54 protein-coding genes (1 of these 54 cut by a window edge) are annotated in these 56,032 nt (G+C 68.1%); 35 read left to right on the top strand and 19 right to left on the bottom strand.

Annotation, left to right across the window (positions count from 1 at the left end; genetic code table 11):
* Positions 1-401, top strand: partial view of a hypothetical protein gene (locus FHP25_RS33400; RefSeq protein ID WP_178133974.1) — the end only. It extends 601 nt beyond the left edge of the window; 401 of the gene's 1,002 nt are visible here — the last part of the coding sequence; its start codon lies off the left edge, out of view; it ends in the stop codon at positions 399-401.
* Here FHP25_RS33400 and FHP25_RS33395 read toward each other — a convergent pair.
* The gene (locus FHP25_RS33395; protein ID WP_147851326.1) at positions 380-727 is read right to left on the bottom strand and encodes a hypothetical protein; all 348 of its coding nucleotides are present in this window, start codon (positions 725-727) and stop codon (positions 380-382) included. The two genes, FHP25_RS33400 and FHP25_RS33395, sit on opposite strands and share 22 nt — an antisense overlap.
* Positions 728-808: 81 nt before the next feature.
* Here FHP25_RS33395 and FHP25_RS33390 point away from each other — a divergent pair, with 81 nt between their 5' ends.
* Both FHP25_RS33390 and FHP25_RS33385 read left to right on the top strand, forming a co-directional pair.
* On the top strand, positions 809-1,141 hold the full coding sequence (locus tag FHP25_RS33390) for a hypothetical protein (RefSeq protein WP_147851325.1): 333 nt from the start codon (positions 809-811) through the stop codon (positions 1,139-1,141).
* A 157-nt stretch (positions 1,142-1,298) separates the two neighbouring features.
* A complete protein-coding gene (locus tag FHP25_RS33385) occupies positions 1,299-2,240 on the top strand; it encodes a DUF6635 family protein (RefSeq protein ID WP_147851324.1) in 942 nt (313 codons plus the stop codon).
* Between the two features lie 72 nt (positions 2,241-2,312).
* Here FHP25_RS33385 and FHP25_RS33380 read toward each other — a convergent pair whose 3' ends face one another.
* Entirely contained in the window at positions 2,313-2,657 is a 345-nt protein-coding gene (locus tag FHP25_RS33380; RefSeq protein WP_218578794.1) for a hypothetical protein, read from the bottom strand.
* A gap of 413 nt (positions 2,658-3,070) precedes the next feature.
* Between FHP25_RS33380 and FHP25_RS33375 the strand changes: the two genes are divergently transcribed.
* Positions 3,071-4,399, top strand: coding sequence for a tetratricopeptide repeat protein (locus tag FHP25_RS33375; protein ID WP_147851323.1), 1,329 nt, complete (start codon positions 3,071-3,073; stop codon positions 4,397-4,399).
* A 150-nt stretch (positions 4,400-4,549) separates the two neighbouring features.
* On the opposite strand, the gene FHP25_RS33370 is transcribed toward FHP25_RS33375, so the two are convergent.
* Positions 4,550-5,242, bottom strand: a complete 693-nt coding sequence (locus FHP25_RS33370) for a LysE family translocator (protein ID WP_178133973.1) — start codon at positions 5,240-5,242, stop codon at positions 4,550-4,552.
* A gap of 7 nt (positions 5,243-5,249) precedes the next feature.
* The gene (gene pdxY, locus FHP25_RS33365) at positions 5,250-6,119 is read right to left on the bottom strand and encodes a pyridoxal kinase PdxY (RefSeq protein ID WP_147851321.1); all 870 of its coding nucleotides are present in this window, start codon (positions 6,117-6,119) and stop codon (positions 5,250-5,252) included.
* A gap of 79 nt (positions 6,120-6,198) precedes the next feature.
* Here pdxY and FHP25_RS33360 point away from each other — a divergent pair, with 79 nt between their 5' ends.
* The 6 genes from FHP25_RS33360 (at position 6,199) to FHP25_RS33335 (ending at position 11,955) form a co-directional block, all read left to right on the top strand.
* Positions 6,199-7,077 carry an HpcH/HpaI aldolase/citrate lyase family protein gene (locus tag FHP25_RS33360; RefSeq protein ID WP_147851320.1) on the top strand — a complete coding sequence of 293 codons (879 nt, stop codon included), beginning with the start codon at positions 6,199-6,201 and terminating at the stop codon, positions 7,075-7,077.
* 201 nt (positions 7,078-7,278) lie between these two features.
* Positions 7,279-8,328, top strand: coding sequence for a MaoC family dehydratase (locus tag FHP25_RS33355; RefSeq protein ID WP_218578793.1), 1,050 nt, complete (start codon positions 7,279-7,281; stop codon positions 8,326-8,328).
* Positions 8,329-8,508: 180 nt separating this feature from the next.
* Entirely contained in the window at positions 8,509-8,907 is a 399-nt protein-coding gene (gene sdhC, locus FHP25_RS33350; protein ID WP_147851318.1) for a succinate dehydrogenase, cytochrome b556 subunit, read from the top strand.
* 5 nt (positions 8,908-8,912) lie between these two features.
* A complete protein-coding gene (gene sdhD, locus FHP25_RS33345) occupies positions 8,913-9,296 on the top strand; it encodes a succinate dehydrogenase, hydrophobic membrane anchor protein (RefSeq protein ID WP_147851317.1) in 384 nt (127 codons plus the stop codon).
* A 2-nt stretch (positions 9,297-9,298) separates the two neighbouring features.
* A complete protein-coding gene (gene sdhA / locus FHP25_RS33340; protein ID WP_147851316.1) occupies positions 9,299-11,146 on the top strand; it encodes a succinate dehydrogenase flavoprotein subunit in 1,848 nt (615 codons plus the stop codon).
* 29 nt (positions 11,147-11,175) lie between these two features.
* On the top strand, positions 11,176-11,955 hold the full coding sequence (locus FHP25_RS33335; RefSeq protein WP_147851315.1) for a succinate dehydrogenase iron-sulfur subunit: 780 nt from the start codon (positions 11,176-11,178) through the stop codon (positions 11,953-11,955).
* A 40-nt stretch (positions 11,956-11,995) separates the two neighbouring features.
* On the opposite strand, the gene FHP25_RS33330 is transcribed toward FHP25_RS33335, so the two are convergent.
* Positions 11,996-12,445 (bottom strand): hypothetical protein, encoded by a 450-nt coding sequence (locus FHP25_RS33330; protein ID WP_147851314.1) that lies wholly within the window; start codon positions 12,443-12,445, stop codon positions 11,996-11,998.
* An 89-nt stretch (positions 12,446-12,534) separates the two neighbouring features.
* Here FHP25_RS33330 and FHP25_RS33325 point away from each other — a divergent pair, with 89 nt between their 5' ends.
* On the top strand, positions 12,535-12,816 hold the full coding sequence (locus tag FHP25_RS33325) for a type II toxin-antitoxin system RelE/ParE family toxin (RefSeq protein WP_218578792.1): 282 nt from the start codon (positions 12,535-12,537) through the stop codon (positions 12,814-12,816).
* 8 nt (positions 12,817-12,824) lie between these two features.
* Positions 12,825-13,133 (top strand): HigA family addiction module antitoxin, encoded by a 309-nt coding sequence (locus FHP25_RS33320; protein WP_147851312.1) that lies wholly within the window; start codon positions 12,825-12,827, stop codon positions 13,131-13,133.
* A gap of 254 nt (positions 13,134-13,387) precedes the next feature.
* Here the strand turns inward: FHP25_RS33320 and FHP25_RS33315 are convergent, their stop codons facing one another.
* Together FHP25_RS33315 and FHP25_RS33310 are read right to left on the bottom strand one after the other, a co-directional pair.
* Positions 13,388-14,590: a CaiB/BaiF CoA transferase family protein gene (locus FHP25_RS33315; RefSeq protein ID WP_147851311.1), complete on the bottom strand. Its 1,203-nt coding sequence runs from the start codon at positions 14,588-14,590 to the stop codon at positions 13,388-13,390.
* 13 nt (positions 14,591-14,603) lie between these two features.
* The gene (locus FHP25_RS33310) at positions 14,604-15,605 is read right to left on the bottom strand and encodes a Bug family tripartite tricarboxylate transporter substrate binding protein (protein WP_231712571.1); all 1,002 of its coding nucleotides are present in this window, start codon (positions 15,603-15,605) and stop codon (positions 14,604-14,606) included.
* Between the two features lie 137 nt (positions 15,606-15,742).
* Between FHP25_RS33310 and FHP25_RS33305 the strand changes: the two genes are divergently transcribed.
* Entirely contained in the window at positions 15,743-16,630 is an 888-nt protein-coding gene (locus tag FHP25_RS33305) for a LysR family transcriptional regulator (RefSeq protein ID WP_147851310.1), read from the top strand.
* A gap of 10 nt (positions 16,631-16,640) precedes the next feature.
* Here FHP25_RS33305 and FHP25_RS33300 read toward each other — a convergent pair whose 3' ends face one another.
* The 5 genes from FHP25_RS33300 to FHP25_RS33280 form a co-directional block, all read right to left on the bottom strand.
* Entirely contained in the window at positions 16,641-17,507 is an 867-nt protein-coding gene (locus FHP25_RS33300; RefSeq protein WP_147851309.1) for an aspartate/glutamate racemase family protein, read from the bottom strand.
* A gap of 14 nt (positions 17,508-17,521) precedes the next feature.
* Positions 17,522-19,141, bottom strand: coding sequence for a serine hydrolase domain-containing protein (locus FHP25_RS33295; RefSeq protein ID WP_147851308.1), 1,620 nt, complete (start codon positions 19,139-19,141; stop codon positions 17,522-17,524).
* Between the two features lie 87 nt (positions 19,142-19,228).
* Positions 19,229-20,206, bottom strand: coding sequence for a helix-turn-helix domain-containing protein (locus tag FHP25_RS33290; protein ID WP_178133972.1), 978 nt, complete (start codon positions 20,204-20,206; stop codon positions 19,229-19,231).
* A 139-nt stretch (positions 20,207-20,345) separates the two neighbouring features.
* On the bottom strand, positions 20,346-20,819 hold the full coding sequence (locus tag FHP25_RS33285) for a 2,4'-dihydroxyacetophenone dioxygenase family protein (protein ID WP_147851306.1): 474 nt from the start codon (positions 20,817-20,819) through the stop codon (positions 20,346-20,348).
* A 313-nt stretch (positions 20,820-21,132) separates the two neighbouring features.
* Complete coding sequence (locus FHP25_RS33280; RefSeq protein WP_147851305.1) at positions 21,133-21,474, bottom strand: hypothetical protein; 342 nt, start codon at positions 21,472-21,474, stop codon at positions 21,133-21,135.
* Between the two features lie 203 nt (positions 21,475-21,677).
* On the opposite strand from FHP25_RS33280, the gene FHP25_RS33275 reads away from it, so the two are divergent.
* The 7 genes from FHP25_RS33275 to FHP25_RS33245 all read left to right on the top strand — a co-directional run bounded on the left by FHP25_RS33275 (position 21,678) and on the right by FHP25_RS33245 (position 26,816).
* Positions 21,678-22,229 carry a LemA family protein gene (locus FHP25_RS33275; protein WP_147851304.1) on the top strand — a complete coding sequence of 184 codons (552 nt, stop codon included), beginning with the start codon at positions 21,678-21,680 and terminating at the stop codon, positions 22,227-22,229.
* A 7-nt stretch (positions 22,230-22,236) separates the two neighbouring features.
* A complete protein-coding gene (locus FHP25_RS33270; RefSeq protein WP_147851303.1) occupies positions 22,237-23,289 on the top strand; it encodes a M48 family metallopeptidase in 1,053 nt (350 codons plus the stop codon).
* A 77-nt stretch (positions 23,290-23,366) separates the two neighbouring features.
* The gene (locus tag FHP25_RS33265; RefSeq protein WP_147851302.1) at positions 23,367-24,050 is read left to right on the top strand and encodes a GntR family transcriptional regulator; all 684 of its coding nucleotides are present in this window, start codon (positions 23,367-23,369) and stop codon (positions 24,048-24,050) included.
* 21 nt (positions 24,051-24,071) lie between these two features.
* Positions 24,072-24,875 carry a phytanoyl-CoA dioxygenase family protein gene (locus FHP25_RS33260; protein WP_147851301.1) on the top strand — a complete coding sequence of 268 codons (804 nt, stop codon included), beginning with the start codon at positions 24,072-24,074 and terminating at the stop codon, positions 24,873-24,875.
* Positions 24,876-24,911: 36 nt separating this feature from the next.
* Positions 24,912-25,166: a BrnT family toxin gene (locus FHP25_RS33255; RefSeq protein WP_147851300.1), complete on the top strand. Its 255-nt coding sequence runs from the start codon at positions 24,912-24,914 to the stop codon at positions 25,164-25,166.
* A gap of 4 nt (positions 25,167-25,170) precedes the next feature.
* Positions 25,171-25,458, top strand: a complete 288-nt coding sequence (locus tag FHP25_RS33250; protein WP_147851299.1) for a hypothetical protein — start codon at positions 25,171-25,173, stop codon at positions 25,456-25,458.
* Positions 25,455-26,816 (top strand): NAD(P)H-dependent oxidoreductase, encoded by a 1,362-nt coding sequence (locus FHP25_RS33245; protein WP_147851298.1) that lies wholly within the window; start codon positions 25,455-25,457, stop codon positions 26,814-26,816. Before FHP25_RS33250 ends, FHP25_RS33245 begins: the two co-directional genes overlap by 4 nt.
* 72 nt (positions 26,817-26,888) lie before the next feature.
* On the opposite strand, the gene sodC is transcribed toward FHP25_RS33245, so the two are convergent.
* Positions 26,889-27,434 (bottom strand): superoxide dismutase family protein, encoded by a 546-nt coding sequence (gene sodC / locus FHP25_RS33240; RefSeq protein ID WP_147851297.1) that lies wholly within the window; start codon positions 27,432-27,434, stop codon positions 26,889-26,891.
* 157 nt (positions 27,435-27,591) lie between these two features.
* On the opposite strand from sodC, the gene zapE reads away from it, so the two are divergent.
* Positions 27,592-28,779, top strand: coding sequence for a cell division protein ZapE (gene zapE, locus FHP25_RS33235; RefSeq protein ID WP_231712570.1), 1,188 nt, complete (start codon positions 27,592-27,594; stop codon positions 28,777-28,779).
* 142 nt (positions 28,780-28,921) lie between these two features.
* On the top strand, positions 28,922-30,055 hold the full coding sequence (locus tag FHP25_RS33230) for a nitronate monooxygenase (RefSeq protein ID WP_147851296.1): 1,134 nt from the start codon (positions 28,922-28,924) through the stop codon (positions 30,053-30,055).
* A gap of 144 nt (positions 30,056-30,199) precedes the next feature.
* Here FHP25_RS33230 and FHP25_RS33225 read toward each other — a convergent pair whose 3' ends face one another.
* Positions 30,200-30,994 carry a class II aldolase/adducin family protein gene (locus FHP25_RS33225; RefSeq protein WP_147851295.1) on the bottom strand — a complete coding sequence of 265 codons (795 nt, stop codon included), beginning with the start codon at positions 30,992-30,994 and terminating at the stop codon, positions 30,200-30,202.
* 237 nt (positions 30,995-31,231) lie between these two features.
* Between FHP25_RS33225 and FHP25_RS33220 the strand changes: the two genes are divergently transcribed.
* Complete coding sequence (locus FHP25_RS33220; protein ID WP_218578790.1) at positions 31,232-32,143, top strand: dienelactone hydrolase family protein; 912 nt, start codon at positions 31,232-31,234, stop codon at positions 32,141-32,143.
* A 280-nt stretch (positions 32,144-32,423) separates the two neighbouring features.
* Here the strand turns inward: FHP25_RS33220 and FHP25_RS33215 are convergent, their stop codons facing one another.
* Positions 32,424-33,827, bottom strand: coding sequence for a carbohydrate porin (locus FHP25_RS33215; RefSeq protein ID WP_218578789.1), 1,404 nt, complete (start codon positions 33,825-33,827; stop codon positions 32,424-32,426).
* A 176-nt stretch (positions 33,828-34,003) separates the two neighbouring features.
* Between FHP25_RS33215 and FHP25_RS33210 the strand changes: the two genes are divergently transcribed.
* The 7 genes from FHP25_RS33210 to lpdA all read left to right on the top strand — a co-directional run bounded on the left by FHP25_RS33210 (position 34,004) and on the right by lpdA (position 44,452).
* Entirely contained in the window at positions 34,004-34,867 is an 864-nt protein-coding gene (locus FHP25_RS33210) for an alpha/beta fold hydrolase (protein ID WP_147851294.1), read from the top strand.
* 301 nt (positions 34,868-35,168) lie between these two features.
* Entirely contained in the window at positions 35,169-36,134 is a 966-nt protein-coding gene (mdh, locus tag FHP25_RS33205; protein ID WP_147851293.1) for a malate dehydrogenase, read from the top strand.
* 245 nt (positions 36,135-36,379) lie between these two features.
* Positions 36,380-37,576 carry an ADP-forming succinate--CoA ligase subunit beta gene (gene sucC / locus FHP25_RS33200; RefSeq protein ID WP_147851292.1) on the top strand — a complete coding sequence of 399 codons (1,197 nt, stop codon included), beginning with the start codon at positions 36,380-36,382 and terminating at the stop codon, positions 37,574-37,576.
* Positions 37,576-38,454 (top strand): succinate--CoA ligase subunit alpha, encoded by an 879-nt coding sequence (gene sucD, locus FHP25_RS33195; RefSeq protein WP_147851291.1) that lies wholly within the window; start codon positions 37,576-37,578, stop codon positions 38,452-38,454. Before sucC ends, sucD begins: the two co-directional genes overlap by 1 nt.
* 136 nt (positions 38,455-38,590) lie before the next feature.
* Entirely contained in the window at positions 38,591-41,491 is a 2,901-nt protein-coding gene (locus tag FHP25_RS33190; RefSeq protein ID WP_147851290.1) for a 2-oxoglutarate dehydrogenase E1 component, read from the top strand.
* A 128-nt stretch (positions 41,492-41,619) separates the two neighbouring features.
* Positions 41,620-42,855: a 2-oxoglutarate dehydrogenase complex dihydrolipoyllysine-residue succinyltransferase gene (gene odhB / locus FHP25_RS33185; RefSeq protein WP_147851289.1), complete on the top strand. Its 1,236-nt coding sequence runs from the start codon at positions 41,620-41,622 to the stop codon at positions 42,853-42,855.
* A gap of 184 nt (positions 42,856-43,039) precedes the next feature.
* Positions 43,040-44,452 carry a dihydrolipoyl dehydrogenase gene (lpdA, locus tag FHP25_RS33180; protein ID WP_147851288.1) on the top strand — a complete coding sequence of 471 codons (1,413 nt, stop codon included), beginning with the start codon at positions 43,040-43,042 and terminating at the stop codon, positions 44,450-44,452.
* A 156-nt stretch (positions 44,453-44,608) separates the two neighbouring features.
* Here lpdA and FHP25_RS33175 read toward each other — a convergent pair whose 3' ends face one another.
* Positions 44,609-45,157 carry a carboxymuconolactone decarboxylase family protein gene (locus FHP25_RS33175; protein ID WP_218578788.1) on the bottom strand — a complete coding sequence of 183 codons (549 nt, stop codon included), beginning with the start codon at positions 45,155-45,157 and terminating at the stop codon, positions 44,609-44,611.
* A gap of 85 nt (positions 45,158-45,242) precedes the next feature.
* Between FHP25_RS33175 and FHP25_RS33170 the strand changes: the two genes are divergently transcribed.
* Entirely contained in the window at positions 45,243-45,617 is a 375-nt protein-coding gene (locus tag FHP25_RS33170) for a winged helix-turn-helix transcriptional regulator (RefSeq protein ID WP_147851286.1), read from the top strand.
* 63 nt (positions 45,618-45,680) lie between these two features.
* On the top strand, positions 45,681-47,135 hold the full coding sequence (locus tag FHP25_RS33165; RefSeq protein WP_147851285.1) for an MFS transporter: 1,455 nt from the start codon (positions 45,681-45,683) through the stop codon (positions 47,133-47,135).
* An 11-nt stretch (positions 47,136-47,146) separates the two neighbouring features.
* Here the strand turns inward: FHP25_RS33165 and FHP25_RS33160 are convergent, their stop codons facing one another.
* The 3 genes from FHP25_RS33160 to FHP25_RS33150 are packed head-to-tail and all read right to left on the bottom strand — an operon-like array spanning position 47,147 to position 50,602.
* On the bottom strand, positions 47,147-48,664 hold the full coding sequence (locus FHP25_RS33160; RefSeq protein WP_178133971.1) for a class I adenylate-forming enzyme family protein: 1,518 nt from the start codon (positions 48,662-48,664) through the stop codon (positions 47,147-47,149).
* 11 nt (positions 48,665-48,675) lie between these two features.
* The gene (locus tag FHP25_RS33155; protein ID WP_147851283.1) at positions 48,676-49,932 is read right to left on the bottom strand and encodes a beta-ketoacyl-[acyl-carrier-protein] synthase family protein; all 1,257 of its coding nucleotides are present in this window, start codon (positions 49,930-49,932) and stop codon (positions 48,676-48,678) included.
* Between the two features lie 22 nt (positions 49,933-49,954).
* On the bottom strand, positions 49,955-50,602 hold the full coding sequence (locus FHP25_RS33150; protein ID WP_147851282.1) for a TetR/AcrR family transcriptional regulator: 648 nt from the start codon (positions 50,600-50,602) through the stop codon (positions 49,955-49,957).
* A 61-nt stretch (positions 50,603-50,663) separates the two neighbouring features.
* Between FHP25_RS33150 and FHP25_RS33145 the strand changes: the two genes are divergently transcribed.
* From FHP25_RS33145 to FHP25_RS33135, 3 genes are all read left to right on the top strand, one after another.
* On the top strand, positions 50,664-52,067 hold the full coding sequence (locus FHP25_RS33145) for a 4-hydroxyphenylacetate 3-hydroxylase N-terminal domain-containing protein (RefSeq protein WP_147851281.1): 1,404 nt from the start codon (positions 50,664-50,666) through the stop codon (positions 52,065-52,067).
* A gap of 365 nt (positions 52,068-52,432) precedes the next feature.
* Positions 52,433-54,736 carry a DEAD/DEAH box helicase gene (locus FHP25_RS33140; RefSeq protein ID WP_147851280.1) on the top strand — a complete coding sequence of 768 codons (2,304 nt, stop codon included), beginning with the start codon at positions 52,433-52,435 and terminating at the stop codon, positions 54,734-54,736.
* 10 nt (positions 54,737-54,746) lie between these two features.
* Entirely contained in the window at positions 54,747-55,910 is a 1,164-nt protein-coding gene (locus tag FHP25_RS33135) for an RING finger protein (protein ID WP_147851279.1), read from the top strand.
* The last annotated feature ends 122 nt before the right edge of the window (positions 55,911-56,032 follow it).

Below are 56,032 nucleotides of genomic sequence, written 5' to 3'. Positions count from 1 at the left end.
CCGGCCTCGTGGCGCCGGACGCGACCCTCTTCACGTCCGCCGGCTCCCTGACGCAGAATCTCGGCGCCTATGTGCCGGCTGAGGCGATCCACAGCGACTGGGCGCTGCATGCTTTCTCCGCGTCGGTATTCGCGCAATGCATGCACTACATCGCTGTCATCGCCGTCCTGCCGCGCCTGATCGACGGCACGCGCCGGCCGCGGCTGGCATGGCCGGATGCAGCCCGCTTCGGCCGCTTGCTCTTCATCGGCGCTGCGGCGCTGGCCGCCGGCTTCGCCTTGGACTACGGCCTGCAGCGGCAGGCCTATGCCCTGGCGGCGCTGGTCCATGCCTGGCTGGAGCTGCCGGTGCTCGCCTTGGCGCTGGGTGTCGCGCGGGCTCAGGCGAGCCCCAGCCCGTAGAGCGCGAGCCCGATGCCGGTCGAGGCGGCGTTGGCCGCCAGCGACACGGCAAGCGCCCGTGGCCAGCGCCGCGTCACGATGAGCCGGTAGACGATGGCCTCGACCGCCACGACGGCGCCCTCGACCGCGACGACCGTCGGTCCATAGCCCAGCCGGGGCGTCAGCCACGGCACGCTCCACCACACGGCCCAATGGGTTGCCAGCGTTGCCAGCACTGCCGCAACGGCGGCACGCGGCGCCGATCCCCAGCGCGCCGCGCCGACCAGGGCCGCCGCAACGGCGCTCTCGATCATGATCGACAACAGCAGGGCGGTGGACTGGCTCACCGGAGGTTCCGTCTCGAAGCAAGCTTTGCAGGCGGGGACAGCGGGCGCAGGATAGCGCGGCTGCCCTCAAGGAGGATCCTCTTGTCGCGTTGGCTCGTTCCGCTTGCCGTCCTGGCGTTCCCGATCATGGCCTTGCCATCGGCATGGGCCGATATCCCGCCACCGCCCGGATCTCAGGAACGTGCCGCCGCTGCGCTGATCCGCGATCACGGTCATGCCTGTCCGAACGTGACCCGCCTCGCGGCGGCACCCCAGGCGGATGCCGACGCCCTGGCCAAGCAAGGGCTCGATGCCTCGACGGCGGTTTGCGATAACGGCAGGCGCTTTGTCGTCGCGTTCCCCTTCCGCCGGCCCGGTCCGCCACGGCCGGACGCCCCGCCGCCGGCGACGCCGGTGGTCAAGCCGCTGCCGTGACCATGATCTGGCCGCCATGGTCGTGGCCGCAATCCCATCCTATATCCCGGGCATGCCGCCGGCCGGCAGGGCTGGTAGCGGATGCGTCCCGGAACGGACGATGAACGGCGAAACACTGCCTCGCGTGAGGTTGGATCGACAGCTGGCACGCGCTGTCGTGGACGATGCCGCGCGCCGCTACTTCGCCAGCCGGCGTGACCGGGTGAAGCCGTTTGTCGATCGCCATTTCTCGCTGACGGGGGCGGCCGCGATCCACCGCAAGGCGCTGGGGTGGGACCTCGCCCGCGCCCCCGCCAACCTGATGCTGGCCGTGCCGCATCTTGCCGTGCGGCTGGCAGCGTCGTGGACCCGCAGCCTGGGGCCGCCGCGGGCTGCCGAATTCCTGAAGGCGCGCAAGCTGCTCTTCGAGACGGATGTCGCCCGCGAGGTCGAGTGGCTGATCATGATCGAGTTCCTCGAGCTGCCGTTCGGGCAAGGCAGCATCCGGCGATCGGACAAGGACGCGCTGGCCGACATGATTCTGTCCGATCCGCGCCTGGCGGAGACCTTCGACGAGGCCCTGACCGAGATCGGCCGGCGCGCGGGCGACGGCGATTTCCGCCGGCGCCTGGAAGATGCGCTTGCGACCTATGGCGGCACGCGGGCCGCCTCGGCCGACATGGCGACGTCGCTGCTGTCCCTGGCCACCGGCGCCATGGCGTTGAAGCAGGCGACGCCGGGCATGGTCAGCCTCGGGCCGGCATTGGCTGCGGTGATCGCGCACAACGCCGCCGTGGCGTCCTTTCCATTGGGCGCGTGGGCCGGCGGGGTCTGGTACGGCATGTTCCCCGTGGCTGCCACACCGGCGCTTGTCGCGTCGGTCACCGGCGGCCTGCTGGTGGTGGCGGCCATGGCCGGTGCCTTCGCCGGCTTGATCACCGACCCGCTGCAGCGCCGCCTGGGCCTGCACCGCCGGCGGTTGATCCGGCTGGTCGCCGCGCTGGAGGATGGCTTCTTCAACGATGGCGGAAACGGCTTCGTGGCGCGCGACCAGTATGTCGCGCGCCTGCTCGACCTCGCCGACCTGATCGGCAGCGCCTGGCGCCTGGCCGTGCGCTAAGGGGCGGGCACGAAAACGCCCGCCCCAGGCGGGGCGGGCGTGACTGCACAGGATAGGCTTCGAGGCGGCGCGCTAGCAGTTGCGGTGACGCCAGGCGGCCTCCTCGAGGGTCCGGGGCCGGCCACTGCAATAGGCGTTGATCTTGCCCCAACGCGCGCGCTCGCGCTCGATGCGCTGACGCTCGATCTGGCGCTGGCGCTGGCGCTCCCAGGCCTGCCGGCGCTCCCAGGCGCGCTGCCGCTCCAGCGCCTGCTGACGTTCCCAGGCCTGCCGGCGTTCCCATTCCTGATGGCGGCGCCAATCTGCGCGGTCACGCCATTCGGTGCGCTGGTACAGGCCGTCATGGGCAATGGCCGGGCCGACGATTCCCACGGTCAGCGCGGCGGCAACCGCTGCGGCGATCAGTCTGGCTTTCATCGCATCCTCCTTTGCCGTTACACACCAAGGTGGGTCCGGATTGTGGCGACGAACCGTATTGAAAGTGACGGGGCGTGGGCTAAGCGAGGTCGTTTTAGGGCAATTTTTCAGGACTTTCTCTTCATGCCGGGTGAAAAGGTGCGCTATGCAGGGTGGGCGGCCCGGCGTGTTGCCTTGGCAGAGAGGACTACGCGACGGGCTTGCGGGTGCTATGCTGGGCCGGCGGGCAAACCATGGTCCGGCTCTGACCCGAACGGTCAGGGCAGCCGGGGAAGGATCATCGGCCGCAGGGACGTGGGGACGGACAGACTGTGAAGGATGTGTCGGGATTTGGCGGTAATGGCGGTGCCGGTGCACCGACAGCCGAACTGCGGCCACTCACGCTGGGCGAGGAGGAAAGCTTCAGCCGGCAGATGCGTCTGGCCGCCGCGGCCCATCGCAGCGGGCGGCTGGAAGAGGCGATCACCAGCTATATGCGGCTCCTGGCCGTGCGGCCTTACCACGCCGAGCTGCATAACAACCTGGGCGTGGCGCTGCGCATCATCGGCAAGCTCGATGCTGCGGTGGCGCACCACCGCACGTCGCTGGCGCTCGACCCGGACAACGCGGCGCTGCATTCCAACCTCGGCAACGCGCTGCGCGCCGCCAATTGCCACGACGAGGCTGTGCGCCACCATTTCCGCGCTGTTTCGCTCAAGCCCGACTACGCCGAGGGCTTCTTCAATCTCGGGCTTTGCCTGCGCGATCTGGGACGCGTCGACGAGGCGCTGGGCTGCCTGTCGCGCTCGCTGCAGCTGGCGCCGCAGAACACGCGGGCGCGGGTCGAGATCGCCATCGCCCATCTGATGCGCGGTGACCTCGCCGCCGGGTTCGCCGAGTACGAGTGGCGCAAGCAGCTGCCTGACGTGCCACCGCCCGAGTTCAAGCAGCCGGCCTGGGACGGCGGGCCGCTGGCCGGACGGCGCATCCTGCTCTATCCGGAGCAGGGATTGTCGGATGTGCTGCTGTTCGTGCGCTACGCCCGCGAGCTGAAGCGGCGCGGCGCCACGGTCCTGGTGCTGTGCCAGGCGCTGCTCAAGGACCTGCTGCTGTCGGTCGACTATATCGACCGGGTCGTGGCCGAGGGCGAGCCGCTGCCCGATTTCGACCTGCATGTCTCGTTGCTGTCGCTGCCGCATCTCTGTGGCGTCGATCTGCCGGCAGCCACCGCGGTCGAGCCCTACCTGAAGCCGCCGTCGGAAAGCCGGATCCGCCTCGGCAAGCTGGCGCGGGCGCGGCTGCGCATCGGCCTTTATTGGGCGGCCATGCCGGGCCAGCAGCTCGACCGCCAGCGCTCGATCCCGCTGGCTGACCTGCTGGCGTTGGCAGGCGATCCGGAGCTGCTGTTCTTCAGCCTGCAGGGTGGCGCCCATCAGAAGGACATCCAGAATCTTGGCGCCAACGGGCTGCTGCACGATGTCGGGCGCGGCATCTATGACTTCGCCGAAGCCGCCACGGCGTTGTCGCAGCTTGACCTGCTGCTGACGATCGACGCGCCGATCACCCATCTCGCCGCCGGCATGGGCATGCCGACCTGGCTGTTGCTGCCGATGACGTGCGATTGGCGCTGGATGCACGATCGCGACGCCAGCCCCTGGTATCCCAGCGTTCGCATCTTCCGGCAGGCCACGCCCGGCAGCTGGGGGCCGGTCATCGAGCGCGTCCGCACCGAGCTCGGGATCATGAAGACGACGGTGGGGTAACAGCCCTCTCCCGCTTGCGGGAGAGGGAGGGGCCCGTTGCGCGATAGCGCAATGGGAGGGTGAGGGGCCAAGGACGAGGTATTGTGCGTGAAGCCCTCACCCGCCGCGCTGCGCGCGTCGACCTCTCCCGCCAGCGGGAGAGGTGAAAACCTATGGCAGCCCTGCCGCGGCGCGCACCGCGGTCCAGTTCACGGGCAGCGCTGAGACCACCGCCAGCAGGCCGAAGCCGCCCAGGGCGGCGCCGGAGACACGGTTCAGCCAGATCAGGCCGCCACCGACGAACCAGCCGCGCGCTGCCGACGAGATCAGCACCAGCGTTGCCCACCACCCCAGCGCGCCCAGCAGGACGCCGGCGATCAGGATGGTGGCGGCCAGCATGTCGCTGCCGACATTGCTCAGCCCGCGGCCGGCGAAGACGGCGCCGAACGCCATCACCGTGATCGGATTGAAAATGGTGATGAAGAAGCTGGAGCTGAGATAGTGCAGATACGTCCAATAGGGATGGGCGCGATCGGCAGCGACAGGGTCGCCGATCGTGCGCGGCCGGTGCTTGTAGTACGACCAGCCCATCCACATCAGCAGCGCGCCGCCGATGGCGCGGATGCCGACTTCGTAATGCTCGATGAACTCGGCGACGAAGCTCAGGCCGAAGGCGGCCATGCCGCCGAACACGGCATCGCCGATCGCGGCGCCGATGCCGGTGGCATAACCGGCGATCGGGCCATGCGATATGGCGCGCTGGATGCACAGGATGCCCGCCGGGCCGATCGGCAAGGCGATCAGGAAGCCGATGACGGCACCCTCGATGCCAAGATAGATCGGGTCGATGCCGTCGAGCAGCAAGACCGCCTCAAAGCCGCATGGCGGCGAACGGCCGCGGCGGCGCCACCAGCGCGTCCTGTGCCGCAATAAGCTGCAGCTCGCGTTCGTTCGCGCGCGCCGTCGCCTCCAGGATGGCGAAAATCGCCGACGCGGCGTACGACAACGCCGCCGCCACGTCGCGAGTCTTGAACCATTGCGCCAGGAACAGCGCCGCCACCGCATCGCCGGTGCCGTTGGGCGCCACGGGGAAGCCGAGCAGCGGCGTGACCACCCGCCATGCGCCGGCGGCGGTCACGGCCATCATCTCGACCGTGCCGTCGGCAGTGCCGTCGTGGTGCAGGCTGGTGATGAGAACCATCCTGGGGCCGACGGCATGGGCATTGGGTGCCAGCAGCGTGCGGGCCGCCGCATGGGCCGCGTCCAGCGTGCCGACGGTGCGGCCGGTCAGCAGCTCCAGCTCGAAGTGATTAGGTGTCACCATGTCGGCCAGCGGAACGGCGCGCTGGCGGAAGAACTCGGGGATGCCCGGGCGCACAAAGATGCCGCGGCCGATATCGCCCATCACCGGATCGCAGCACCACACGGCCGCCGGGTTGGCATTTCGCACCGCGGCAACGGCGTCGAGCACCACCTCGCCCAGGGCGGCATCGCCCAGATAGCCCGAGAGCACGGCATCGCACCGTGAAAGGACACCGCGCGCGCGGATGCCGTCGATCACGTCGCGCACCTGGTCGGGTGCGGCGACGCGGCCCTTCCATTCACCGTATCCGGTGTGGTTGGAGAACTCGACCGTATTGACCGCCCACACGTCGTGGCCCAGCCGTTGCAGGGGAAAGGTTGCCGCCCGGTTGCCGACGTAACCGTAGGCCACATGGGACTGGATCGACAGGATTCGCATGCGGCTGTGGGTAGCGGGTTGTCACATCGGTTGACCGATATATAGTCCGCCGCGCTTGCCGGGGGGAGAGGATTTCGCCATGACCGCCACTGTCCGTCCGCGCCGCAGCGTGCTCTACATGCCCGGCGCCAACACGCGCGCGCTCGAGAAGGCGCGCACCCTGCCGGCCGACGTGCTGATCTTCGACCTCGAGGACGCGGTCGCGCCTGACGCCAAGGAAACCGCCCGTGCCAATGTCGTGGCTGCGGCGGCAAGTCGCGCCTATGGCCGGCGCGAGATCGTGATCCGCGCCAATGGCCTCAACACCGCCTGGGGCCGCGAGGACGTGCTGGCCATCGCCGGCTCGGGCGCCGATGCGGTGCTGGTGCCGAAGCTGGAAAGCGCAGCCGATGTCACCGCGGTCGTCGAGCTGCTCGACGAGGCCGGCGCGCCGCCGTCGATGGCGATCTGGGGCATGATGGAGACGCCGCGCGGCATCCTGCATGCCGAGGAGATCGCTGCCGCTTCGCCGCGGCTGGCCTGCTTCGTGATGGGCACCAACGACCTGGTGAAGGACCTGCGCGCGCGCCACACGCCGATGCGGCTGCCGATGATGGTGGCGCTGGGCGTCGCGATGCTGGCGGCGCGCGCCCACGGTCTTGCGATCCTCGACGGCGTCTACAACGACATCCAGGATGCCGAGGGCTTCCGGGCATCGTGCGTGCAGGGCCTCGAGATGGGCTTCGACGGCAAGACCCTGATCCATCCCAGCCAGGTCGAGCCTTGCAACGAGGTCTTTGCGCCGACCGCCGCCGACCTCGTCCAGGCGGAGAAGATCGTGGCGGCATTCGACGCCGCCCGCGCCGCCGGCAAGGGTGTCGTCACCGTCGACGGCCGCATGATCGAGAACCTGCACGTGGAGCAGGCTCAGCGCCAGCTCGCGCTGGCCAAGGCCATCGCCGACCTGGCCGCGGCGTAGGTCTTCTTCACCTCTCCCGCTTGCGGGAGAGGTCGACGGGCGTGTAGCGCCCGGTCAGGCATATCGGCCTTCGGCCGATATGCCGAGGTGAGGGGATGCACACGAGGCGCTGAGTCCTTGGGCCCTCACCTTCCCATCGTGCTTCGCCCGATGGGCCCCTTCCTCTCCCGCATGCGGGAGAGGAGACTACGGAGTCCGATAGTGACCAAGACCAATACCGGCAATTTCTTCGAGGACTTCCGCATCGGCCAGGAGCTGGTGCATGCCACGCCGCGCACCGTCACATCAGGCGACGTGGCGCTGTACACGGCGCTCTATGGCACGCGTTTCGCGGTGCAGTCGTCGGATGCCTTCGCGCAGGCGCTGGGCCTGCCGCGCGCGCCGGTCGATGACCTGCTCGTCTTCCATATCGTGTTCGGCAAGACCGTGCCCGACATCTCGCTCAACGCCGTGGCCAATCTCGGCTACGCCGAGTGCCGCTTCGGCACGCCGGTCTATCCCGGCGACACGCTGTCGACCCGCTCGACCGTCATCGGCCTGCGCGAGAACTCGAACCGCGAAAGCGGCGTGGTGCATGTGCGCTCGACCGGACACAACCAGCACGGCGACGTCGTGCTCGACTATGTGCGCTGGGTGATGGTGCGCAAGCGCGACTCCAAGGCCGAGATTCCGGTCGCGGTGACGCCCAAGCTGGCGCCTTCCGTATCGGCGGCCGATCTCTCGGTGCCGGCGGGCCTGTCGCTGGCGGCGTACGACACGGCGCTGGCCGGCGCCTCGCATCGCTGGGGCGACTATGCCGCCGGCGAGCGGATCGACCACGTCGATGGCATGACCATCGAGGAGGCCGAGCACATGCTGGCCACCCGTCTGTACCAGAACACTGCCAAGGTGCATTTCGACCAGCGCCTGGCGGCCGGCACCCGCTTTGGCCGCCGCCTGATCTATGGTGGCCATATCATCTCGCTGGCGCGCGCGCTGTCGTTCAACGGCCTGGCAAATGCCTTCCGGATCGCGGCGATCAACGCCGGCAGCCATACCAACCCGACCCTGGCCGGCGACACGATCTATGCCTGGTCTGAGGTGAAGGAGAAGGCCGAGATCGCGCGCCGTGACGACATCGGCGCCTTGCGTCTGCGCACCGTCGCGGTGAAGAACACCACGCCGGCGGCTTTCCCGGACAAGGCGGCGGACGGCAAGGCCGATCCGTCGGTCGTGCTGGATCTCGACTATTGGGTGCTGATGCCGCGCTGATTTGCGGTACGGGGCGGGCTGCCTTGCAGGCCGCGCGGGCCGATCGGTTTCGATGCGCAACGCTGGGTCCCGCGCTACACGTTGACTTGCCGGCGGTGAGGACTAAAGTGCTCGACGTGGCCGGGTCAGCGCGGACGATTCGTCCGCGCGGATCCGGCGTCATCGTTTTCCGGGACAGGCATGAGCACAGCCGAACGGCCGGTTTCGCGGCCTCTTTCCCCCCACCTGCAGGTCTATCGCCCGCAGCTCACGTCCATGCTGTCGATCACGCATCGCGCAGCCGGCATTGCCTTGGCGGTCGGGCTGGTGTGGCTGGTGGTCTGGGTCTGCGCCGCAGCGTCGGACGCCGACACCTACGCCGCCGTGGCGTGGTTCAACACCTCGGTGCTGGGCCGCATCTTCCTGTTCGGCTGGACGGCCTGCCTGTTCTATCACCTGTTCAACGGCATCCGGCACCTGTTCTGGGATGCCGGCTACGGGCTCGAGCTGAAGGACGCCTACGCCAGCGGCCGGGCGGTGCTCGTCGCCACCGCTGTCTGCACAATCGGCAGCTGGCTGATCGCCAGCCTTGTGAGGTAGGGGCCATGGCCGATCTTCGTTCGCCTGTCGCGCGCGTGCGGGGCCTGGGCTCGGCCAGGGACGGCACGCATCACTGGTGGCTGCAGCGCGTCACCGCCGTGGCGCTGGTGCCGCTGGTGATCTGGTTCGCCGTGTCGCTGCTGCGCTTCGCGCCGGAAGGCCAGGCCGCGGTGCGGGCCTGGATCGCCTCGCCCGTCACCATGGTGATGCTGATCCTGGCCATCGCCGTCGGGCTGTGGCACGCGGCGCTGGGCGTGCAGGTCGTGGTCGAGGATTACGTTCATGCCAAGGGCTGGCGCATCGGGCTGGACATGGCGATGAAGTTCATCGCCGTGATCGGCTCTCTCGCCGCCATCGTGGCGATCTTCAGAATCGCGTTCGGAGGCTAGTGATGCCGCTCGACGAGAAGGGCGGCTCGCCCGCCAATGGCAGCGCGCCCGGCACCGTGTCCATCGGCGGCCGCGCCTACAAGGTTGTGGATCATGTCTATGACGTGGTCGTGGTCGGGGCCGGCGGCGCCGGCCTGCGCGCCACCTTCGGCATCGCCGCCAAGGGGCTGAAGACGGCCTGCATCAGCAAGGTGTTCCCCACGCGCAGCCACACCGTGGCGGCGCAGGGCGGCATCTCGGCAGCGCTCGGCAACATGGGCGCCGACGACTGGCGCTGGCACATGTACGACACCGTCAAGGGATCGGACTGGCTGGGCGACCAGGACGCCATCGAGTACATGTGCCGCGAGGCGATCCCGGCCATCATCGAGCTGGAGCACTACGGCGTGCCGTTCAGCCGCACGCCGGCGGGCAAGATCTACCAGCGGCCGTTCGGCGGCATGACCACCGAGTTCGGCAAGGGCATCGCGCAGCGCACCTGCGCCGCTGCCGACCGCACCGGCCATGCCATCTTGCACACGCTCTATCAGCAGTCGCTGAAGCACCACGCCGAGTTCTTCATCGAGTATTTCGCGCTCGACCTGATCATGGACGAGGGCGTCTGCCGCGGCGTGATGGCGTGGAACCTCGACGACGGCACGATCCACCGCTTCCGCGCCCACATGGTGGTGCTGGCCACCGGCGGTTACGGCCGGGCCTATTTCTCGGCCACGTCGGCGCATACTTGCACCGGCGACGGCGGTGCCATGGCCCTGCGCGCCGGCCTGCCGGTGCAGGACATGGAGTTCATCCAGTTCCATCCCACCGGCATTTACGGCGCCGGCTGCCTGATCACCGAGGGCGTGCGCGGCGAGGGCGGCTACGTCACCAACAGCAGCGGCGAGCGCTTCATGGAGCGCTACGCGCCGTCGGCCAAGGATCTCGCCTCGCGCGACGTCGTCAGCCGGTCGATGACCATCGAGATCCGCGAAGGCCGCGGCTGCGGCCCCAACAAAGATTACATCGAGCTGCATATCGAGCATCTCGAGCCTAAGGTGATCCACGAGCGCCTGCCTGGCATCGCCGAGACGGCGCGCATCTTCGCCGGCGTCGACGTCACCAAGCAGCCGATCCCGATCGTGCCGACCTGCCACTACAACATGGGCGGCATCCCCACCAACTTCCGCTGCGAGGTGGTGACGGTGAAGCACGGCGATCCCAACCAGGTAGTGCCGGGCCTGATGGCGATCGGCGAGGCGGCCTGCGTGTCGGTGCACGGCGCCAACCGGCTGGGCTCCAACTCGCTGCTCGACCTGGTGGTGTTCGGCCGCTCGGCGGCGATCCGGGCCGCCGAGGTGGTGCAGGCGGGCGCCGCGCACAAGTCGCTGCCCAACGCGGGCGAGGACGCCATCGCGCGGCTCGACAAGGCGCGCCATGCCAATGGCGGCACCGGCACGGCCCAGCTGCGCCTGGAGATGCAGCGCGCCATGCAGAGCGACTGCGCCGTGTTCCGCACCCAGCAGTCGCTGGATGAAGGCTGCAAGCGGCTCGACAAGGTGTTCGGCGGCAAGACGGACATCCGTGTCAAGGACCGCTCGCTGATCTGGAACTCGGACCTGGTCGAGACCCTGGAGTTCGAGAACCTCGTGCTGCAGGCGCAGGCCACGGTGCGCTCGGCGGCCAACCGCACCGAGAGCCGCGGCGCGCATGCGCGCGAGGATTTCCCGGAGCGCGATGACAAGAACTGGCTGAAGCATACGGTGATCTGGGTCGACGAGAAGGGCGGCACCAAGATCGACTATCGTCCGGTCAAGCTGCAACCGATGAGCAACGACGTGCAGTCCTTCCCGCCCAAGGCGCGGGTCTACTGAGCGGCGGGCCAAGCCCGGAGTGAGACGCAATGGCTGAATTCGCACTGCCCGCCAACTCGAAGATCGACCGCAACGGCGCGGCCTATCCGGCGCCGTCGGGCGCCAAGCGGGTGAAGTCGTTCAAGATCTATCGATGGAATCCGGACGACGGCAAAAACCCGCGCATCGACACCTATGACATCGACCTCGCCGACTGCGGGCCGATGATTCTCGACGCGCTGATCAAGATCAAGAACGAGATCGACAGCACGCTCACCTTCCGCCGCTCCTGCCGCGAGGGTGTGTGCGGCTCGTGCGCCATGAACATCGACGGCACCAACACGCTGGCCTGCACCAAGTACATCGACGACGTGAAGGGCGACGTGAAGGTCCATCCGCTGCCGCACATGCCGGTGGTCAAGGATCTGGTGCCCGACCTGACGACGGCCTATGCGCAGCTGGCGTCGATCGAGCCCTGGCTGAAGAGCGAGACTCCGCCGCCGGAGCGCGAGCGTCCGCAGTCGCCCGAGGAGCGCGCCAAGCTCGACGGCCTTTGGGAATGCATCCTGTGCTTCTCCTGCACCACCAGCTGCCCCAGCTATTGGTGGAACGGCGAGCGCTACCTTGGCCCGGCGGTGCTGCTGCAGGCCTATCGCTGGATCGTCGACAGCCGCGATGAGGCCATCGGCGAACGCCTCGATCAGCTCGAGGATCCGTTCCGGCTGTACCGCTGCCACACCATCATGAACTGCACCAAGACCTGCCCCAAGGGTCTCAATCCCGCCAAGGCCATCGCCGAGATCAAGAAGCTGATGGTGGCGCGAAAGTAGGGCGTTCGGTTGGTGGCCGGCGCAAAGCGCCTCGAGCACGCTATCTCTGCCCTTTGGCTATCCGGAGCAAGTCCTGGAGCAAAATCCAATCCGCTTCGCCCGGCCGAGATACCTCGATGTATCGCCAGCCATTTAGATTGGTCGTCTTGCCAGTCTTCGTTCTGTACAGGCTCATGGCCAAGCCAGAAGGTGATCCAAACTTGGTGCCTTGGTAGTCGAAGTAGCCTGCCGTTACATGACCGGACCGCTCGGCGCCCGTTGTCACCAGGCGCCAACGGGTGCCTTCGGGCAGTTCTACCCCGTTTCGACTCCAAGCAATCTCACGCGGACTGATAATCGGTGCCGCGATGCTCTCTGTGCGTCCTGACGGCGTGATTTTGAGCACCCTGTGCAGGATGTCGTTATGCGTCTCCTCAAAGCTTATCCTTGCGGCCTCAAGGGCCTTATAGACTTCGATATCTATCTCAATCTGCTTCCAGTCAGATGACATGACTCGCATCCCGTGATAATAGTAGAAATAGGAGAATTAGTAGTTCATGTCAATATACGCGCCGCATGCTACGAGAGGCGGAGTACGGCGTGGCAATCAAATCATGGGGCAGCGAGGATACGAGACGGCTCTTCGAAACTGGCAAATGCCGTTTTTCAGGTCTCGACGTTGAGAAGGCGGGGCGTCGCCTGGCGACGCTGCATGCCGCACAAAGGCTCGATCAGATTTCACCGCTGAAGAGCGTTGGATTGCACGCGTTGACGGGAGATCGCAAAGGGCAGTGGGCGATGACCATCAACGGTCCGTGGAGACTATGTTTTCGCTTCCGTGATGGTCACGCCTACGATGTAGAGATCGTCGATTACCATTGAGAAGAGAAATGTTTCCTGTCCATCCCGGTTCGATCTTGCGCGAAGAGCTAGAGGTCCGCGGAACGTCGGCGAATGCCTTGTCAAGGGCGCTGCGAGTGCCGCCAGGCCGGATTATCGACATTTTGAACGGTAAGCGCGCTATCAGTGCCGACACGGCGCTTCGGCTGGGGCGATACTTCGGGAACGACGCTGAGTTCTGGATGCAGCTCCAGGCTCAATACGACCTCGTGATCGCGCGTCAAAACGTGGGAAAGCGAGTTGAGATTGAAGTTCAGCCACGCGATAACGGGGCCGAATGGTCGCCTGGCAGGGGATAGCAACCCAACCTTCTGCATGGCGTAAGCCTGCGCTAGCATCTACTCATGGCGGCAGGTAGTCAGTTCGAGCGTCAAGCTGCCTTTCGCTCTCATGCCGCATTCTATATGCGCCGCGAAGCGCTTTTGTCGCCCATTTTTCCACTTTGAAGTGCCATAGAATAGCGCTGAACGCATACTGACTGAGTATGGACCCCGTTTCATGGCCGCTATTCGATGGTCCCGCAGCTGTGTCCTGCGCGTCGTCATGCTGCGCTTCAGATGGAGCGCAACTCGTGTAAAGGCCCACCTACCACCCGCTGCGTTGCCAATTGGGCGATCTCGGCCCCGCTGTAGCCATGCTCGAGCAGGACGGCGTGCGTGTGCGCGCCGCAGGCGGGGGATGTCGCGCGCGACCCGCCATCGGCCAGCGGCACGGTGCCCGGGATGTTGGGGACCGGCAGCAGCGGCTGGACGCCGTCCTGGCGCAGCCAGGCCACGGCGCCCGTTGCCGTGACGTGCTCGTGCGCCAGGAACTCGTCGTAGGTGTTCAGCCGCTCGTGCAAGATACCGGCCGCCGTGAAGCGCTGCAGCAGGCCGGCTGTCGCCTGGGCGCGGAAGATGGGCCGCAGTGCCGCATAGAGCGCCGCGTGATGCTGCGCCCGGCCGTCGCGGTCGCGGAAACGTTCGTTCTGGCTCACCTCGGGCGCGCCCAGGGCAGCGCAGAAACGCACCCAGTCGGCGTCTTTGACGATCTGGATCTGGACCCAGCCGTCCGCGGTCTGGAACGATCCGCTGGGCGGGATCGCGAGCAGCGCGTTCTGCGCTTCGAGCCGCGTCGACAGCAGCCGCACCGTCTGCAGGCAGGCCGCCGACTGCAGCAGGCTGACCTCGATGTGGCGGCCGGCCGCCTGGTCGCGGCGCGCGTACAGAGCGGCCGACAGCGCCTGGAAGGCATAGAGCGCGGTCGTCATGTCGACGATCGAGATCGGGACCCTGCGCGGGATGCCCTCGCCGTCCCGGTTCTCCAGCGTCAGGCCCGTGTAGGCCTGCAGCACCGGGTCCATCGCCGGCCGCGCCGCGAGCGGGCCGTCCTGGCCGAAGCCCGAGACCGACACGTAGAGGATGCGCGGCGCGCGCGCCGACACCGCGCCGTAGTCGAAGCCCAGCCGTGCCATGACGCCGGGGCGGAAGCCCTCGATCAGCACGTCGGCGCCGTCCAGCAGCCGCCACAGCACCGATTTTCCGGCATCGGATTTCAGGTCGAGGGCGACGCTGCGCTTGCCCAGGTTGCCGGCGATCGAGAAGGCGGTGTGGCCGCCATGGCTGACGCCCAGGATGCGGCTCCAGTCGCCGTCGATCGGCTCGACCTTGATCACGTCGGCGCCGTTCTGCGCCAGCAGCGTCGCGCAATAGGGGCCGGCCAGGCCCTGGCTCAGGTCGACCACCTTGATGCCGCGCAGGGGCGCATCGTAGCTCATGCCAGCCTCCGGCTCAGTCGAGGCGGATGTCGGCGGCCTTGACCACCTCCGTCCACTTGTCGATCTCCGCCTTGACGAAGCTGCGGAATTCCACGCTCGCCATCGGCGCCGCCTGCTGGCCCTGCTCGGCCAGCAGCGGCTGGATCGCCGGGTCGAGCAGGGCATCCTTCATCGCCCCGTAGATCTGGTCGCGGATGGCATCGGGCAGCGCCGCGGGGCCGAACAGGCTTTGCCAACCCGAGGCGACCAGCCCCGGCACCCCCTGCTCGATCGCGGTCGGCAGGTCGGGCGCGAAGGCGACGCGTTTTTCCGAGAGCACGGCCAGCCCGCGCAGGGCGCCGCTGCGGACATGCGGCAGCACCGGCGCGTAATAGATCATCATCTTCACGCGGCCGGCCAGCAGGTCCGAGATTCCTCGGCCGACGTCGCGATAGGGCACGTGCACGATCTTGGCGCCGGTCTTCAGGCGCAACAGCTCGGTTGCGAGGTGGCCCGACCCGCCGATGCCGCTGGAGGCATAGTCGACGCCGTCGGGCTGCGTCTTCGAATAGGCCACGAACTCGGCCAGCGTGCGGGCCGGCACCGAGGGATGGATCACGACCAGCCCCGGCGGCGTCGCCGCCAGGCCGATCGGGGTGAAGTCGCGCAGCACGTCGTAGGGCAGGGTCGGCACCAGCGGCACGAGCGTGGCATGCGAGGCCACCGTGCCCATCACCAGCGTGTAGCCGTCGGGTGGCGACTTCGCGACGGCGTCGCTGCCGATGACACCCGTGGCGCCCGATTTGTTGTCGATGACCAGGGGCTGGCCCAGCAGCTGCGACATGCGCGGCGCGATCATGCGCATCGTCATGTCGGTGGTCGATCCGGCGCCGTAGGGCACGATGATCCGGATGGGTCGGGTCGGAAAAGACTCGCCGCCGGACCGGGATTGTGCCCGCGGCGCGGCGCCCAGGCCGGCCATGGCTGCGGCACCGGCTGCTGCCGTGATCAGGGTCCGTCTGCGCGACAATGCCATTGTGTGTCCTCCGCGCTTCAGTCGACGGCCTTCTCCTTCGGCCACCTTGCCCGCGCCAGGGGGCAATAGGCTGTGCGCGCCGTGATAAGTAAAGTTTATTTGTTTGATCAATCGATTAGTTTTACAAAACACGGACCGTGTCGCTCGAGCTTTCGGTCCGGCATCTCAAGTACTTCCTCCTGGTCGCCGAGCTGGGCAGCTTCCGCGCGGCGGCGGCGCGTGCGGGACGCTCGCCGCCGGCGCTGTCGCTGGCCATCGGCGAGCTCGAGCAGCGGCTGGGGCAGAAGCTGTTCGAGCCGTCGACCCGGGCGACCTTGACGGCCTGCGGCGAAGCCTGCCTGCCGCTGGCGCGCGAGCTGGTGGAGAACTACGAGCGGGCCCTGGATCATATCGGCAAGCTGGCGCGCAGCGAGGCCGGCAGCCTCGCCCTGGCGAGCATCGTGTCCCTGGCGATGCATTGGCTGCCCGACGTGGTGCCGCGCTATGTCGAGCTGTATCCCGGCGTGCAGCTGCGGCTGCTTGACGACAACTCGCCGAACATCGAGCGGATGGTGCTGTCGGGCGAGGCCGATCTCGGCCTGTGCAGCGAGGTCTCGCGCGACGAGCGCCTCGCCTTCGAGCCGCTGCTGCGGGACGCCTTCGGAATCGTCTGCCGCGCCGATCATCCCTTCGCGCGCCGCCGGTCGCTGACATGGAAGGACCTGCGCGGCACGTCGCTGATCGACACCGTGACCAACGAGCTGTTCGCGCGGCTGCCGGAAGCCGGGCATCTGCGGTACGAGAAGCTCTTCATCTCCAACACCTCGACGCTGCTGTCGATGCTGGAGCGCGGGCTGGGCGTGAGCGTGCTGCCGCGGCTGGCCCTGCCGCCGGCCTCGACCACGCTCTGCTTCGTTCCGCTCGCCAAGCCGCATATCGAACGCACGCTGGGCATGCTGACGCTGAAGAGCCGGTCCCCGGCACCGTCGGTGGTGGCGATGCGCGACCTGTTGCGCCAGCACGCCCGCCGGCGCCGGCGGCCGTGACGCCACGCGATCAGAACACTTTCTTGCGCCGCCACCTGGCGGGACGCTCGCCGGGAAAGGCCAGCCCGCTGGCATCGATCCCCAGGCTGACCAGGGACTTGGCCACCTCGATGGCGCAGCGATAGCCCTCCAGCACCGGCGCCTCCCAGCCGATGGCCTGCAGGCGCTGCTGCAGCAGCGGCTGCATCCAGTAGGCCGCGGAGCAGCCCAGCAGGATGACGTCGGCACCGTCGTCCTCGATGGCCGCGATCGCTTCGGCCACCGCCGCGTCGAGCATCGGCGATGCCTCGCCGCGCTGCGCCTTGTCGCGCTCGACGTCCAGCGGCTGCACGTCGGGCAGATGCGGCTTGGGCAGCGGGAAATTGATGTTGCGGATCGAGGCGCAGCGGCCGGTCATCTGATACTGAACGACCAGGTGGTACATCTGCATGTTGTGCGTCTCGGAGACGTCGATGATGCTGAAGCGGTTGCCCAGCAGCCCCGCCACATGCATCTGCGCGTGGGCGCACGACGTCACGGCGATGCCGTGGCTGCGGCCGATCTCGCGCGCCTCCATGTAGCCGGGATCGCCGCCGCCCAGCAGCACGATGGCGTTGTAGCGGCCGCTGGCGCAGGCCTCATGCACCAGCGGCAGGCGGTTGGCGCCCACCGACAGGAACTCCTGCTTCGTCTCGACGGGCCAGTTTCCGTGCGTCGCGGGGGCCCCGGGGTGAAGGTCCCAGTCGACATCGGCGAGGAAGGGTGCGGTATTCGCGTAGTTGGGCAGCCGCGCTTCCTTGGCGCCGTCGTCGGCGGCGCCCATCCGGAAGGTGCTGCCGGGCGCCAGGCTGTAGGGATTGATCAGCAGGAAGCGGAACCGGCGGGATGGCGTGGCCATGAGGATCTCCGTCGTCAGCCTGGCGCGACTCGGGTGAACAACATCCGCTTGATGCGGCCGGTGGAGACGGCGAGGCTGGTGATGGCGCCGGCCCCGTCGCGCTCGATGCCGGCCAGCTGGGTGACGGTCAGCCATGGGCTGGGCGCCTCGATCTCGATCAGGTCCGAGGTCACGCCGCGCACCGGCCAGGCCGGCCCTCCCGTCACCAGCGGCCCTGCGACGTTGATCGCGAAGCTGCGGTCGACGGGCACGATGGTCCAGGTCGCGTCGCAATCCGCGGCATGATAGCGGCCGGCAAGGTCGGCCGGCGGCGGGTCGCGATAGGGCAGGCGGCGGAACGGCAGCACGCGGCCGGCGCCCAGCGCCACTTCCAGCGTGTCGCCGCTCGCCGGCAGGCGCAGCGCGAACTCGAAGGCGCCGCGGACGGCCGCCAGCCAGCCGTCGCCACGCGGCGCCAGCGCGAACGGCATGCCGTTCTGGATCACGGTCGGCTCGCCGTCGCGCCAGGCGAGCTCGAACAGCGACGGCTCGGCTTCGTTGACATAGGTGCCGGCCAGCGCCTCGATGGCCGGGGCCGCGATTGCGGCCGGTTCCGGTGCCAGCGCCGGCGCTTTGGCGTCGCGCAGCGCCTCGATCGCCACGGCGCGCGCCAGGCGATGCGGATCGATGCTGCCGAGATTGGCGATGACGACGACCGTGAGGCGCGCATCCGGCACGCGCAGGAACTCGGTGCGAAAGCCCGGCCACAGGCCGCCATGCCCGATCGTCGCCAGGCCGCGCAGCTGGCCGCGCTCGAGGCCGCGCAGATAGGCGTTGGCGGCGCCGCTGGAAAGCGGCGCCGGCGTCGTCAGGCGCTGCGCCAGGTCGATCGGCTGCAGCACCGGGCGGTCGAAATGCCGGCTCCAGATCAGCAGGTCCTCGACCGTCGAGATCAGCCCGCCTTCGCCACCCTGCGGATAGGCATGCGGCGCACGCCGCACGCTGCCGTCGGGGTTCTGCAGGTAGCCGGTGGCGAGGTCGGGCACGGGCGTGTCGAGCGACGGATGCAGCAGGGTGCGCGTCATGCCCAGCGGGGCGAAGATGCGCGTCGCCATCAGCTCATGCAGCCTCCGGCCGGCAAGGCGCTCGACGATCAGCCCCAGCAGCAGGAAATTGGTGTTGCTGTAGAGGAAGCGGCTGCCGGGCGGGAAGTTGAGATGGCGGTTGCGCGCGATGGCGGCGATCAGGTCCTCGGCGCGGCACGGCCGGTCGAGCCCGTGCCCGCCCAGCCGCAGCAGCTCGAGGAAGTCCGGCAGGCCGCTGCTGTTGCGCATCATCTGGTCGAGCGTCACCGGCAGCGGCGGTAGCTCGGGCAGGTAGGTGTGCGGCGGCTCGTCGAGCGACAGCAGCCCGTCCTCTGCCAGCATCAATGCGGCGGTGACGGTGAACTGCTTGGTGACCGACGCGATGCGCAAGCGCGTCGTCGGCGCGATCGGCACCCCGTGCTCGATGCTGGCCAGCCCGTAGCCTCGGCTCAGCAGCAGCGCGCCGTCCTGCATCACGCCCACCACCGCGCCCGGCGATCCCGGGCGCGTGAAGCGGTCGAAAAGCGCATCGACCCGGCGGTCGAAGCTCAGGCGGTCGATGGCATGCATGTCGGGCCTTTCGCGGATGTGGGCAGGCGCAACCGTGTCGGACCCGACGGCTGCCGTCCACCCCCTGCGTGCCCGCGCCGGTCGCTCTCAGCCGGCGTCGCCCGTCCGGCCGGCAGCGGCGCGGAAGGCGGACGGGCTTTGGCCGAAGCGCCGCTTGAAGCGCCGGCTGAAATGGGCTGCGTCGTTGAAGCCCCAGCTGAAGGCGATCTCGGTGATCAGCGGGCCGTCGAGCACGCCGTCGGCGAGCGCATCGCGGCAGCGCTGCAGCCGTTGCTCCCGGATCCACGACGAGACTCCCTGCCGCGTCGCCTGGGCAAAGAGCAGATGGAGATAGCGTACCGACATGCCGTTGGCGCGCGCGATCTGCTTCAGGGTCAACGCCGGATCGCGCAAATGCTTCATGATGTAGTCCTGCGCCCGGCGCAGATGCAGCTGGGCCAGCGGCATCGGCGTGCAGCCCATCCGCCGTGCCACCGCGGCGCCCAGCAGCTCGATGGTGGCACGCCGCGCCGCCAGGCCGTCAGCCTCGTCGAACGAGTCGATCTGCGCGACCAGCGCGTCGACGTGAGCCGTGAGCACGGCGGCAATACCGCTGCGGGCCGGCAGCACGCAGCCGTCGAACGCCTTTCCGGCGGGCAGCCAGTCGGCGGCAGCGGCAAGCGGGATCATGATGGTGGCCTTGTGCAGGCGCTCGGGGATCTCGAACTCCGTCGCCTTCAGGCTGCTCCAGATCAGCAGGTCGCCGGCGGCGGCCTGCACTGTTTCCTCGCCCACCCGCAGCCGCTCAGCGCCGTCACGAACGACCTGGATCGCGAGGAACGGCTCGGGGTCGCGGCTCAGCTCGCGGGCGAGCCGATGGCCGCTGCAGGGGCCGCACAGGCACTCGACAAGGCGCAGCCCGCCAAGCTCGCGGTAGCGCAGCCACGCCGCGAAATCGCGGGCGAGCCCGCGCGGCAGCTCCCATTGCCGGTAGTTTGCAGCGACGACGTGGCGCCAGGTGTCGGTCCTGGCATCGAGCGATACCTGGTCGGTCGACCACTGCTCCGCTCGGCCCAGCATAGCCATCGGGTCCTCCGGACAGGATCTTCTCGCGCAGTGAGACGAGACCATATCGCGGGCGACGGCCGAAGGATAGCAGTGGCGCCGGCCTGCTGCCGCCCTCGTCGTCCAGGACGACGGCAGGCCGGCGAGCCTGTCCGGCGCGTCAGCGCTCGCCCAGCGCGCTGCGTGCCTGCGCCTCCATCTTCAGGACGCCCTGCCAGTCCAGGACCATCAGGGTGTTGTCGTTGTCGTCGATGAAGCGGATCGGCCCATGGTTGGTGAAGTAGAGGACGCTCTCCTCGGGGAACTCGGTCTGGTCGTGGATGATGCTGTTCGGCTCGTAGCCGTAGTCGCCCGGGAAGGCGGTGATGCCGCCTTTCTCGACTCCGCCGCGGATCTCCAGCTTGCCCGAGATCAGGTAGTATTCGCCGGCGCCGAGATGCTCGTGGCGAGCGAAGCTCGAGCCCTTGGCGCATTTGAACATGACGGTCCAATGGCCCGTCTCCTGGGTCGCGCGCAGCACCTTGAACTCGATGCCCGGCGAGAACTGCAGCCAGGGCTGTTGCGAGGTGTGGATGTAGATGTCCTGCAGTTGCGCGTTGCGCTGGCGGTCACGGTCGGCGGTATTCCCCGACATTTGGCTTCCTCCCGAGTGTTGTTGCCGCAAGGCCGATGGGGCCGGTTGACGTATAGTCAAAACCCGGCTCGCCCTCTTGCCCGGGACTGCAGTCTCGCTTGTTCAAGACTGCAAAGCGGCGGCGCGCGAGGCGCCGCTGCGACCGCCTCCAGGCCGGCTGCCGCGGCCGCTTCAACGACACACCTTCACGCCCGGTCGCCCATTGGCTGCGGTCGGTCACGAAGGGCCGGCTACGACAATCGGCTGCGCGCTTTCCCCGCGATCATGCGCAGCCGCAGATCCGTCGCCCCGGCTGCTGCTCGGAAGGCCGCCGTCAGTTGCTCGCCGTGGTGCACCGGGCGCGGCACTGCGCCACCAGCGCATCGATGCGGTCGCGGTGCGACTCGGGCAGATAGTCGTACTCGTCCTTGGCGCAGTTCTTCACCCGGAAGGTCACGTCGCCCGAAGCCGCCACGAAACGCTGCGGCGCCGGGGCGCAGGCGTTGTTGGTGTCGGGAAAGACGTAGGTGTACTGCTGCAGGGGGGCGGCGGGTGCCGTCGAGGCCGGAGCGGTGTAGGGAATGCCCGGCAGTATTCCGCTCTGCGGGTTGACGTCGGACAGTGTCGCGGTGCCCTGCGGGTTGGCGCATGCTGACAGGACCAGTGTCGAAAGCATTGCGCAAATTGTCTTTTTCATCGGTTTACCCTGGATCATGACAGTCTAAAACTTTGGAAATAAACGCTTTTCTCTTTGCATGAATGGATACTCTTTTTTCGCTTTGCGGCCAAGCGCTTTCACGTTCCGTTGCCGATCGCGGTGGCATAGAATTGGGTGTTGGCTCACTTGCTGGTGTTGGGAAGTCGAGGTGCGCTATGGGCATGGGTGGTTGGATCGTCCTGGGAGTCGTCGTTCTGGTCATCCTGTGGGCGATCGCCGCCTACAACGGGATGGTGTCGCGCCGGAACCAGATGCAGAACGCCTGGAGCCAGATCGACGTCCAGCTCAAGCGCCGCCATGACCTCATCCCCAACCTGGTGCAGGTGGTGAAGGATGCGATGGCCTACGAGCAGGAGACGCTGAAAGCCGTCATCGAGGCGCGCAACCGGGCCGTTGCCGCCAACGGTCCGGCCGAGGCCAGCGCCGCCGAGGGGGCGTTGAGCGAGGCCACGGGCAGGCTGTTCATGCTGATGGAGAACTATCCGACGCTGAAGGCCAACGACAACGTCATGCAGCTCCAGGAAGAGCTGACCGCGACCGAGAACAAGATCTCCTTCGCCCGCCAGTTCTACAACGACAGCGTCATGGCGCTGAACAACGCCATCCAGTCGTTCCCCGGCAACCTGATCGCCGGCAGCTTCGGCTTCACCATCGGACAGTTCTTCAATGTGCCCGAGACCGAGAAGGCGGTCCCGCAAGTGAAGCTGCGCTGAGGCCGGCATGGCCGATCCGCGGCCTGCCGCGCCCCGGCCCCGATGGCTCGGTCCGTCCGCCGGCGTCAGGGTTGGCGCGACCGACTTCTTCGCCGCCCAGCGCGCCAACCGCCGGCGCACGCTGGTGCTGTTGGTGGTGCTGACCCTGATCGCCGCCGGGCTGGGCTACCTGCTGGGGTGGTTCATGGAAGCGGACGGCAGGTTGCCGTCCCGCCCGGGCAACGGCGCCTTCAGCATCGGCGGCGTGCTGACGGCGCTGGCGATCGGCGCCGTCTCGATCGGCTGGAGCGCCATTTCCCTGGCCTGGGGCGGGCGCATGGTGCTGGCCATGACCGGCGGCCACGAGGTGGCCAAGGCCGACGAGCCGCAGCTCGTGAACGTCGTCGAGGAGATGGCGATCGCGGCCGGGCAGAAGATGCCGCGCGTGTTCGTGATCGAGGACGCGGCGATGAATGCCTTCGCCACCGGGACCACGTCCGGCAATGCCGCCATCGGGGTCACGCGCGGCCTGCTGAACGGGCTCAACCGCGAGGAATTGCAGGGCGTGATCGGCCATGAGATGGGCCACATCGCCAACCTCGACACCCGCTACATGACCGTGGTCGGGGTCACGGTCGGGCTGGTGGCGCTGGTCAGCGACATGATCCTGCGGGTCATGAAATGGGGCCCGGGCCGGTCGAGCAGCCGTGACCGCGGTGGCAGTGGCAGTGGCGGCGCTGGTGGTGGTGGCTTGGCGCTGATCCTGATGGTGGTGCTGGTGGTGGCCGCGGTGGTGGCGCCGCTGGCGGCCAAGCTGGTGCAGTTCGCGGTGTCGCGGCAGCGCGAGTACCTCGCCGACGCCACGGCCGTGCAGTTCACGCGCAATGCCGCCGGGCTGATCTCGGCGCTGCAGAAGCTCACCGCGGCAGCGCAGCCCTTTGCCGGCGCCAGCCGCGCGACCCAGCACCTGTTCATCGTCAATCCGCTGCGCCAGTTCGGCAGCAAGGCGTCGGCCCTGATGGCGACCCATCCCGCCACCGAGGACCGCATCGCGCGGCTGCAGGCGCTGGGACGGCTGTGACCGCCGCAGCAAGCCATTGACAATTCGCCGTCTTTGAAGTTCTGTATACGGAATACGGAACACAGGAGCGGCCTGGGATGCAACTGGTGCTGCAGCCCGACCTCGCCGAGCGCGTGCATGACGCGCTGCTCGAGTCGATCTGCGCCGGCCGGCTGGCGCCGGGCGAGCGGGTCACCCAGGAGGGCCTGGCGGCGATGTTCGGCGTCTCGCGCCAGCCGGTGCTGCAGGCCCTGATGCTGCTGAAGCGGCAGGGCTTCATCGTCGATGCCGGCCGCAAGGGTGTGATGGTGGCACCGCTCGACCCCGACCATGTGCGCCATCTCTACGAGATCCGTGCCGCCCTGGACGGCGCCGCCGCCCGGGCTGCGGCGGTGCGCATGGAGGGCACCCTGGCGGCGCGCGGGCAGGCGCTGCTGGAGGCTGGGCGGGCGGCCGTGGCGTCGGGCGATACCGCGCGCCTGATCGCGGCCGATGTCGATTTCCACCTCTTCATCTACGAGGCGTCGGGCAATCCGCTGTTCGCTCAGACGGCGGCATCCCACTGGCGGCACCTGCGGCGCATCATGGGCGCGGTGCTGCGCGATCGCGGCTCCTACGAGACCGTCTGGCGCGAGCACGAGGCGATCCTGCAGGCGCTGGTGGCGCGCGACGGCGCGCGCGCCGAGGCGCTGGTGCGGGCCCATGCCGAAGACGCCGCGGCGCGGCTCGCCGCCTCGCTGGAGCGCGACGGCGGATCCGATTCCCGGCTGGCAGCCGGGTGACGACTGACAGGAGGAAACCCCATGAAGCTCACCGAGCAGCAGCTGCGGCAGTTCGACGAGGAAGGCTACCTCTTCTTCCCGAACTACTTTTCGGCCAACGAGATCGCGATCATGAAGGGCGAGGTGCCGGGCATCTTCGCCCAGCACCGGCCGGAGAACGTGCGCGAGAAGACCGGCGACGTGGTGCGCACGGCCTTCGCCGTGCACACCTACAACCCCGTGTTCGAGGCGCTGGTGCATCACCCGCGCTTCATCGAGCCGGCCGAGCAGCTGCTGGGCGACCGCACCTACATCCACCAGTTCAAGATCAACGGCAAGGCGGCGTTCGACGGCGACGTCTGGCAGTGGCACCAGGACTACGGCACCTGGAAGGCCGATGACGACATGCCGCAGGCGCGCGCCATGAACCTGGCGGTGTTTATCGACGAGGTGAACGAGTTCAACGGTCCGCTGTGGTTCATCCCGCGCTCGCACAAGAAGGGCGCCATCGACGCCAGCCACGACCTCACCACGACGTCCTACCCGCTCTGGGTGATCGACAACGACACCATCGCCAAGCTGGTGGCGCAGGGCGGCATCGTGGCGCCCAAGGGCGGCCCGGGCTCGGCGATCTTCTTCCACGGTACGCTGGTGCATGGCAGCCCGCCCAACATGTCGCCGTGGGACCGCCAGATCATCTATGTGACCTACAACGCCGTCAGCAACGCGATCCGCCGCTTCAAGCGTCCGGCCCATATCGCGCACCGCGATTTCAAGCCGCTCGACGCCTGGAGCGACGATTGCCTGCTCAAGGCCGCTGCCGCGCCGCGCCAGGCGGCCGAGTGAGGTGGACGGCACAAGGCGGTTGGGTATAGTGGCGCGGTGCGAAGTCCGCGCTTCACTTGGGATCCAGCTAAGAACCGCCTGAACTTGGCGAAACACGGAATCGCTTTCGAGGACGTCGTCAGCATGTTCGACGGACCTCGTGCCGAACGGCAAGACGACCGATTCGATTATGGTGAGATCCGTAATGTCGCTATCGGACTTGCCAATGGACACGAAACCACCGTCATCTACACGGTCAACGACGATGGCCAAATCCGCATCATCTCAGCCTGGCGCTCGATCGAGGGCTAGGGGAATGTCGCCGCATGGCACTGACTGGGACGCCTACGGTAACCGGACGGAGGATCAGATCCTGGCAGGGATCGCAGCCGACCCGGACGCGTTTGTCACTGACGATACATTCTGGTCCACAGCACGTGTCGTGCAAGGTCCACAGGAACACGCCGTTACTATGAAGCTCGACACTGACGTCGTGCAATGGCTGCGCCGACAGAAGGACAGCGATGCGCGGGTGAACGACATCCTGCGCGACCGGATGAAGGCCGGAGCGCGATCAGCAACCAAGCGAAAGGCGAGCAGATGAACCTCCACCGCATGCTGTTGAAGCGCGAGGCCGAGGACAAGCCGGTCCGCGTCGGGCTGATCGGCGCCGGCAAGTTCGGCGCCATGTATCTGGCGCAGATCCCCAACACGCCGGGCGTGCATCTGGCCGGCATCGCCGACCTCTCGCCGCAGGGCGCGCGCGCCAACCTCGATCGCGTCGGCTGGGCCAAGGACCGCACCGCCGCCGCCTCGCTCGACGCGGCGCTGAAGGCCGGCAACACGCATCTTTCCGACGACTGGCGGACGCTGGTGTCGCATCCGGCGATCGACGTGATCGTCGAGGCGACCGGCAACCCCGTGGCCGCGGTCGACCACGCGCTCGAGGCCTTCCGTCACGGCAAGCACGTGGTGATGGTCACGGTCGAGGCCGACGCCTTCTGTGGGCCGCTGCTGGCGCGCCGCGCCGAGGAAGCCGGCGTCGTCTACAGCCTGGCCTTCGGCGATCAGCCGGCCCTGATCTGCGACCTCGTCGACTGGGCCCGCACCTGCGGCTTCCCGGTGGTGGCCGCCGGCCGCGGCCACAAATGGCGGCCGTTCTTCGCGCAGTCGACGCCCGACACGGTGTGGCAGCACTGGGGCCTGAGCGAGGAGAAGGCGCAGCGCGGCGGCCTCAACCCGAAGATGTTCAACTCGTTCCTCGACGGCACCAAGCCTGCGATCGAGAGCGCCGCCGTCGCCAACGCCACCGGCCTCGCCGTGCCGTCGGCGGGATTGTCGTATCCGTCGGCCAGCGTCGATGACATCCCCTACGTGATGCGGCCGCGCGGCGAAGGCGGCCAGCTCGAGGCCAAGGGCATGGTCGAGGTGATCAATGCCCTGGAAGCCGATGGCCGCGCCATCCCCTACGAGATTCGCAAGGGCGTCTGGGTCTGCTTCGAGGCCGAGACCGACTACATCCGCAACTGCCTCGAGGAGTACATGGTGCAGACCGACCCCTCGGGCCGCTATGCCTGCCTCTACAAGCGCTGGCATTTGATCGGGCTGGAGGTCGGGGTGTCGGTGGCGGCCGTGGCGCTGCGGCGCGAGCCTACCGGGACGGCGATCTGCTTCAATGCCGACGTCATCGCCACCGCCAAGCGCGACCTTGCCGCCGGCGAGATGCTCGACGGCGAGGGCGGCTACACCGTCTACGGCCACTTGTTCCCGGCCGAGAGGTCGCTGCGCACCGGCGGCCTGCCGCTGGGGCTGGCGCACAACGTCAAGCTGCTGCGGCCGATCAAGGCCGGCCAGCCGGTCGGCTATGCTGATGTCGCGCTCGATGATTCGCTGGCCGCGGTGAAGATCCGGCGCGAGATGGAGGCGATGTTCGCCCCCGCCGCCCGCATCGCGGCGCAGTAGCTTTTCGGACCGCGCGCGTCCACGCGCGCACCGGCGCGCAAGCGCCGGATAATGACGCGCGCGGTCCGAAACCTAGTTCGCCATCTTGATGTCGAACACGCCGCAGGCGATGCGGCCGCCGCCGCCGCCCAGGGGCTGTGGCTGGTCGGCGTAGTTGTCGCCGCCGGCATGAACCATCAGCGACCGGCCGCGCAGGTCGGCGACCTTCAGCCGCGGGGCGAGCATCTTGGCGGTGCTGACGCCGTCCTTCTCAACCACCAGCAGCGGCAGGTCGCCGAGATGCCCCTCATGCTCGGGGCCGCGATGCGCCTTGCTGTCCTTGGGATCGTAATGGCCGCCGGCGGCGAGGCCGGGCACCATCTTGCCGTCCTGCTCCGCCGGGCCGCAATTGGGCTTCTCGTGCACGTGGAAGCCGTGCGATCCCGGCGGCAGCCCGGTGAGGTTGGGCTCGATCGCCAGTCCCTTGGGCGTATCGATGAACACCACCGAGCCGATAGCGGCGCCGGGCCCCTTGTCGTTGATCAGGTTGAGCGTGACCGTCGTGCGCGTCTGCGCCACCGCCGTCGCGGCGGCAACGCAGAGGGCCATTGCCGTCATGCACATCAAGGTCTTGCGCATCAGGGTCTCCGTGATCTTTCTCGTCGAGGGGCGGAAATGGGCCACGGCGGATCCCGGGCGGGCCCATTCAAAGTCCAACGATAACAGATAAGGCCGGTTCCGGCGACGAGTTGCCGGTTGCGTTGTCGGCACGAATCGCTAGGTATGCCGCCGGACCATGAACGTCGCCTTGCCCCCTGACGACGCGGCGCCGGCCGCCACCGCCATGCCTGCGCCCACGGGCAAGGGGCCGCTGGCCAATCTCGAGGCGCGGCTGGCCGCCGGCCTGGTGCGCGCCGATGCCGAGCAGCGGCGGGTGGCCGAACGCCTGCAGGCATTGCATGCGGCGCTGCGCAGGGCCCAGGCCGCGCCGCGACCGGGCGGCCTGCTGCGCCTTCTGGGCCTGGGCCGCAAGCCGGTCGCGGCGCCGGCCGGCATCTATATCTGGGGCCCTGTCGGCACTGGCAAATCGATGCTGATGGATCTGTTCTTCGCCGATGCGCCCGTGGCGAAGAAGCGGCGTGTGCATTTCCATGAGTTCATGCTGGAGGTCCACCAGCGCCTGTTCGACCGTCGGCAGGTCACGGCAGCCGATGGCGGTGAGTCCGACACCATTCCGCCGATTGCACGCGCCATCGCCAGCGAAACACGGCTTCTGTGCTTCGATGAGATGCAGGTGACCAACATCGCCGACGCCATGATCCTGTGGCGTCTTTTCGACACCTTGCTTGCCGAAGGTGTCACGGTGGTGGCGACGTCCAACCGCGTGCCGGACGATCTCTACAAGGGTGGCTTGCAGCGCGACCGTTTCCAGCCCTTCATCGACCTGCTCAAGGCGCGGCTGGAGGTGCTGGCGCTCGACGGCGGCCGCGACTATCGCCTGCGGCGGCTGCGTCAGCTCGACATGTATCTCACGCCGGCGGGCGCCTGGGCCGACCGCAAGCTGGAGGAGGCGTTCGCCAGCCTCACCGACGGCGCCAAGGGCAGCCGCCGCGTGCTGCGCACCCAGGGCCGCGACGTGGTCGTGCCGCGCGCCGCGCCGGGCGTCGCCTGGGCCGATTTCGAGGAATGGTGCGGCAAGCCGCTGGGCGCCGCCGACTTCCTGTGCATCGCCGAGCATTTCCACACGGTGATCCTGCGCAACGTGCCGCGCCTGTCGCCGCGCAACCGCGACCGCGCCTGGCGGTTCACGACCCTGGTCGACGCGCTCTACGAGAAGAAGGTCAAGCTGATCTGCTCGGCCGAGGCGTCGCCGGATCGGCTCTATGTCGAGGGCGACGGCGCCTTCGAGTTCGAGCGCGTCGTCTCGCGCCTGATGGAAATGCAGAGCCCCGAGTATCTGGGGCTGGAGCACATCGAGGATTGAAGGCTGTCCGCAGGCCTGCGCACGGCGACCTATAGCGATCTCGAATAGATCGATCCATTTTTCGTCTTGGACAGGGAAAGAGCCGTGTCGGACGATGCTCGATCAAAAGCAAGATTATCCTGGCGAGGAAGCGAGCTTAGCCATGAAGTCACCGATCTGCGACATGCTGGGAATCGAGTTCCCGTTGGTGGCGTTCAGCCATTGCCGTGACGTCGTCGTCGCGGTCAGCCGGGCCGGCGGTTTTGGCGTGCTGGGCGCTTCCAGCCATTCGCCCCAGTCGATCGAGCAGGAGCTGAAATGGATCGACGACCACATCGACGGCAAGCCCTACGGCCTTGATGTCCTGATCCCCGAGAACATCGCGACCGCCGGCGAGAAGAACGTCACCTGGAAGAGCCTGGAAAGCCGCGTGTCGCAGCGCCACCGCGACTTCACGCGTGAGCTGCTCGAGAAGCACGGCGTCAAGCTGACCACGGCCGAGGTCGCTCAGGACCAGCCGCAGCCGTTCGACACCGAGCGGACGATGGCTGTGCTCGAGGCATCGTTTCGTCACCCGATCCGGCTGATCGCCAACGCCCTTGGCGTGCCGCCGAAGGAAATGGTCGATATGGGCAAGGCGCACGGCGTTCCTGTCGCGGCGCTTGTCGGTGCCAGGGAGCACGCCGTGCGCCAGGTTGCGGCCGGCGCCGATATCCTCGTCGTGCAGGGCACTGAAGCCGGCGGCCATTGCGGCGAGGTCTCGACCATGGTGGTGGTGCCTGAAGTGATCAAGGCGGTCAAGGCGATCCGCGACGTGCCGGTGCTGGCCGCCGGCGGCATCATGACCGGCCGCCAGATGGCGGCGTGCATGGCGATGGGCGCCGCCGGCGTATGGACCGGCTCGGTTTGGCTGGCGACGGCCGAGGCCGAGACCACCGAGATCTTCCGGGACAAGATGGTCGCGGCCACGTCGCGCGACACCGTGCGATCGCGAGGGCGCACGGGCAAGCCGGCGCGGCAGCTCCGCTCGGCGTGGACCGAAGCCTGGGACCGGTCGCCGGACAGTCCCGGCGCCCTGCCGATGCCGCTGCAGACCCTCATCAGCCGCGATGCCTTCCACTCGATCGACCGGTCGGCCGCCGCCGGCAACGCGCGGGCGCGCGAGCTCGTCAGCTACTTTGTCGGCCAGGGCGTCGGCCTGGTCGACAGCGTCAAGTCGGCGGGCGCGGTGGTCCAGGAGTTCAAGGAGGATTTCGCCGAAGCGGTCGAGCACATGAATGCGCTGTTGGCCGATTGAGGTGCCCGGTCTGGGAGCTGGTGTTCCGTCCGTTCCTGCCGTCATCCCGAGCGCAGCGAGGGATCTCCTGCGGCAAGACGCACTGTGCGCCATTCGCGGGAGATCCCTCGCTGCGCTCGGGATGACGGTCGGGTCGGGCCCGCCTCAGTTCCGATAGCTCGGATCCTTGGCGTCCATCATGCGCAGCATGGCGTTCCAGGCCAGCGTGTTCATCTCGAAGCCGCTCTGCACGCCCTCGCGCCGCGTCACCTGGCGGCGCACCGTATCGATCGCCGCCTGGCTCGGCATGTTCAGCCGCGCCGCGCCGCCGGCCATGGCCGCGATCTGGATCGAGCAGGCGCGCTCCAGGTTGTGGATGTGCAGCCAGGCGTCGGCGATGGTGTCGCCGGCCGCCAAGGTGCCGTGGTTGCGCAGCAGCATCAGCTTCTTGTCGCCGAGATCGGCGATCAGGCGCGTGCGCTCGTCATAGTCGAGCGCCACGCCCTCGTAGTCGTGGTAGCTGAGATAGGGCAGGCAGAACATCGCATGCTGCGACAGCGGCAGCAGCCCGTCCTTCTGCGCCGCCACCGCGACGCCGTCCTTCGTGTGCAGGTGGATCACGCACTGCACGTCGGGCCGGCCCATGTGCACCGCGCCGTGGATCACGAAGCCCGCCTTGTTGAAGGGATAGGGCGAGGGCTGCAGGATGTTGCCTTCGTGATCGACCTTCAGCAGCGACGAGGCCGTGATCTCCTGGAACATCATGCCGTAGGGATTGATCAGGAAGTGATCCTCCGATCCCGGCACGCGGGCCGAGATGTGCGTGAAGATCAGGTCCGTCCAGTTGTAGTGCGCCACCAGCCGGTACAGCGCGGCGAGATCGACGCGCGTGTCCCATTCCTCGCGGCTGACCTGCTCACGGACGGACGGCGACGGCTTGACGGCGGCGACCGGGCTCATGGCGGACTCCTGATTGCGGAGATGGAGGTCGACCACCGATCCTGGGCGCCGGCTGCCGCGGCCGTCAAGTGCAGGTGCTGCGGGACAACCCTGCCGTGCGTGCTGCAAGCCGTCACTGGCCGGAAACCGCCAGTGTCGGAATCTCGCCGGATTGTGATCGACTTGCCGGCGCTGCGCGCCATACCGTCTGCCCCGGAAGCCCCGGACTGTCCGGGGTGCGTAGAAGGGGGCGGGTCAATGGATGGAGATCGTTTGACGACGGTTGCGGACACGGGCGTCTCGCGGCGCGAGCTGTTCGCCGGCGCGCCGGTGGCCATGGGCCTGGGCGTTGGCTTCTCCCTGGCGGTGCAGCCGGTGCAGGCGCAGACCATGATCACCACGCCCACCGACGGGCTGACGGCTGGTGTGGTCAAGGTCAAGACCTCCGACGGCAAGGAGATGAGCGCCTATCGCGCCTATCCGGCGACGGGTCAGGGCTTCGGCACCGTCCTGGTGGTGCAGGAGATCTTCGGCGTGCATCAGCACATCGCCGACATGTGCCGCCGCTTCGCCAAGGCCGGCTGGTACGCGATCGCGCCCGATCTCTATTTCCGGCAGGGCGATGCCACCAAGGTCAGCGACATCCAGGCCCTGATGAAGGATATCGTCAGCAAGGTGCCCGACGCGCAGGTGATGGGCGACCTCGATTCGACGGTCGCGTTCGCAAAGGGCGAGGGCAAGGCCGATACCACCAAGCTCGGCATCACGGGCTTCTGCTGGGGCGGCCGCATCGTGTGGCTCTATGCGGCGCACAATCCCGGCCTCAAGGCCGGCGTTGCCTGGTATGGCCGCGTTGTCGGGCAGGCCAGCGAGCTGCTGCCCAAGCATCCCATCGATGTCGTGAAGGATCTCAAGGCGCCGGTGCTCGGCCTCTACGGCGGCGTTGACAGCGGCATTCCCAATGATACCGTCGACCAGATGCGCGCCGCGCTGAAGGCGGCCGGCACGCCGGCGGCGACGAAGTCGACGATCCACACCTATCCCGACACGCCGCACGGCTTCAATGCCGACTACCGTCCCTCCTATCGCAAGGAGCAGGCCGAGGACGGTTGGAAGCGCGCCACCGCCTGGTTCAACGAGAACGGCGTGCCGGCGACCGGCAAGTCCTGAGGGACTTCCTCCCACCGTGCAGTCGGGGAGAAGGTGCCGGTACGCATTTCGAGCCACCTTCTCCGCGCTGACACCAGGATGGACACATCTCGTGATGACAGCCTCGCTGTCATCCTGAGCGCAGCGAAGGATTTTTTGGGCCCATCGAAGCGCACGAGCCCGGCACGCTCAGGCATGGTGCGCCCTTGATCGTTCCGTGCGGCAGGACGGTTCAAAAGATCCTTCGCTTCGCTCAGGATGACACCGAGCACGCCGCCACCGCATCCACCGCCAGCAGCCCTCAGTACTGGATCGTGGTGCGAAGGCCTACCAGCGCGGCATTCTTGATGCGCCGGCCGCCAGGGTCGGCTGGGTTGGCGATGCCGCCGCTTGGCCGCCGGATGTATTGGAAATCGGGTTGCAGGGTCCAGCCCGGCACGAGCTGCGCCAGGTAGGTGAGCTCGATCACGGTCTCGCTTGAGATGATCGGCGTGTTGGCGCCGAAGGCACGTGCATCGCGCTGCTGGGCGCGCAGACGGTTCGAGGCCTTGGCATAGCCGAAGGCGATGCCGGCGATGTCGTCGGGACGGTGGGACAGCACGCCCTTGAACGTGATGCCGCCATCGGCATAGAAGACGGCAGGGTTGCGATCGCCCGGTGCCGTCGAGACGCGCGCGAACGCGGCCAGCCCCTGGTCGGATGTCCCAGGCCTGAGCCACAGCATCTGCTCGGCCATGGTGTAGAAGCCATAGTTGCCGCGCACACGGCGGGCGATGCCCGTGCTGGCGGGATCGCCCAGCGAGACGCCGTTGGAGTCGTAGCGCTGATCGTTGAATCGGCCAGCGTGATACCAGCCGCCGAGCTTGATCGTTCCCGGCAATCCCGTCGCACCATCCTCCTGGTTGTAGGCATAGGCGGCCTCGCCGATGAAGAACGGCGCATTGTGGAGCGGGAACTGCGTGCCGTGCTGGTTGTGGCGCAGCGGCTCGCCGGCGCCACCACCCGAAGGATCGCCGTTGAAGACCGCGCCCAGCAGCGTGACGCCAGGCGCCGGCAACACCTTCACCCGCACCCCTGGCGTCGCCCAGGGATAGGCGTCGCCGCCGGCCGGCAGGTTCTCGTTGGTGATGTCGGGCCAGCCGAAGGTGCCGTTGATGAACACCGATGCGGTCTGGCTGGACAGGAATTCCATGTCGGCCGAAAGCTGGCCCACCCGCACCGACAGCTTGCCGTCGAGCAGCGTCTGCTCCAGCCACAGCTCGTCCAGGCGGATCGACGGCAGCGCCTCGATATTGCTGACGGTCATGAGGTTGCCGACCTTGCGCCGGCTGGGACCGCGGCCGTGGATCTGAAGGAGCTGCGCGTGGAACGCCAGCCCGGTCAGGCCGGCCAGCTTCTCGAGGTCGACGTCGAAATGCAGGTCGAAGCGGCCCTCATAGACGGCGCCGCGTTCGATGCCGCCGCGCAGATTGTCGAACACCTCGCCGATATATGAGAAGCTGTAGGTGACGCCCTTTACCGCGAGCGCCGCACGAACGCCGCCGGGGTCGCCCAGGGCACCCAGGGAGGACTGGATCGAGGATGTCGTCGGCGTGGCTGGATCGCTGTCGTGCGGTGCCGGCACCGGCGCCTGTGCCGCGGCCGGCTGTGCGAGCACGACGCAGGTCAGCCCGGCAGCAAGGCGCCGCATCGCAGTGAGGACCATTCGATGAAATCTCCCCCGTGCGACCCTATAGGAGCACTCGCTGCAGGGGTATGTCATCCCTCGCCCCGCGGGACCGGGATATCGGACGGCCGCGCCTCGAAATCGCCAGCAGGCAGGGCCTTGTTTGCCGGTCGGTGGCATGCTGGTTAATGCCTGTCGTTAGCCAGGAGGAGGCCATGACGGAATTGCAGCCTATCGCTACGGCCTCGGGTCTTGTGTTCGACGCCTGGGTCGACGGCCCGCCGGACGGGCCGCTGGTCCTGCTGCTGCATGGCTTTCCGCAGTCGCGACACACCTGGCGGCATCAGCTGCCGGCGCTGGCGGCCGCTGGCTATCGCGCCGTCGCGCCCGACCAGCGCGGCTACTCGCCGGGGGCGCGGCCTGATCCGGCCGACCTTGCGCACTACCACTACGACCACCTGATCGGCGACGTGATCGACCTGGCGGCGGCCTGCGGTCATGGCAGCGGCCGTTTCCATCTCGTTGGCCACGACTGGGGCGGGCAGGTGGCCTGGGGCGTCGCCGACCGCCATCCCGACCGGCTGGCCTCGCTCACCATCCTGTCGCGGCCGCATCCGTCGTCGTTCGTGCGCGCGCTGCAGGCGCCTGACGGCGACCAGAAGCATCGTTCAAGGCACCACAGGGCGTTCCTCAGCGCCGACACCGCGCGCCTGCTGCTGGAGGACGACGGCCGCCGGCTGCGCCAGGGCCTGGTCGATGGCGGCGTGCCGCCGGAGGCCGTCGCCGACTACCTTTCGGTTCTGGGCACACCGGCGGCATTGGAGGCGGCGCTGGGCTGGTATCGTGCCCAGGCGGAGCTGCGCGCCTCTCTGGGCAAGATCACCGTCCCCACGCTCTATCTCTGGGGCGATGCCGACTCGAGCGTGAGCCGCATGGCCGCCGAAGGCACGGCCGAGTTCGTGACCGGCCCCTTCCGCTTCGAGGTGCTGTCCGGACTCGGCCACTTCATCACCGACCAGCTCGTCGAGCCGGTGAACGCCCTGCTGCTGCAGCATCTGCGCTCATTTCCGGCCCGCTGATCGGACCGGGCGCCCCCCATGACGGGTTCTGTCATCCCGAGCGCAGCGAGGGATCTCCCGCGAATGGCGCACCGTGCGCCTTGCCGCAGGAGATCCCTCGCTGCGCTCGGGATGACAGAAAGGTCGGCAGCGGTGTTGCACCGTATCCGATCGTCCTACCCAGCCGCGGCCTCGGGTCTGGCCGTTTTTCAGCACTGGCGCCAAGCTTGCCGCACTGTGGGAATCGCGCTACCTAGCGCCGCCCTTAGCGCCGGTCGCCTCAGGATGGTGGCCTGGCCCCACCAGACCGAAGGAGATGGACATGGCCCGCAAGAAGATCGCTCTGGTTGGCGCCGGCCAGATTGGCGGCACGCTGGCGCTGCTCGCCGGCCAGAAGGAGCTCGGCGACGTCATCCTGCTCGACATCCCGGATTTCGAAGGTGTCGCCAAGGGCAAGGCGCTGGACATCGCCCAGCTGTCGCCGGTGGCCAAGTTCGACGCCGCCTATAGCGGCACCTCCAACTATGCCGACATCAAGGGCGCCGACGTGGTGATCGTCACCGCCGGCGTGCCGCGCAAGCCCGGCATGAGCCGCGACGACCTGATCGGCATCAACGCCAAGGTGATCGGCGCCGTCGGCAAGGGCATCAAGGAGAACGCCCCCAACGCCCTTGTGATCGTCATCACCAACCCGCTCGACGCCATGGTCGGCCTGATGCAGGAGGTCACCGGCTTCCCGGCGTCCCGCGTCGTGGGCATGGCCGGGGTGCTCGATTCGGCCCGCTTCCGCTACTTCCTGGCCGAGGAGTTCAAGGTCTCCGTCGAGGACGTCACCGCCTTCGTGCTGGGCGGCCATGGCGACACCATGGTGCCGCTGGTGCGCTACTCGACCGTGGCCGGCATCCCGCTGCCCGACCTGGTGAAGATGGGCTGGACCACCCAGGAGCGGCTCGACAAGATCGTGCAGCGCACCCGCGACGGCGGCGGCGAGATCGTGGCCCTGCTCAAGACCGGTTCTGCCTTCTACGCCCCGGCGGCTTCGGCCATCGCCATGGCCGAGAGCTTCCTGAAGGACAAGAAGCGGCTGCTGCCCTGCGCCGCCATGCTCGACGGCCAGTATGGCATCAACGGCCTCTATATCGGCGTGCCGGTGATCATCGGGGCCGGCGGCGTCGAGAAGATCGTCGAAGTGGCCATGAATGCTGAGGAAAAGGCCATGTTCGACAAGTCGGTGGCTGCCGTCCGCGGCCTGGTCGAGGCCACCAAGAAGATCGTCGCGGCTGCCTGATGACCGCCCGCGACGCTGCGTCGCGTGCCCAGGAAACCCCTGCCTGTCCGCGGACGGCAGGGGTTTTGCGTTCGTTCGCCCGGCGGGCGGGGGCCCCGAATTGACATTGCGCCGCAAGGGCAAAGTGATAAATTACCCCGGCGTCCGGGGTGAGTTGTTGAAAAAGACTTAGGCTTGTCCGATATGCCGGGCAGCAGCTCGATCGATCCGCGACGTTTCCTTTCAAAACCGCCGACCAGGTTTCCATGAACATCCACGAATACCAGGGCAAGGCATTGCTCGCGAAGTTCGGTGTGGCGGTGCCCAAGGGTTTCGTCGCCTACACGGCAGCCGAGGCCGTGGAGGTGGCGCGCAAGCTGCCGGGTCCGGTCTATGTCGTGAAGTCGCAGATCCACGCCGGTGGCCGCGGCGCCGGCCGCTTCAAGAACGACCCTGACGGCAAGGGCGGCGTGCGGGTCGTGAAGTCGATCGACGACGTCGGCGCGCAGGCCGGCGCGATGCTGGGCAAGGTCCTGGTCACCAAGCAGACAGGGCCGGCAGGCAAGGAGGTCAAGCGCGTCTTCATCGAGGAAGGCTGCGACATCAAGCGCGAGCTGTACCTGTCGCTGCTGATGGACCGCGCCTCGAGCCGCGTCACCATCGTCGCCTCGACCGAGGGCGGCATGGACATCGAGAAGGTGGCGCACGAGCACCCGGAGAAGATCATCAAGGTCGCCATCGACCCGGTGGCCGGCTACCAGCAGTTCCACGGCCGGCAGGTGGCCTTCGCGCTGGGCCTGGAAGGCAAGCAGATCAGCACGGCGGTGAAGCTGATCGGCGCCCTCTACAAGGCGTTCATCGAGCTCGACTGCTCGCTGGTCGAGGTCAACCCGCTGATCGTCACCGGCGCCGGCGACGTGATGGCGCTCGACGCCAAGGTCAACCTCGACGACAACGCGCTGTACCGCCACAAGGACTTCGCCGAGCTGCGCGACGAGAGCGAGGAGGATCCGGCCGAGCTCGAGGCCACCAAGCACGATCTCAACTACGTCAAGCTCGACGGCAATATCGGCTGCATGGTGAACGGCGCCGGCCTGGCGATGGCCACGATGGACATCATCAAGCTCTACGGCGGCGAGCCGGCCAACTTCCTCGATGTCGGCGGCGGCGCCACGCGCGAGCGGGTCACCACGGCGTTCAAGATCATCCTGTCGGATGCCAACGTCGAAGGCATCCTGGTCAACATCTTCGGCGGCATCATGCGTTGCGACGTGATCGCCGAGGGCGTCGTGGCCGCGGCGCGCGAGGTCAGCCTGCACGTGCCCCTGGTGGTGCGGCTCGAAGGCACCAATGTCGACCTGGGGAAGAAGATCATGCGCGAATCGGGCCTGCCGATCCTGTCGGCGGACAATCTCGGCGAGGCTGCCGAGAAGGTCGTCACGGCCGTGCGGGAGGCGAAGTAATGGCCGTCCTGGTCGACAAGAACACCAAGGTCATCTGCCAGGGCTTCACCGGCTCGCAGGGCACGTTCCACTCCGAGCAGGCCATCGCCTACGGCACCCGCATGGTGGGCGGCGTGACGCCCGGCAAGGGCGGCACCAGGCACCTCGACCTGCCGGTGTTCGACACCGTGAAGGAGGCCGTCGCGAAGACGGGCGCCGATGCCTCGGTGATCTACGTGCCGCCCGCGTTCGCGGCGGACGCCATCCTGGAGGCGATCGATGCCGGCGTGGCGCTGGTGGTCACCATCACCGAGGGCATCCCGATCCTCGACATGGTGGCGGTGAAGCGCGCGCTGGTGGGTTCCGGAACGCGCCTGATCGGTCCCAACTGCCCCGGCGTGATCACGCCCGGCGAGTGCAAGATCGGCATCATGCCGGGCCACATCCACAAGCGCGGCAAGATCGGCATCGTCTCGCGCTCGGGCACGCTGACCTACGAAGCAGTGTCGCAGACCACGGCCGCCGGCCTGGGCCAGACGACCTGCATCGGCATCGGCGGCGATCCGGTCAATGGCACCAGCTTCGTCGACTGCCTCGACATGTTCGTGCGCGATCCCGAGACCGAGGGCATCGTGATGATCGGCGAGATCGGCGGTGACGCCGAGGTCAAGGGCGCCGAGTTCCTGGAGGCCAGCGGCACGAAGAAGCCAGTGGTCGGCTTCATCGCCGGCCGCACCGCGCCGCCGGGCCGCCGCATGGGGCACGCCGGCGCCGTCATTTCCGGCGGCAACGACACGGCCGCCTTCAAGGTCGATGCCATGCGCGCGGCCGGCATCCATGTGGTCGATTCGCCCGCCGCCCTCGGCACGGGCATGGTCGAGGCAATGCGCAAGGGCTGATGGTTCACTGTCATTGCGAGCGCAGCGCGGCATCTGCCGCCAAGGAGCCAACCTTTTGACGAGATCTCTCGCTACGCTCGCCCTGACAGATTGATTTTGCAGCGGAGGCGGCGCCAGCGGCGCCGGCGATGTCGTCATGCAACAGGCCGAACGGACCTCATTTCTCTACGGCGCCAACGCCGCTTTCATCGAAGAGCTCTTCGCGCGCTATGCCGCCGACCCCGCCTCGGTCGACGAGAGCTGGCGCACCTTGTTCGACGAGCTGGCGGCCGAGCAGCCGGCGCTGCTGCGCGAGGCTGCCGGCGCGAGCTGGGCGCCCAAGGAGACCAAGGTCATCGGCGTCGTGGACGCCGACATGCGCCCGCTGGCTGCCAATGTGAACCAGACGGCCAACGGCCAGGCGGCTGCGGCCGAGCCTGCCATCTCGCAGGACCAGGTGCGGGCGGCGGCGCTCGATTCGGTGCGGGCCCTGATGCTGATCCGCGCCTTCCGCATCCGCGGCCACCTGCAGGCCAACCTCGATCCGCTGGGCCTGGCGCCCAAGCCCTATCATCCCGAGCTCGACCCCAAGACCTACGGCTTCGGCGAGGGCGACTGGGACCGTCCGATCTACATCAACGGCGTGCTGGGCCTGGGCGATTCGGCGACCCTGCGCCAGGTCATGTCGCGGCTGGAGAAGACCTACTGCGGGCCGATCGGCGTCGAGTTCATGCATATCGGCGATCCTGACCAGAAGGCCTGGATCCAGGAGCGCATCGAGAACATCGAGAACCAGACCGAGTTCACCGAGCTTGGCCGCCGCACCATCCTGCAGCGCATCATCGAGGCCGAGCACCTCGAGAAGTACCTGCACGTGAAGTTCGTCGGCACCAAGCGCTTCGGCCTGGATGGCGGCGAATCGCTGATCCCGGCGCTGGAACAGATCGTCAAACGCGGCAGCACGCTGGGTGTGAAGGAGCTCGTGGTCGGCATGCCCCATCGCGGCCGGCTCAACACGCTCGTGAACTTCATGGGCAAGAGCTACACGGCGCTGTTCTCGGAGTTCCAGGGCAAGGCCTCCTATCCGGAGGAGCTGCGCGGCTCGGGCGACGTGAAGTACCATCTCGGCGCCTCGTCGGACCGCGAGTTCGACGGCAACGTCGTGCACCTGTCGCTGACCGCCAATCCTTCGCACCTGGAGGCCGTCAATCCGGTGGTGCTGGGCAAGGTGCGCGCCAAGCAGGACCAGCGCCATGACAAGGAACGCGCCTCGGTGATGGGCCTGCTGATGCATGGCGACGCCGCCTTCGCCGGCCAGGGCCTGGTGGCAGAGGGGCTCGATCTCAGCGACCTGAAGGGCTACCGCACCGGCGGCACCGTGCATTTCGTGGTCAACAACCAGATCGGCTTCACGACGTCGCCGACCTACGCGCGTTCGGGTCCGTACTGCACCGAGGTGGCCAAGATCGTGCAGGCGCCGATCCTGCACGTGAACGGCGATGACCCTGAATCGGTGGTGCATTGCGCCCGCATCGCGGTGGAGTTCCGCCATCGCTTCAAGCGCGACATCGTCATCGACATGTTCTGCTATCGCCGGCACGGCCACAACGAGTCCGACGAGCCGATGTTCACGCAGCCGTCGATGTACAAGCGGATCGGCCAGCATGCCTCGGTGCAGGAGGTCTACGCCAGGCGCCTGGTCGAGGAGGGCATCGTCACCCAGGCCGAGGTCGACCACATGGTCGCCGACTTCCGCAAGAAGCTGGATGACTCCTTCACCGCGGCCGCCTCGTTCAAGCCCAACAAGGCCGACTGGCTTGAAGGCAAGTGGTCGGGGATGACGATCGCGCCCGGCGAGGAAGACCGCAAGGGCGAGACCGCCGTCGACATGGGCTTGCTGCGCGAGGTCGGGCTGTCGATCTCGAAGCGTCCGGAGAACCACGACACCAACCGCAAGATCCTCCGCCAGCTCGAGGAGAAGCGGAAGATGATCGAGGGCGGCGAGGGCATCGACTGGGCCACCGCCGAGGCGCTGGCCTTCGGCACCCTGCTGGTCGAGGGCACGCCGGTGCGCCTGTCGGGCCAGGACTCCGGCCGCGGCACCTTCTCGCAGCGCCATTCGGTGCTGGTCGACCAGACCAACGACAACCGCTACGTGCCGCTCAACAATATCCGGCCCGACGATCAGGCGCACTACGAGGTCATCGACAGCCCGCTGAGCGAAGCCGGCGTGCTGGGCTTCGAGTACGGCTACACCCTGGCCGAGCCCAACGCGCTGGTGCTGTGGGAGGCGCAGTTCGGCGACTTCGCCAACGGCGCCCAGGTCATCATCGACCAGTTCATCAGCCCGGGCGAGAGCAAGTGGTTCCGCTTCTCGGGTCTGGTGATGCTGCTGCCGCACGGCTACGAAGGCCAGGGTCCGGAGCATTCGTCAGCCCGCCTGGAGCGCTATCTGCAGCTGTCGGGCGAGGATAACTGGCAGGTCTGCAACATCACCACGCCGGCCAACTACTTCCATGCCCTGCGCCGGCAGGTGCGGCGCAGCTTCCGCAAGCCGCTGGTGATCATGACGCCCAAGTCGCTGCTGCGGCACAAGGATGCCGTGTCGCGGCTGGAGGACATGGCGAGCGGCAGCAGCTTCCATCGCGTGCTGCCGGAGGCGGACAAGCTCGCCGCCGACGCCAAGATCCGCCGCGTGATCCTGTGCTCGGGCAAGGTCTACTACGACCTCGTGGCCGAGCGGCGGAACCGCAAGATCGACAACGTCGCGATCATCCGCGTCGAGCAGCTCTATCCGTTCCCGTTCACGGCGACCGCCAAGGAGCTGCGCCGCTACCGCGATGCCGAGGTCGTGTGGTGCCAGGAGGAGCCCGAGAACATGGGTGCATGGCACTTCGTCGACCGCCGCATCGAGCGGGCGCTGGCCGACCTCGACGCCAGGTCCAGGCGGCCGGTCTATATCGGCCGCAAGGAAGCTGCTTCGACGGCCACCGGCCTGCTGAAGAACCACACCAAGGAGCAGGCCGAGCTCGTCGAGCGCGCGCTGACGGTCGATTGAACAATGACCGCTGGGAGCGCGCCACTCCAGTGGCGCATCGGCCCGAAGGGCCGGCTCTGGTCATGAGCCGGCGCTGCGCGCCGGTGCGCCACTGGAATGGCGCGCTCCCGGCATCATAGAGGATCATCATGGCGATCGAGATCAAGGTTCCCACCCTGGGCGAATCGGTAACCGAAGCGACCGTGGCCGAATGGTACAAGAAGGAAGGCGAGGCGGTTGCCGTCGACGAGGCGCTCTGTTCGCTGGAGACCGACAAGGTCACGGTCGAGGTCAACGCATCTTCTGCCGGCGTGCTGGGCAAGATCATGGCGCCGGTGGGCACGACGGTGCCGGTCGGCGCCACGCTCTGCCTGATCGAGGCGGGCGCTGTCGCGGCCGCCGCGGCGCCCGCGCCCAAGATGGAGCCCAAGCCCGCCGCATCGTCCCCTCCGGCGGCAGCGGCGCCGGCCGCCGCTGCTGCGCCGGCGAACCTCGCCGCATCCGGCCCCGCCGCGCGCAAGCTGGTGGCCGAGAACAACCTGGATCCGGCCGCCATCGCGGTCTCGGGCAAGGATGGCCGCGTCACCAAGGCGGATGTCGTGAGCTTCCTGGCCGCCGGCGCGGCGGCGCCGGCCCCGACCCCGGCAGCCAGGCCGGCCGCTCCGTCGGGGCCGCGCCCCAACGCGCAGCGCGAGGAGCGGGTGCGCATGTCGCGCCTGCGCAAGACCATCGCGACGCGGCTCAAGGACGCGCAGAACACGGCCGCGATGCTGACCACCTTCAACGAGGTGGACATGGGCGCGGTCATGGCCCTGCGCGAGCGGCTGAAGGATCCGTTCGAGAAGAAGCACGGCGTCCGGCTGGGCTTCATGGCCTTCTTCGTGAAGGCCTGCGTCGCGGCCCTGAAGGAGATCCCGGCGGTCAATGCCGAGATCGACGGCGAGGACCTGGTCTACAAGAACTACTATGATATCGGCGTCGCGGTCGGCACCGAGGCCGGGCTGGTGGTGCCGGTGCTGCGCGATGCCGATACGCTGGGCTTCGCCGGCGTCGAGAAAGGCATCGGCGACCTGGGCCGCAAGGCGCGTGACGGCAAGCTCAGCATCGCCGACCTCACCGGCGGCACGTTCACGATCTCAAATGGCGGCGTCTACGGCTCCCTGATGTCGACGCCGATCCTCAATCCGCCGCAGTCGGGCGTGCTGGGCATGCACAAGATCCAGCAGCGTCCCGTGGTGGTGGGCGGCGAGATCAAGGTGCGGCCGATGATGTACCTGGCGCTCACCTATGACCATCGCGTCATCGACGGCCGCGAGGCGGTCACCTTCCTGGTGCGCGTCAAGGAGTGCATCGAGGACCCCGAGCGCCTGCTGCTCGAGGTGTGATTCTTTAAACCTTCTCCCCGCGCAGGCGGGGAGAAGGTGCCGCGAAGCGCCGGATGAGGGGCTTCGCGATCACGCGTTCAATGACGATGCCGGGAATATCCGCGGCAAACCCCCCTCATCCGCCCCTTCGGGGGCACCTTCTCCCCGCCTGCGCGGGGAGAAGGGGTGATCCAAGGACCAAGTCATGGCCAGCGAAGCCTTTGATCTCGTCGTCATCGGTGCCGGTCCCGGCGGCTATGTCGCGGCGATCCGCGCCGCCCAGCTCGGCATGAAGGTGGCGTGCGTCGAGAAGCGGCCGACGCCGGGCGGCACCTGCCTCAATGTCGGCTGCATCCCGTCCAAGGCGCTGCTGCAGTCCTCGCATGTGCTCGAGGAGACCGCGCACGACCTGAAGGCGCACGGCATCCTGGTCGGCGACGTCAAGCTCGACCTGGCGCAGATGATGAAGCGCAAGGACGACGTCGTCGGCGCCACCACCAAGGGCGTGGCCTTCCTGTTCAAGAAGAACAAGGTGACGGCCATCACCGGCACGGCACGCATCGATGCGCCCGGCAAGGTGGCGGTGCTGGGCGACGACGGCGCCGTGGCGCAGACGCTCGAGGCGCGCAACATCCTGATTGCCTCGGGCTCGGAGGTCACGCCGCTGCCCGGCGTCACGATCGACGAGAAGACGATCGTGTCGTCGACCGGCGCGCTGGAGCTGCAGGCGGTGCCGCAGCGCATGGTGGTGATCGGTGCCGGCATCATCGGGCTGGAGCTGGGGTCGGTGTGGCGCCGGCTGGGCAGCGAGGTGACGATGGTCGAGTTCCTCGACCGCATCGCGCCGGGAGTCGACAACGACGTCACGCGCCAGCTGCAGCGCGCCCTGGAGAAGCAGGGCCTGAAGTTCAAGCTCGGGCGCAAGGTGACATCGGCCGTGCAGGGCAAGGACGGCATCGTCGTCAGCCACGAGCCGGCCCAGGGCGGCGCGGCCGAGCAGCTCACGGTCGATGTGGTGCTGGTCTGCATCGGCCGGCGGCCGTATGTCGAAGGGCTCGGCCTGGACAAGGTCGGCGTCAAGCTCACCGACCGCGGCCGCATCGCCGTCGATGCGCATTTCCAGACCAGCGTGCCCGGCATCTACGCCATCGGCGACGTGATCGACGGCCCGATGCTGGCCCACAAGGCGAGCGAGGACGGCATCGCCTGCGTCGAGACGCTGGCCGGGCAGAAGGGCCATGTCGACTGGGACAAGGTGCCGTCGGTCGTCTACACCCAGCCCGAGGTCGCCTGGGTCGGCAAGACCGAGGAGCAGCTCAAAGCGGCCGGCGTCGCCTACAAGGTCGGCAAGTATCCCTTCACGGCCGACCCGCGCAGCCGCGCCAACAACCGCACCGACGGCTTCGTGAAGGTGCTGTCGGACAAGGCCACCGACACGGTGCTGGGCGTGCACATCATCGGCGCCGAGGCCGGCACCATGATCGCCGAAGCGGTGCTGGCGATGGAGTACAGCGCCTCGGCCGAGGATATCGGCCGTGTCTGCCATGCCCACCCGACCGTCAGCGAGGCCCTGAAGGAAGCCGCGCTCGCCGCCTGGGACAAGCCGATTCACCTGTGAGGCCCTCTCCCGCTGCGCGGGAGAGGGAGGGGCCCATCGTGCGCAGCACGATGGGAAGGTGAGGGCCTATGGACGAGGTGCCTCGTGCGTGGCCCCTCACCCGCCGCGCGCTTGCGCGCACGTCGACCTCTCCCGCTCGCGGGAGAGGTGAAGACGTCACGTCGGAAACGTCGCCGCGAACGCCTCCAGCGGCAGGCGCAGGCCGGTGCAGAAGTACGACACCGTGCGATAGAAGCCGCAGAGCGCGATCAGCTCCAGGATCTGCGCGTCGCTGAAATGGGCGCGCAGCGCCGCCCACACATCGTCCGGGATCGCCGCCCCATCGTGCAGCGCGTCGGCCAGCCGGATGGCGGCGCGCTCGTCGTCGCTCCAGCACGCGGCGTCGGCATCGCCGTGCACCGTCGCGTGCTGCTGCGCGGCCGTCAGGCCGGCGCGCTCGGCGAAGATCGCGATGTGAACCCCCCATTCGTATTCATTGCCGCAGCGGGCGCAGGTACGGTCGATCACGATCTCGCGCAGCCGCAGCGGCACCGGTCCCTTGTCGAGCAGGGAGCCGGCCCGGAACTTCTCCCAGATGCGCGGGCAGGTCGCCAGCGTGCGGAACAGCACCAGCGGTTCCATGCCCGGCGGCATGATGCGCTCGAACGACGCCTGCGCGTCGGGCGGGTAGGGGGCGTTCAGCGGCGCGATGCGCGGTTCGGTCAAGGCAGCCTCCATCTCCGAGTGCTACGAAATGCGTAGCGATACGTTTTTCGTAGCGCAAGAGGCCTCTGCGGTCTAGGCTCCGCCCATGACCGCCGCCCGTCCGACCAAGCGTGCCGCCACGCCGCTGCCCGGCCGGCCGGCGCGCGGCTCCGCCACCGGGCGGCCGATCATGGCGCTGCTCGACCTGCTGGGACGTCGCTGGGTGCAGCGCGTCATCTGGGAGTTGCGCGGCGATACGCTCAGCTTCCGCGCCCTGCGTGCCGCCTGCGACGATGTCAGCCCTTCGGTGCTGGCGGCGCGGCTGGCCGACCTGCGCACGGCCGGCATCGTGGAGCTGACGGCGCAGGGCTATCGCCTCACCGCCGACGGGCAGTCGCTGCTGCAGCTCATGCTGCCGCTGCACGCCTGGGCCGAGCGCTGGGCCCGGCGGATGGGCCGACTGGAACCATCGCCCCGCTAGCGCGTATTTAGGGCTGGTCTCCCACCGCGGCCAGGTAGCAATCCGGTGCAAGAACGTGTGACGATGAACGCCCCGCGGCCTGCTTCCGGCGGCGACGCGGTCGTGGAAACCGATGTGCCGGCGCGGCTCGACCGCCTGCCGTGGAGCCGCTTCCATTGGCTGGTGATCACGGCGCTGGGGATCACCTGGATTCTGGATGGGCTGGAGGTGACGCTGGTCGGCGCCCTGTCGGGCGCCATCCACGAAAGCCCGTCGCTGCGGCTCAGCAGCACCGAGATCGGCCTGACGGCCAGCGCCTACCTCGCGGGCGCGGTGCTGGGGGCGCTGTTCTTCGGGCATCTCACCGACCGGCTGGGGCGCAAGAAGCTGTTCACCGCCACCGTGCTGCTCTACGCCGTGGCGACGGCGGCCAGCGGCTTCGCCTGGGATTTCTGGTCGTTCGCGGCCTTCCGCTTCCTGGCCGGCGCCGGCATCGGCGGCGAATATTCCGCCATCAACTCGGCGATCCAGGAGCTGATACCGGCGCGCCGGCGCGGCTACACCGACCTCGTCGTCAACGGCAGCTACTGGCTGGGCGCGGCGCTGGGGGCCGGCGGCTCGCTGGTGGCCCTCAATATCGGCGGCATCCCGCCGGAGCAGGGCTGGCGCGGCGCCTTCATCATCGGCGGCGTCATCGGCCTGGTGGTGATCTTCCTGCGCCGCTTCCTGCCCGAAAGCCCGCGCTGGCTGATGACCCATGGCCGGGTCGAGGAAGCCGATCTTGTCGTGCGCGGCATCGAGGCCCGGGTCGAGCGCGAATGCGGGAAGCTGCCGCCGGTGACGGGTCTGCCGCTGCGGCTGCGCCGCGATCATCGCCTGGACATGATGCAGCTCGTGCGCTCGCTGTTCGTGCACTATCCGCGGCGCACCACGCTGGGCGTGACGCTGATGGCGGCGCAGGCCTTCTGCTACAACGCCATCTTCTTCACCTACGCGCTGATCCTGACCAAGTTCTACGGCATCGCCTCCGGCGACGTCGGCTGGTTCATGCTGCCCTTCGCCATCAGCAACTTCCTGGGGCCGCTGCTGCTGGGCTCGCTGTTCGACACCGTGGGCCGCAAGACCATGATCGCCGCGACCTACGCCTTGTCCGGCATCCTGATGGCCGTGTCGGGGCTGCTGTTTCAGCAGGGCACGCTCGACGCCGTCGGCCTGACCCTGGCATGGACCGCGATCTTCTTCTTCGCTTCGGCGGCCGCCAGCGCGGCGTATCTCACCGTCAGCGAAAGCTTTCCGCTGGAGATGCGCGCCATCGCCATCGCGATCTTCTACGCCTTCGGCACGGCGCTGGGCGGCATCGGCGGCCCGGCCCTGTTCGGCGCCCTGATCGAGACCGGCTCGCGCATCGAGGTCATGTGGGGCTACGTCTTCGGCGGCGTGCTGATGCTGATCGCCGCCGCGGTCGAGGCGGCCATCGGCCTCAAGTCCGAGCGCCGTCCGCTGGAAGAGGTCGCGCGCCCGCTCTCGTGCTGCGATTGAGCCACTCCCTTCTACCCGCCTGCGCGGGGAGAAGGACCGTTGGTCAATACCTCGATGATCCGGAACTTCTGCACCTTGCCCATCGGGTTGCGCGGCAATGCAGCGAGCAGCTCGATGCGCCGCGGCACCTTGTAGCCGGCCAGGCGCTCGCGGCAGAAGGCCTGCACGTCGCCGGCATCGGGCATCGCGCCCTCGCGGGCGACGATCGCGGCCGTGACCTGCTCTCCCCAGCGGTCGTCGGGCAGGCCCACGACGGCCGCTTCCAGCACGGCGGGATGCTCGTGCAGCACGCGCTCGACCTCGGCGGTGTAGACGTTCTCGCCGCCGGTGATGATCATGTCCTTCTTGCGATCGACGATGCACAGGCGCCCGTCCGCCTGCCAGATGCCGATATCGCCTGACATCACGTAGCCGTTGCGCCACGCCGCCTCGGTCGCCTCCGGCCGCCCGAGATAGCCGTCGAAATGTGTGACGCCTTTCACGCCCACCTCGCCGGCCTCGCCGACGCCGCAAGGCGTGCCATCCTCGGCGAACACGCCGACCTCGTTGCCGAAGGTCGGCCAGCCCACGGAATGGGCCAGCAGCGTGTCGTCGCGCTTGGCCTCGAAGGTCACCCAGCCGCCCTCGGTCCAGCCATAGGCCTCGCAGACACGGGCGTTGCCGAACATGCGCAGCGCCGTGCGCGTCAGGCTGAGCGGTCCGGGCGCGCCGGAGCTGATCATGAAGCGCAGCGCCGCCACGGCAGGCCCGCCGCGGCGCTGCCATTCCTGCGCGATCAGGCCGGTCATAGACGGCACCAGGAAGGCGAAGGTGCTGGTGCCCGAGAATTCATCCAGCGCCAGCCCGGCGTCGAAGCTGGGCATGATGCGCACGCGCGCGCCGATGCACAAGGCGGCCAGCGACAGTCCGGCATAGGAGAGATGAAACAGCGGCCCCGGCACCAGCATGACATGGTCATCGGTCAGCCCGAACGTCCAACCCCAGCGCATCAGGGCTGTCAGGTAATGGTCGTTGCTGTAGAGCGCCCCCTTGGGAAAGCCGGTCGTGCCTGAAGTGTAGCCGACCACGCATGGCAGCGTGCCGCGTCCGGCCGTGCCCAGAGCGGGATGGCTCACGGACGTGGGCGTCGGGATCGTCTCGACGGACACCAGCTGCGCGCCATGATCGCGCGCGGCGCGCGACGCCACATCGGCATGGGCGGCATCGGCAAGGATCAGGCGGGCTCCTGAATCGCCCACGATGAAGCCCACCTCCGGCGCCGCCAGCCGGCTGTTGACCGGCACCGCCGTCACGCCGGCCCATTGGCAGGCGAGATAGGCCAGCAGCGCGTCGGCCGTGTTGTCCAGCAGCACGGCCACCATGCGGCCATGAGGGCCCGGCGCGGCCATGCCGATCGCGCCGGCCAGGGCCACGACACGCCGCCAGGCCGCGCCATAGGTCAGCCCGGGGCCGCCCAGCACGTCGATCGCCGGGCGGTCGGGGTGGGCCAACGCCCGGACGGCGACGTTCTCGGCGATGGTCAGGCGCACCGTAGCCTCCCTCAGTCGCGGGTCACGATCAGCGATGCGTTCTGGCCGCCGAAGCCGAAGGCGTTCACCTGCAAGGTGCGATAGGCGATCGCGCGCGGCGCCTGGATCACGATATCGAACGCGGCCTCGGGGTCGGGCTCGTCGGTGTTGGCGGTATGCACGAAGCGCCCCTCGCGCATGCCCAGGAGCCCGGTGATGATGGCCATGCCACCCGATGATGCGCCGCTGTGGCCGATATGGCCCTTGATCGATGCCACGGGCAGCCGTTCGCGCCGCCGCCCGCCATGCACCTGATTGATGGCGCGGATCTCGGCGGTATCGCCCTTGGGCGTGCCGGTGGCATGCGCAATCAGCGCGTCGACGGCACCGGCGTCGATGCCTGCGTCCTGGAGCGCCAGCTGCATCGCCCGCGCTTCCCATTTGCCCGTGGGCTCGGGCGAGGAGGGGTGGAACGCGTCGGCCAGGCTGCCATAGCCCCGCACATACCCCAGGATCGGCGCGCCGCGCGTCCGCGCGTGATCGCCGCGCTCGAGCACGACGATCGCCGAGCCTTCGCCCACCACGATGCCGTTGCGCTTGGCGTCGAAAGGCAGCATCGCGCGCCGCGGGTCGTCGGACGGCGCGTCCATGCCATACAGCGTGCTGGTATGGAACATCGCGGGCACGAAATCGCCGTCGGCATCGCCGCCGGCGAGGCTGAGGCCGCCCTCGGTGGCGCCGGCGATCACGACGTCGGCCTGGCCTCCCGCGATCAGGCGCGCGGCCGTGCCGATGGCGTCGAGCGAGGAGGCGCAAGCCGTCGTCACGGTCAGGTTGGGGCCGTGCAGCCCGTAGCGCATCGCGATCTGCGCCGCCGCCATGTTGGGCCAGATCTGTATCTGCGTCTTGCGCGGGATCGCGTCCGGCCCCTGGGTGTCGAGCAGGTGCTGCGCCTTCATCACGGCCCGCGCGCCGCCGATGCTCGTGCCATGCAGCACGCCGGTGCGCTCCACGTCGAGCCTCGTGAGGCCGGCCTGCAGCACGGCCTGCTGCGTGGCCGCCAGCGCGAACTGCGCGAACAGGTCGGTGCCGGCTTCGACCTGCGCATCCATCCAGTCGCGCGGCACGAAGCCGGTGACCGCGGCCCACCACGCCTTGCGGCCGTCGGCCGGCATCCAGGGCGCCGGCCTGATCGCGGTCTCGCCCGCCATCAGGCGGCTGTGGAATGCTTCGACGTCAAGCCCGAGCGCGGAGACGATGCCGGTGCCGGTGATGGCGATGTCGAGCATGGCGCATCCTCCCTGGTTCCCGTTATGCCGAGCGTAGCGAGAAATCTCTTGCGAACCGAGCCCCCTTGCGACGGGATGCCTCCACGTGGCGGGCGGAACGGGCCTTCGGGGCATCGCGCGTCAGCAGCTCGAGCGCCTGCTTGAAGAAGCGCTTGCCGGCGGGCGGCGAGGCCACCTCGATGCGTGCCACGTTGGCCGACAGCAGCAAGCGCGCCCGCAGCGCCGCCTCGCTGCCGGCATAGCCGAGATCGCGGAAGGCCTGTGTCAGGAAATCCAGCACGATGCGCTCGGCGGTGCGCATGGTGGCGGCGGCGCGCGCGTCGGTCGCGGCCCAGATGCGCATCGCCGAATCGAGCTGGAACATGCGCGTCCTGACGCTGATGCGGCGCAGCCGCCGCATGCGCGTCAGCGGATCGGCGTCGCCGTCGGACGCCTGGCGCAGCGTGTCGCGCACCTGGTCGGCGGTGAAATGCTCGGCCAGCGCGTTCAGGAAGGCCTCGAAGTCGGCGAAGTGGTGATAGAAGCTTCCCGTCGAGACGCGCAGGCGGCGCGTCAACGCCGCCAATTTCAGTCCGGCAATGCCGTTTTCGCAGAGGATCGCCTGGCCGGCTTCGAGCCAGTCTAGGCGGCTGAGGCGGCCGTTGCGCCGGGGTCTGCCTCGGCTTGTCATGCCGCCAGACCATAAGATAAGTTATGTTATTGTCAAACGAACCTGTGGATCGGAGGAAACGATGGGCCTGAAGACCGCCGAGCAATACGTCGCCAGCCTGCGCGACGGGCGCGTCACCTACTGGGACGGCGAGCGCATCGACGACATCACCACCCATCCGCGCTTCAGGGTGCCGATCGCCGTCGCGTCGCGCGACTACGCCTATGACGATCCCAAGGCCGCCGAGCTGCGCAGCTTCACCACCGAGGACGGCGGGCGGGCGCATCGCATCTACCAGATCCCGCGCAGCGAGGCCGATCTCGCGCAGCGCGTCGAGCTGATGTACCATACCTCGATCGTCGGCCTGGTCAGCGGCGTCTACATGGCCCTGATGAGCGTCAAGGACGCCGTCGCCAAGGTGAACCCGCAATACGCCGCCAACATCGAGGCGATGTACCGCCATGCGCGCGACAACGACCTGCGCGCCGCCGAGGTGATCACCGACGCCAAGGGCGACCGCAAGCGCAAGGCGCACGAGCAGGACGACCCCGACCTCTACCTGCGCATCGTCAAGCGCACCGACGAGGGCATCGTGGTGCGCGGCGCCAAGCTGCACATCACCGCCGCGTCGCTGTGCCACGAGCTGGTGGTGATGCCGACCAAGGGCATGCGGCAGGACGAGACCGACTACGCCGTCTCGTTCTCGATCCCGGTCAACACCAAGGGCGTGAAGATCATCAACCGCAGCTTCGCGCCGGCCGAGCTCAACGAGTTCGACTATCCCGCCAGCGCCCACCACAGCATCCCCGAGGGCTTCGTGGTGTTCGACGATGTCTTCGTGCCGTGGAACCGCGTCTTCCTGGCCGGCGAGGTGCAGCTCGCCAGCATCTTCGCGCAGTCGCTGGGCCTGTGGGAGCGCACCGGCGGCCTGGTCGAGGCGGTGCGCATGGCCGAGATCTTCGTCGGCCTGGCCCAGCTCGTGACCGAGCAGCAGGGCAAGGACCGCGATCCCATCGCGCAGAACTCCGTCGCCGAGCTGATCAGCTACGCCGAGATGCTGCGCATGAGCCTGGACTACGCCTGCCGGCACTGCGAGCGCACGCCGTCGGGCATGATCCATCCCAACGTGCTGGCGGTGAATGTCGCCAAGTACTACTACGCCGCTAACTACCACCAGATGATGCGCTACGTGCACGATCTCGGCGGCGGCCTGGTGATCACCCTGCCGCTGGAGGCCGATTTCCGGAACGAGGAGTCCGGCCAGTATCTGCGCAAGTATCTGCGCAGCGTGCCCGGCGTCGAGGCCGAGACCCGCATGCGCGTCTACAACCTGATCCGCGACCTGACCGCCGACGCGTATGGCGGCTGGCAGTTCGTGGTCGCGCTGCAGGCCGGCGGCGGGCTGAACGCCCAGCGCATCATGATGCACCGCACCTACAACATGGCGGCCGCCAAGGCCAAGGCGCTGGCGGCGGCCGGGGCATAGCGCGACCGTCATCCAAGAGCGTGTGGCTCACCTTTCGCCGGAGGGCAGGGCTATCGCATATCGCGCTACGCCCTGCTGGCGCGCTTTCTGTCATCCCGAGCGCAGCGAGGCCTGGTCATCGCCGTCGCTCCATCGCCAGGAGGATTTTCGATAACCGGACCATGCTGCAAAGCAAGTGAGTGACGATTGAATATTAGGTGAAGATCGTCAAGCCGGCTTGTGGCGGGCGTCAGGAGACTGTCCACAGGCCGTCGTCGCCAGCTCGCCACGGCGCACTTGATCGCATGCGCGGCGCCGCTACTTTCGAACCTGCGGCGCAGATATCCCGTCGGCCGTGAGTGGAACAGCGAAGAATACGATTGCGCATGCCTGATGCGTTCGCGGCCCAAGCAGTCCTGCCTTTCGATGAAGAGCCGGGGCTCGACTGGCACGAGGCTCTGCTCTCCGCTTTTGCCGACCCCGGTTGCAAGGGTGGATTTCTCCCGCGCGCCGAGGAGGCCGTCCGGGCGGAACCGGGTGATGGCCCCATCCTGCTGCTCGCCACCGCGGCGGCGCTCCTGGATCACAAGCCCGAGCGGGCGCAGGTTTTCCTGAAGCGGTTTTCCAAGCGTTACGTGGCAGGCGGCACTTACCATTTGTTGCGCGCGCTCGCGCTGGCGGCCGAGGGCAAGCTGACCATGGCGCGTTCGGTTCTCGAAACCCACGGCTTCGTCGGTCGGAACCGCGCTCTGGCCTATTTTCCCGCCGGTCATGGACAAGAGGAGTGGTTCTTTCGTCAGCACGATCGAATCCTTGGACGCGACAAGGCCCGCCGTCGGAAGCCGGCCGCAGCGGCGGAGCGGCGTGATGTCCCGCCTCCCGCCAAGGCCAAGCCGATGGCGCCGCAGGTCAAGGCTGCGCCGGCCTCTGTCCGCGAGACGCCTGCCGCGCCGCCCGCCCTGCCGCTGGTCGATCTCGATATTCCGCTGGTGGCTGAGATCGACCTCGCGCCGTTGCTGGCCGCGCTGCAGAGCCAACCCGAAAGCGATGGCGCATCGTACGGGCTGCGCGAGCGGCTCGCCCATCTCGGCCTGGCGCAAGGCTTCGACGAGTTGCTGTGCCTGGCGCATTTGCGGGGCATCGAGACCTTCTGGTATCAGGTCGAGACGGTCCGCAAAGTGCTCAAGCAGTTCCGCGGCCGGGTTTTGCTGGCCGACGAAGTCGGGCTGGGCAAGACCATCGAGGCCGGCATGGTGCTCAAGGAGTACCTGCTGCGCGGTATGGTCAGCAGCGTGCTCGTGCTGGCGCCGGCGTCGCTGGTCGGGCAGTGGCGTGAGGAGCTCGAGACCAAGTTCGACATCCCTTGCGCTACGACCCATGACGCGCTGCTGCGCAGCGACCCGGACCAGTTCTGGGCTCAGGAGCGGCTGATCGCGTCGTTGCCAATGGCGCGCCGCAGCGAGCATGCCGAGCGCCTGCTGGCCCGCAGCTTCGATTTGGTCATCGTGGATGAAGCGCATCACCTGCGCGACCGCGCGAGCCAGAGCTATAAGCTGGTGGACGCGCTCAACAAGCGCTTTCTGCTGCTGTTGTCGGCCACGCCGGTGCAGAACGATCTCATTGAGCTCTACAACCTGCTGACGCTGCTCAAGCCGGGCATCTTCAAGACGCTCAAGGAATTCCGCGCCGCCTACATGGTCCCCGGGCAGCGGCGCCAACCCGCCAATCCCGAGCGCCTGCGCGCCTTGATGCGTGACGCCATGGTGCGCAACACGCGCGCCGTGGTGGCGCTCAGGCTGCCGCGCCGCCACGCGGTGACCATCCGCGTGGACGGCTCCGAGGGCGAGCAGGCAGCCTACCAGGATCTCGCTGCCGCGACGCGCCGACTGGTGGGTGGGGGGACGAGCCGCCTTGCGCTGCATCATCTGCTTGGTGCCGCAGGCTCGTCACCCGCCGCCGCAGCAGCGGCGGTGACGCGCTTCGCCGAGCGTCACCTCGATGCGCCGGACTGGCGCGCGCGGGCCCAACGTTGGGCCTCCCTCGGCGATGGCCGAAAGGAAGCGGCGCTGCTCGACCTGTTGCAGCGGAACCCCGATGAAAAGAAGCTGGTGTTTGTCCACTACCGCGAGACCCTCAACCATCTGGCCGGGCTGCTGGCGAGGCAAGGAATCGCCTTTGCGCGCTTCGAAGGCAGCTTGAGCGGACCCGACAAGGACGCCGCCATCGCCGAGTTCCGCGACAGCGTGCCGGTGCTGCTGTGCACCGAGTCGGGCGGCGAGGGACGCAACATCCAGTTCTGCAACACGCTCATCAATTTCGATGTGCCGTGGAATCCGATGGCCATCGAGCAGCGCATCGGCCGCATCGATCGCATCGGCCAGCAGCGCGAGGTGTTCGTGTTCAACCTCGTGACCCGCGGCACCCTCGAGGAGCAGCTGCTGCATCTTCTCGACGAGAAGATCTCGATGTTCGAGCTGGTGGTCGGCGAGGTGGGGGCGATCCTGGGCGGCCTCGAGGAGAATCGCGATTTCGCCGACCTGATGCTCGATGCCTGGCTGCACACCACCGAGGCAGGCCGCGACGAAGCGTTCGACGCGCTGGGTCGCCGCCTGTACGAGGCGAAGCAGCATCACGACGGCGCCAAGGTGCTGGATGAGTCTCTTTTCGGGGAAGATTTCGAGGCTGCGTGAGGCTTGGGCGATGAGCGAGCTGCGGGATTTCGTCGCCGATCTGCTGGAAAGTAGGGGCGCGGTCGTGGAGGCCGTAGAGCCGGATGGCCTGGAGGTGCTCGCGCCGGCACCCGTTCAGCAGGCGATGGGGTGGCCCGAGCTGGCGCGGCTCGGCTTCGGCACGGAACGCCCGTCCGGCGCGATCCCGATCGGGCTGGAGGGCGACTGGCTCGACCGGTTCGGTGCACTTCTTGCGCAGGACGGCCGCTGGAGCGAGCGCGAGGTCAGCCCGGCTGTCACGGTGCCTGCGCCCGGCGATCCTGAAGCGGTGCTGGAGCGCGCGCTCGATCTGCCGAACGCAGTCTGGCGCTTCCGCGGCATGACTGCGGCCTGGACGCGCTGCCTGATGCTGGCGTTCCGCTACACGGCGATTTCCGACGAGAAGCGCGAGGGGCTGGTCTGGCTTGGCTTCAATCTCGGCACCGGAGCGGTCGTGAACGACATCGTGGCACGTCTGCAGCCTGTCCTGGCGCAGATGGCCGAGTGGCGGACTCCCGATCAGGCGACCCGGCTTGCGGCCGGACCGGGATGGAATGCCGCGACGCTCGGGGCCCGCGTCCGGCCGCTGCTGGACCAGCAGGTGCGCGACGCCATCGCGCCCTTTCTGGGCGCCATGCGCCGTCGCCTGGAGCGCGACCGCAACAGGGTCCATGCTTATCACGACGACCTGCGCAGCGCGTCGCTCAAGCGCCTGGCGACGCTGGCCCATGCCGCCGGCGAGCGGGCCGACGCCGATCGCCGGCGCGAGACGCTTCGGGTCGAGGCGATCGAGCGCGAGTACCGTGCCAAGCTCGACGACCTGCGCCACAACTACGCGCTGCGCATCACCGTCGACTGGGTCCAGTCGCTCGACCTCTACATGCCCGTGCAGCGCTTCGACATCCTGATCCGTCGCCGCAAGGGCGAGCGCATGATCCAGCTCGACTGGCACCCGCTGGTGAAGGCCGCAGAGCTGCCGCTGTGCGAGGCGGGTGTCGGTCGCGCTCGCACACGTCTGGTCTGCGACGACAAGCTGCATCTGACCGAGCCCGATGGCCAGGGGCCGTGTCCATCGTGCGGCAAGCCGTGCTGCCGCGCCTGCTACCCGGCGGCCTGCCCGCGCTGCGGGCAGGCGTTCCAGGAGCCCGTTTCCTAGCAGCCTGTCGGACTGAGGTTATTGGGTAGTTGATTGAGTGATTTTGAAAGCACCGAGGTCATGGGTCGCGATTTTTGGTGGTACTTTCCCCGTCAGGCGTGTGCGAGGGTGAACATCCGCTT

Source organism: Vineibacter terrae (genome assembly GCF_008039615.1).
GTDB lineage: Bacteria > Pseudomonadota > Alphaproteobacteria > Reyranellales > Reyranellaceae > Vineibacter > Vineibacter terrae.
Note: the sequence above shows the minus strand (reverse complement) of the source record. Positions and strands in the feature narration are given on the sequence as shown.

Excerpts from the sequence above, each read along its gene's own strand:
- sdhD (WP_147851317.1), top strand. The coding sequence starts at position 8,913 with ATGGCCGATCTTCGTTCGCCTGTCGCGCGCGTGCGGGGCCTGGGCTCG.
- FHP25_RS33320 (WP_147851312.1), top strand. The coding sequence starts at position 12,825 with ATGTTTCCTGTCCATCCCGGTTCGATCTTGCGCGAAGAGCTAGAGGTC.
- FHP25_RS33310 (WP_231712571.1), bottom strand. The coding sequence starts at position 15,605 with ATGGCATTGTCGCGCAGACGGACCCTGATCACGGCAGCAGCCGGTGCC.
- FHP25_RS33295 (WP_147851308.1), bottom strand. The coding sequence starts at position 19,141 with ATGCATGCCATCGACCGCCTGAGCTTCGACCGCCGGGTCGATGCGCTT.
- FHP25_RS33290 (WP_178133972.1), bottom strand. The coding sequence starts at position 20,206 with ATGGCTATGCTGGGCCGAGCGGAGCAGTGGTCGACCGACCAGGTATCG.
- FHP25_RS33270 (WP_147851303.1), top strand. The coding sequence starts at position 22,237 with ATGGCCGATCCGCGGCCTGCCGCGCCCCGGCCCCGATGGCTCGGTCCG.
- FHP25_RS33280 (WP_147851305.1), bottom strand. The coding sequence starts at position 21,474 with ATGCTTTCGACACTGGTCCTGTCAGCATGCGCCAACCCGCAGGGCACC.
- sdhC (WP_147851318.1), top strand. The coding sequence starts at position 8,509 with ATGAGCACAGCCGAACGGCCGGTTTCGCGGCCTCTTTCCCCCCACCTG.
- FHP25_RS33215 (WP_218578789.1), bottom strand. The coding sequence starts at position 33,827 with ATGGTCCTCACTGCGATGCGGCGCCTTGCTGCCGGGCTGACCTGCGTC.
- FHP25_RS33380 (WP_218578794.1), bottom strand. The coding sequence starts at position 2,657 with ATGAAAGCCAGACTGATCGCCGCAGCGGTTGCCGCCGCGCTGACCGTG.
- FHP25_RS33285 (WP_147851306.1), bottom strand. The coding sequence starts at position 20,819 with ATGTCGGGGAATACCGCCGACCGTGACCGCCAGCGCAACGCGCAACTG.
- FHP25_RS33300 (WP_147851309.1), bottom strand. The coding sequence starts at position 17,507 with ATGGCCACGCCATCCCGCCGGTTCCGCTTCCTGCTGATCAATCCCTAC.
- FHP25_RS33210 (WP_147851294.1), top strand. The coding sequence starts at position 34,004 with ATGACGGAATTGCAGCCTATCGCTACGGCCTCGGGTCTTGTGTTCGAC.
- FHP25_RS33150 (WP_147851282.1), bottom strand. The coding sequence starts at position 50,602 with ATGACAAGCCGAGGCAGACCCCGGCGCAACGGCCGCCTCAGCCGCCTA.
- FHP25_RS33260 (WP_147851301.1), top strand. The coding sequence starts at position 24,072 with ATGAAGCTCACCGAGCAGCAGCTGCGGCAGTTCGACGAGGAAGGCTAC.
- mdh (WP_147851293.1), top strand. The coding sequence starts at position 35,169 with ATGGCCCGCAAGAAGATCGCTCTGGTTGGCGCCGGCCAGATTGGCGGC.
- FHP25_RS33155 (WP_147851283.1), bottom strand. The coding sequence starts at position 49,932 with ATGCTCGACATCGCCATCACCGGCACCGGCATCGTCTCCGCGCTCGGG.
- FHP25_RS33360 (WP_147851320.1), top strand. The coding sequence starts at position 6,199 with ATGACCGCCACTGTCCGTCCGCGCCGCAGCGTGCTCTACATGCCCGGC.
- FHP25_RS33165 (WP_147851285.1), top strand. The coding sequence starts at position 45,681 with ATGAACGCCCCGCGGCCTGCTTCCGGCGGCGACGCGGTCGTGGAAACC.
- FHP25_RS33250 (WP_147851299.1), top strand. The coding sequence starts at position 25,171 with ATGTCGCCGCATGGCACTGACTGGGACGCCTACGGTAACCGGACGGAG.
- FHP25_RS33170 (WP_147851286.1), top strand. The coding sequence starts at position 45,243 with ATGACCGCCGCCCGTCCGACCAAGCGTGCCGCCACGCCGCTGCCCGGC.
- sucD (WP_147851291.1), top strand. The coding sequence starts at position 37,576 with ATGGCCGTCCTGGTCGACAAGAACACCAAGGTCATCTGCCAGGGCTTC.
- FHP25_RS33245 (WP_147851298.1), top strand. The coding sequence starts at position 25,455 with ATGAACCTCCACCGCATGCTGTTGAAGCGCGAGGCCGAGGACAAGCCG.
- FHP25_RS33135 (WP_147851279.1), top strand. The coding sequence starts at position 54,747 with ATGAGCGAGCTGCGGGATTTCGTCGCCGATCTGCTGGAAAGTAGGGGC.
- sodC (WP_147851297.1), bottom strand. The coding sequence starts at position 27,434 with ATGCGCAAGACCTTGATGTGCATGACGGCAATGGCCCTCTGCGTTGCC.
- FHP25_RS33220 (WP_218578790.1), top strand. The coding sequence starts at position 31,232 with ATGGATGGAGATCGTTTGACGACGGTTGCGGACACGGGCGTCTCGCGG.
- sdhA (WP_147851316.1), top strand. The coding sequence starts at position 9,299 with ATGCCGCTCGACGAGAAGGGCGGCTCGCCCGCCAATGGCAGCGCGCCC.
- odhB (WP_147851289.1), top strand. The coding sequence starts at position 41,620 with ATGGCGATCGAGATCAAGGTTCCCACCCTGGGCGAATCGGTAACCGAA.
- zapE (WP_231712570.1), top strand. The coding sequence starts at position 27,592 with ATGAACGTCGCCTTGCCCCCTGACGACGCGGCGCCGGCCGCCACCGCC.
- FHP25_RS33190 (WP_147851290.1), top strand. The coding sequence starts at position 38,591 with ATGCAACAGGCCGAACGGACCTCATTTCTCTACGGCGCCAACGCCGCT.
- lpdA (WP_147851288.1), top strand. The coding sequence starts at position 43,040 with ATGGCCAGCGAAGCCTTTGATCTCGTCGTCATCGGTGCCGGTCCCGGC.
- pdxY (WP_147851321.1), bottom strand. The coding sequence starts at position 6,119 with ATGCGAATCCTGTCGATCCAGTCCCATGTGGCCTACGGTTACGTCGGC.
- sucC (WP_147851292.1), top strand. The coding sequence starts at position 36,380 with ATGAACATCCACGAATACCAGGGCAAGGCATTGCTCGCGAAGTTCGGT.
- FHP25_RS33230 (WP_147851296.1), top strand. The coding sequence starts at position 28,922 with ATGAAGTCACCGATCTGCGACATGCTGGGAATCGAGTTCCCGTTGGTG.
- FHP25_RS33275 (WP_147851304.1), top strand. The coding sequence starts at position 21,678 with ATGGGTGGTTGGATCGTCCTGGGAGTCGTCGTTCTGGTCATCCTGTGG.
- FHP25_RS33140 (WP_147851280.1), top strand. The coding sequence starts at position 52,433 with ATGCCTGATGCGTTCGCGGCCCAAGCAGTCCTGCCTTTCGATGAAGAG.
- FHP25_RS33375 (WP_147851323.1), top strand. The coding sequence starts at position 3,071 with ATGCGTCTGGCCGCCGCGGCCCATCGCAGCGGGCGGCTGGAAGAGGCG.
- FHP25_RS33225 (WP_147851295.1), bottom strand. The coding sequence starts at position 30,994 with ATGAGCCCGGTCGCCGCCGTCAAGCCGTCGCCGTCCGTCCGTGAGCAG.
- FHP25_RS33265 (WP_147851302.1), top strand. The coding sequence starts at position 23,367 with ATGCAACTGGTGCTGCAGCCCGACCTCGCCGAGCGCGTGCATGACGCG.
- FHP25_RS33330 (WP_147851314.1), bottom strand. The coding sequence starts at position 12,445 with ATGTCATCTGACTGGAAGCAGATTGAGATAGATATCGAAGTCTATAAG.
- FHP25_RS33315 (WP_147851311.1), bottom strand. The coding sequence starts at position 14,590 with ATGAGCTACGATGCGCCCCTGCGCGGCATCAAGGTGGTCGACCTGAGC.
- FHP25_RS33335 (WP_147851315.1), top strand. The coding sequence starts at position 11,176 with ATGGCTGAATTCGCACTGCCCGCCAACTCGAAGATCGACCGCAACGGC.
- FHP25_RS33145 (WP_147851281.1), top strand. The coding sequence starts at position 50,664 with ATGGGCCTGAAGACCGCCGAGCAATACGTCGCCAGCCTGCGCGACGGG.